Below are 57,492 nucleotides of genomic sequence, written 5' to 3' on the forward strand. Positions count from 1 at the left end.
GTGAATTTGTTGATGAATTTGAGAAAATAAAAGATGTTTCAGTGTATGAAGGAGATATATGTCCTTTAATTGGAACAGCAAATATACCTAATAAAGGATATCATCCTAATGAAGTTGTTAGAATTTTTTCCAATAATACTGGATTAAACCCCTTATTTATATATGCACCAGCTTTTCCTACAACAAAAGAGGAAAAGGAAATATATTGCCAAACAGAAAATTTTAAAACAATTAGCGAACAATGGAATGACTTAGATGTGATTATTATGTCTGTAGGTAATTTCCCATCTGTACCTGATCAAGCAACTGCAATTAGATTTGGTAAGAAACTAATTGATGAAAAAGCTGTAGGTGTATTTTTATCATATTATTTTGATAAGGAAGGGAAAATTATCAAAAGTGAAGATGATCATGTTATACACATTTCTTTAGAAAAGTTAAGTCGTGCAAAAAAAGTTATTGCCATTTGTGTTGATACAAGTGTGGATGCTGTAATCGGTGCATTAAGAACAGGCTTCATTACACATATTATTACAGATGAAAAAACAGCTACACAAGTAATTATGAACAAGTAAAAATATTTATAAAAATCCACCCGATTTACTATTATATCAGCAAGTTCTTTTTGATTTATCTCTTCTTATAGTTGAATTCTTTTTATTTTTAGTTTGCTTATTGATAGGTAGAATAAACAAGTATCTAGAATATCAATGTATTTATATATACAAAAGACTGGCAAATTGCCAGTCTTTTAAATTATCCTTGTTTGAATATATGAAAGTTTTTCTTTAGTATAAAAATATCTTGCTTTGTTTGATGTTCTTCATATTTTAGAAAATCAACATCCTCACTAAGTTTATCTAGTTTAATATTTATATTTGCTATATCTTCAGTATTTCTAACAACTTAATCATGGGTAGCATCTAATTTTTTTATTATATCTTTTTGTCCTTTTTCAAGGTTATTCATACGCTTATCAAGACTATCCATACGCTTATTGATGTCAGAAATATTATTGTTAATAGTTTTTATTTCTCCGAGTATTTCTTTTAGTATATTCTCCATAATATCACATCCTTAGTTTGATTATATAGATATTATAACATAGGGGTCTATGTGGTTGGAATGAAAAAGAGTTAATGGTAAAATTTACTTAAATATATGAGATGAAACTGTTCCTCATACATAATGGTAAACTATAAAGTTAGGTATTTAAGTAAAAATAATAATCTGTGGGTTATCAAAACTCTCTATGTAAATACCGTGAATACAACGATATTTTGAATACAACTAAGGTTTTATCTTATTAATAATCCTAAAATTTACGAACTCCCTACGGTCAGACACATAAATTTTTTAATGGATTATTAAACGATAAAACCTAAGTTATATTAGTCAAAATATCTAAAAGCATTCACTAACATTGACATAGAGAGTTTTAGTATGTATGTAACTATATTCTTAAAGTTAATCTTACCCAATATAATTTTAAGATATAAATAATAGTGAGTAATGATCTTTTTATTAAAAAGATATGTAATATAATAGTTATATGGATAAAAATTGATTAAATATATAAAATAATTGAAAGGATATATTTGAGTTATAGATAAAATATAATCTACAATAAAAGAGATGAAAATTACTTAAAGGAGTAGAAAATGAAAAAAACCATATAGGTACTGATAAAGAATATAATATTTTTATTAGTAGGGCTTGTTTTGTTTTATACATTATATATGCATGCATTTGGTTGGTGGGATAGAGGACCTTTCATAACTAGGCAAATAGAAGCTTTTATTATCTTGCTACTCTATATTGTATTATGGATTTCTTCAAATTTAGGCAGAAAAAATGTTGAAAATCTAATACAATCTTTTATTGAGAAATTTAAACAGCTAATATACAATTCTATCAAAAGCCCCTATAAAATTGCAATTATTTTAATAATGATATTTTTACTATCTATTCCTGCTAGGTGGCTATTTTTTTACTATGTTCCTAAATATAGTAGTGAAGAACTAGAGAAGATTAGCATAGAGAGTTGGGATGGTTTATCAAAGGTTGAAAAGTTTAGGATAGGTCAATCTTTTTACATTAGATGGAAAGGATACTCGAATGACCTTTATAAATCTGAGGAATATGTGTTTTTAATAGACGAATATATTGAACGAACTGCAAATAAAAAAAACTCAACTAGATATAAGAGTATTAATTCTATAGTTTTTCATTTAATATCAGGAGTTTAATAAAATGTAAAAGATAATAAATTATTACCATGTAGAGTTACTAATATTGGGAAGGAGATAGAAATAAATACTTGATAAAAAGGGAGATTTTATTATTAAAATATTTGAAATAACTACTTATTTAAAACTAATTTACTATGGTTTATTTGTTTCTAGTGCATGTTTTTTAAGTATATTATTTATGATGATTATATTTATATTTAACGCAAACAATGACTTTTGGTATTGTAGGATATGATGGGATAAGTGAAATTGATGAGTGTATAAAAAAGCGGATTATGCTCTAGATAAAGATAGAGGTATAGGTAGAGATTGTATAGTTGTTTATAAAGAATAAATTAATTGAAATTGTAAACAAAAGACTGGCAAATTGCCAGTCTTTTAAATTAGCCTCAAATAAATATTTTATTGCCATAGAAAATAAGGGTATAATAGAATAACGCACAGTGTTGAAATGGAGGAAATAATATATGGCTCTAAAAAAAATACCTTATGGAATATCCAACTTTGAACAAATGATAGAAGAAAATTATTTATATATAGACAAAACTAAATATATAGAAATACTTGAAAGCTATGCGCCATATCAGTTTTTTATAAGACCAAGAAGATTTGGAAAAAGTCTATTTTTATCTACTCTTGAAAATTATTATGACATTAATAAAAAAGATAAATTTGAAGATTTATTTGAAGATTTGTATATAGGAAAAAATCCAACATCTAAAAAAAATAAGTATCTTATATGGAAAATAAGCTTCGCTGGAATTGATACAAGAAATGGTGAAGAACAGTTAATAAAAAGTTTTAATTTTAATGTATTATCTTCTGCTAAAGAATTTGTTATAAAATATAAAAATATATTAGGTGAAAATAGTATACCAGCTGAAGCAAATAGTGCTGAAATGATAATGTCATATATAAAATTAATTACTAAGATAAAAAATAAAAAAGTATTTGTGTTAATAGATGAATATGATAATTTTGCTAATGAATTAATAACAGGTGGACAAAAGGTTATGTATGAAGTAATACTGCATGGAGAAGGATTTGTAAAAACTTTTTATAAAGCATTAAAAGATGCTACAGCTGATAATTTTGAAAGATTATTTATAACGGGAGTAAGTCCTATTATGCTTGATGATTTAACGAGTGGATTCAATATTACAGAGAATCTAACGCTTGAAGAAGAGGTTAATGAAATAATTGGATTTACAGAAAGAGAAATAAGAGAAATTATTTATAAGCTTTCACTTGACAAAAGATTTGATGTAGAAGAGCTTATTAAAGATATGCAGTTTTATTATAATGGATATAAATTCAATGAAGATACTGAAAATACCGTATATAATACGGATATGGCTTTATATTTTCTTAAACACATAATTAGAAAAGGTAAATATCCTAAAGAAATGATAGATGATAATGTAAAGACTGACTATAGTAAGATAAAGCAAATAGCATTAAATTTTAAAGATGATACTACTTTAGAGGAGATTATATCAGGAGAAAAGGTAACAACTAAGCTTGTAAGTCGATTTAATCTTGAAAATATGTATAATTATAATGAAAATTTCAAATCACTTCTATATTATCTTGGAATGCTTACTATAAAAGAGTCTTACATGAATGGTGTTGAGCTTACTATCCCCAATTATGTAATAAAAACTGTCTATTGGGATTATATGTTCAAAAATTTAAAAAAGGATATAGATATGAATAGAAGTAAGTTAGATAGTGTTATTAATGAAATGAGTACAGACGGAAATATAAGTGATTTCATAGAATATTTTAAATATATTCTATCAAATCTTTCAAATAGAGATTTAATTAAATTTGATGAAAAATACGTAAAAATGATACTAATGACTTTATTTTCTGTATATGGATTATATGTTGTTCAAAGTGAACCTGAAATAGATAAAGGCTATATAGATATATTATTAGCCAAAAATAAGGCATATAAAAAGCTTATAAATTATGAATGGTTGATAGAGCTGAAGTATTTAAAAGAAAGTGAAAGAAATAATTTGAAGAATATAAAGGAAGAGGGATTAAAGCAATTAAATGAGTATGCTGAGAGTAAGATTATAAAAAGTAGGTTTAATAAAGATACTTTGAGGAAAGTGTTGATAATTGTAGTTGGAAAGCAAGATATATATTTTGATGAAATATAAAAATATGTTGCTTTGTTTGATGTTTCTCATACTTTAAAAAAGCAACATTTCAGCTAAGTTTATGGTAAAATTTGCCTTAACATATGAGTAGCAACTGCTCCCCACATAGTAGACCCTAAAAACCCTGGTGCAGTAGATGAGATTATAAACTTAGGTGAGTATTGGAATCTTGAAAAAATAAAGGAAAACAGAGATGCGATATTAAAGACTAATAAAGAAGTTGGAAGATTGTTTACAAGATCATATAAATTCTTAAAGGCGGCAGAAAGTATACTTAAAGATGTAGTTGTTAAGTATAAAGATGCAATGGATTTTTCAAAAATAAACTCTATAACCTTAGATTTAATAGATGAGATATTAGGAAAGGTCGAGTTTAAAGGAAAAGCAGGGGATGAAAGACATTTATTTGGAACTGCTATAACTCCTAATGGGGTAGTAGAATATACTAATACAATATTTAATGATGCAACAAATGTATATTATATAAAAGGAGATATTGGAACTGGAAAATCTACACTAATTGAAAAAGCATATAAAAATGCAATACTCAGAGGTCTTGATGTAGAAGTTTATCATACTCCTTTAATTAAAGATAAGATTGGAACTATATTTATTAAAGATATTAATGTAGCTCTTACTATAAGTGATATGTTTAAAGAAAATAACTATAAGGTAGTAGATTTAGATAAGTGTATAAATTATGATATATTGAATAAATATAAAGACGAAATTGAATATGATAAGGAACTAATAGAAAAATTACTAGACAATGGTATAGAAAATATAAAAAGAGCTAAAAAAGAGCATGATGTAATGGAAAAGTATTATATACCTAATATGGATTTTGATAAAATAGAGAAATTTAAAGTTAAGATAAAAGAGAGAATACTTGAGTTTAAATAGTTAAAAGACCTCCCAATTATATGGAGGTCTTTTACTCTTATAGATTTTCTGGATCTTTTTCAAAATAAACTCTTGTACTTTTTGTTTTATAATTTTTTATATAATCTTCTATTTCATCTAATCTATCATTTAGTTTTTTAAACATTTCATGAGGAATATTATAGTAAAGATACAAGTCTTCAAAATGTTTTTCTGCTTCGTTAAATTTTTTGTTTATGTTTATGAATTCTTCAAATATTGTGGAGTTAGATGCGTTCTTAAATTGTTTTATATCATGCTTTATGACGTTTATTATTTCATCTTTACTTGCATATGTTCCTATATTCATAGGATATGGAGCAATTCTTTGGAGAAAATAGTTATCTAAGTTATTTATATGATATACGTACTCAATATCAATATTTTTTATATTGAACTTAACATAGCACATGATACCTTTTATTATTTTTATTTGACCACCCATTTGATTGAGAATCATTTCGTGCTTAGACATTTCGGTTTTAAGGTAAGCTTGTTTCATAAAAAAACCTCCTTTAAAAATAATGGAATTATGTATTTGAGTTATCTTCTATATTATATATTATATTTCAAAAAATGAAAAAATTACATATAATTATATTAAAATATAATGAATTTCAATAGCATATACAAGTTTGTAAAAAAGTGATAAAATTATATTCAAAATAAAGTTAGAATAGGAGAAAAATAGTATGCCATTATTGTTTAGCGGTGTAAATATAGTTATATTATTGATAATAATGATTATTCCTGTTTTAGTTGGGTATTATTCAATAAGATTCTTAAAAAATAGAGAAGAAAATAAAGATGAATTGTTAGTAAGAATAGTTTTACTTGAGAAAAGAGTAAAAGAACTTGAAGATTATATAAATGATTCAGAGTAAATGGAGGGAGTTTATATGAAGGGCACTGTTGTATCAACTTGGATTAAAACATGCAGAAAAATATACAATGATGATATAGTCGATAAAGCTATGGAAAATTGCAATGTCAGTAGTTCAAGGACGTTTTCACCTATTGAAGATGTTGATGATTCTATTGTATTCAGCATAATTAAAAATGTAGGTAAAGAGGTTAATTTAGATGAAAAAAGTATATGGAAAAGCATAGGTATAGATAATATTGTTACATTTTCTAGTGATTATCCTGCTTTTTTTAGACATGATACATTATATCAATTTTTAAAGTCTATGAATGATGTTCATAAAATTGTTGTAAAGAGAATTTCTGGAGCTAAACCACCAGTACTTGATTTAACACCTATATCAAAGAATGAAGCTATATTTGTTTATAGATCAAAAAGAGGGATGTTTGATTACTTTTTAGGCTTACTTGAAGGGGCAGCAAAATATTATAATGAAAAAATAGAAGTAGAAGAAGTTGAAAAAACTTCATCAGAGCTTAAAATTAAAATAATATTTCAAGAAGATATATATTTCAAAAAGACTTATAGGTTAAACAAATTTATGTCTTTTGGAGTTATAAAAAATATACATGTAAAAACTTCTATACTGTCTGTACTAATGTTTATATTATTTAGTTTACCTGTTAATTTGATGTTTAAAAATATAGGGGTGTATATATATCCATTAATATCATTTTTAAGTTTTATACTAGCATCTAAGATTATGAATAAGCCTATGCAGTTTATATTAGATGAATTTGAAAATATCAAATCACATAATTATACTGAGGGTGGAGTAATTGTATCAAATGATATGTATGAAGATATATACAATATATTAAATGATTACAAGGATATTATACGAAAGGATTTTGTAGGATTTAAGGGTGTTACTGATGAAATGAATACATTTAGTAAAACATTAACTGGAATAGCTAACAAGATGGATTATACTTCTGGAGAAATATCTGGTATTGTTGAACAGGTTGCAACAGCAGCTATAACTCAAGCAGAAGAGACTGAAAATGCTGTTAGCTTGTTAAATGACAATATAATTGGCATAAAAAATATATCTCAGATGGAAAATGAAAATAAAGAAGAGTTAGAGAAATCTGTTGAGAGAATAGAACAGGGTTATAGTCATGTCAAATCTACTACTGATAAACTGAATGACATATTAAAAAGTTTTGGGACTGTTAAGGAAAATAGTGTTAACCTTCAAAACAAAGCAGAAAATATAACTGAAATTGTATCTATAGTAGCGTCTATTGCGTACCAGACTAACCTATTGGCACTTAATGCATCTATAGAAGCTGCAAGAGCTGGAGAAATGGGAAAAGGGTTTGCAGTTGTAGCTGAAGAGGTTAGAAAACTTGCAGAACAATCTCAAGATGCAGTTAACAATATAAATTCTAATTTATCAGTGTTTATTGGGGAAATACAAAATCTTGTATCTGATGTTGAAAATGAATTTGAGGTTCTTGAAGAAGAAAACCACAAATTAAATATGGCTGTATCAGAGAGTAGTGTAGCTAATAATACAATAAAGGATGTAGCTAAGAAAATGATAAAAACATCTGAGTATCTTCAAAAGGAGACAGATTCTATATCGTCAATTTTTGATAATATGGAATCTTTAGCAGCAATAGCAGAGGAAAATTCAGCTTCATCTGAAGAAGTAAGCTCTAGTGTAACAACATATACAGAAGAAATAAAAAATCTTACTAAGAGTGTTTCAGAATTTAACGAAATGGTAGATAACTTTGGTGAAGATATAAATATATATAAGATATAAGAAAAATACGCTTTTTAATAGAAAGCGTATTTTTCTCTATTAGACAAGGAAAATAAGCAATAGAGTGGATAAATATGTTATAATAAGGATATAAAATTGATAATTTGCTAAAAAAAGTATAGAATTGGAGGGAGCTACATGAAGATAAAATTAAATGTAAGTTTGAATTCAATAAAAACAAAAATAACAGCAATTATATTAATAGTTATAATGTTGATATTAACTATAAGTACCTATTTATCTATTCATACGATAGATAAATCTATGAAAAATCAGTTAAAAGAAGATGGTATAGGTTTGGTTAAAGAGATAACATCTCAATTAAAACAAAATGATATGCTAATAGATCAAATAGATGAAATGTTGGGAAATAGAATAATATCAGTTGCGTACACTCTAGGAGGTAATCAAGATATTTCAAATGAGCATTTAAAGCAGGTAGCTAAAAATACAGGAGTTTCTGAAATTAACGTAGCTAATAATAATGGTGTTATAATATACTCTAATTTAATTGAAAATATAGGATATAAATATCCTGATACTCATGTAGTTAAAATCTTACTTGATGGAAATCAAGATAAGGTTATAGAGGATATAAGGAAAAGTGAGGTTTCTGGAGATTATTATAAATATGGAGCTACGAGACTAGCAAATGGAGGAATTGTTCAAGTTGGTATAATGGCTAATGATATAGAGGAAATGCAAAAATCTATGAACATACAAGCTAAAGTAGATGATATTGCAGAACAAGATAATATAGTATTTGCAGTTTTTATAGATAAAAACTTAAAGGCAGTAGCTCATAGTGAAAAAGATAGAATAGGAATGCAATTATCTGATGAGGGAAGTAGGGTAGCTATTCAAGAAGGTAAAGAATATGCATCGGAGATTAAATATAAAGATACAATACCAGCATATGATGTATTAATGCCTGTATATAATGATAAAGAGCAAATAGGAGCTATTAATATAGGTATATCTATGCAAAATTTACATAATGCTATTAAAGCGACTATGATTAAAGCTATAATTACAGCAATAATAACATTTATACTAAGTACATTTATAATAGTATTTAGTGTTGGAAAAATGATAAATCCTATTAAAAAAATAGTTGAAGTATCAAAAAAAGTATCAGCTGGAGATTTGACTGAAAAAATAAATATAAAATCTAAGGACGAAATTGGGGTATTAACTGAAGGATTTAATGATATGATAGATAATTTAAGTGGAATAACTAATAAGATTCAGGATGTAACATTTAGTGTATCATCTTTTTCTCAAGAACTAGTAGCCTCAACTGAGCAAGCAGCTATGGTTTCAGAACAGATAGCTTTATCAACGCAAGATATAGCCGAGGGTTCAGAAAAGCAGTCTTTAGCAACAAATAATGTATTGAATAATATAGAAGAAGTTGGAAGTTCAATGGATTATATAAAAAATGAGATTACAAATGTGGTTAGTAATGCTAATGAAACAAGTAAATTAGCTTTTCAAGGTAGAGAAAAGATGGAGGATATGATAACACAGATGGATGTTATCAAAGAAAGTGTTGGTTATACATCTAATGTTATGACTGATTTAGATAGTGCGTCTAAGGAAATAGGAGATATATTAGAAGTTATAAATAACATAGCAGATCAAACTAATTTATTAGCTTTAAATGCTGCTATTGAAGCTGCAAGAGCTGGAGAGAGTGGACGAGGATTTGCTGTTGTTGCAGATGAAATAAGAAAGCTTGCTGAGGAATCCATGAAATCATCAGATAAAATAAAGGATTTAATAATATCTACTCAAAAGAATACTCAAAAAGCTAGTGTAGCTATAAATCAAGGGGCTGAAGAAACACGAAAAGGTGAAGTTATAGTAACTGAGGTTGCAGATTATCTAAAGGATATATTAGATGGATTTGACTTAACAAAGGAAAAACTACTTACAACTAGTGAAAATATATCAAATTCTACAGAAAAATCTCAAGAGGTTATGAAGTTTGCTAGAGAGATAGAAGGTATAGCAATAGATGCTGTTGCGAATACAGAAGAGGTAGCAGCTTCTAGTCAAGAGCAATCTGCTACTATAAATGAAATAACAAGATCAGCTGAAGAATTATCAAATATGGCAATGGAACTTGAAGAAGTGACAAAACAATTTAAATTAAATTCATAAGTAAACTTGTGAGTATAAAAATATACTCACAAGTTTTTTATATACTAAAGTATTATAAATTTTTTGTTTTGTGCATAACTTATTCAAGAAGCTACACTTGAAACTATTTTTAAGCAACGGAGCCCGTAGGGATCGTTGGCGACATGAGTCACCGGGTTAGCGAGTAGACTAATTTTGTTAAGTTTCTGTATAAATTTAAAAGAATTTGATGTATTATAATATTGGATAATAAATTAAATTTGAGGAGCTAAGATTATGAAAAAATCATATGTACATATATTGATTCTCACTTTAGTTTTGGGAACAGGTATTGGTATTCAACTTAAAAATAACTACAATGCAGTTAGGGAACTTTCTTTCTTTGATAAACAAATTATAGATCAGGTAAATAGAGCTAAACAGGAAAATAAAAAGTTAATAACTAAAAAAGAATACTTGAATAACCAACTGGAGATATTAGAAGAAAACAAAATAGATGATCCACTAGGTAAGAGCATGAAAGAAAATATAGACAATCTAAAAATGATTTTAGGATATAAAGATCTTCAAGGTCCTGGGATGGTTATAAAAATAGATACAGAAGAAGATGTTAATTTAGGCGAATTGATGGAAAGAAATAGTTTTTTTGTAAGATTGATTAATCAAATAAAAGTATATGGAGGAGAAGCTATATCGATAAATGGGCAAAGGGTAAGTAAGTATGGAGCAGTTGCTTTAGCAGGAAGTCATATAAATGTAAATTTTACCCCTATAGTTCAGCCATATGAAATAAAAATTATAGGAGATTCGGATACTTTAGAAAAACATATAAACAACAAAAATGGAATTATACAGTATATGCAAAGCTATGGCCTAGATATAGATATTAAAATATATGATACATTGACTATTAAAGGAATGCCAAGAGAAAAGGAGTTTAGGTTTACTAATACCAATTAAATAACGAGGAGATTAAGAACATGGAATACAAAAAAATCAAATTAGGAGAAATTTTAATATCTACAGGAAAAATAACACAAGAACAATTAGAAAAAGCTTTACAAGAGCAAAAAAGTTCTAAAAAAAAGTTAGGGCAAATACTTATAGACAATAATATTATAACAGAAGAGGATATCATTGAAATATTAGAGTTTCAATTAGGTATACCTCATATTAATCTGGAGAATTTTGTAATAGATGAAGAGGTTCCCGTATTAATATCAGAAAGTTTAGCAAGAAGATATGAACTTATACCTATAAGAAAAGAAAGAGGAAAGCTTATGGTAGCTATGGTAGATCCTCTTAATATATTTGCAATAGATGATGTGAAAATTGCTACAAATATGGAAATTGAGCCTTGTATATGCTCAAAACATAGTATATTGAGTGCAATAGATAGATGTTACGGAAAAGAAGTAGCTGAAAAGGCAATAGAAGATTTTAAAAGGCAATATACTGTAGAGAATATAAATGATTTAGATGAAGAGATATTAAATGATATAAATAATGCCCCTGTGGTTAGGCTTGTAAATTCTATAATAAAACAAGCAGTAAAAGCAAAGGCAAGTGACATACATATTGAGCCATTTGAAGAAAATGTTAGAATAAGATTTAGGATAGATGGACAGCTTCAGGAAATTATGAATTCTGCAAAAACTACTCATTCAGCGATAGTTACAAGAATTAAAATAATGGGGAAAATGGATATTGCAGAAAAAAGAGTTCCCCAAGATGGAAGAATAGAGATAAGTATAGATACAAAACTAGTGGATTTACGTATATCTGTACTTCCTACTGTATTTGGAGAAAAGATAGTTATAAGACTTTTGGACAGAAGTTCATTCTTACTCTCAAAGAGTCAGTTAGGATTTACTGATGATAATTTAAGTAGATTTGATAAATTGATTGAAAATCCAAATGGAATTATATTAATTACTGGACCTACAGGAAGTGGTAAAACTACTACATTATATACAATATTAAGGGAATTAAATAAAATAAATAAAAATATAATTACAGTAGAGGACCCTGTAGAATATAAATTACATGGTATAAATCAAGTTCAAGTAAATAACAAAGCTGGACTAACTTTTGCAAATGGACTTAGATCAATTCTTAGACAGGATCCGGATATTGTAATGATAGGAGAAATAAGAGACAGTGAAACTGCTCAAATTGCAGCAAGAGCGGCTATAACAGGGCATCTTGTTATAAGTACAATGCATACTAATGATGCTCCATCTACAATAACTAGACTTATGGATATGGGAATACAACCATACCTTATATCGGCATCTGTAGTTGGAGCTATAGCTCAAAGACTTGTAAGAAAAATATGCACTAGCTGTAAAGAAGAATATATCCCTAGTGAAAAAGAAAAAGAAGTGCTTAATATAGGAGAAGATACCAAGCTTTATAAAGGTAAAGGGTGTCCTAAGTGTTATAATACTGGATATAAAGGAAGAACTTCAATTCATGAAATAATGAATATTAGTAAAGGTATAAGAGAATCAATAGATAATGAAGAAAGCATAGATAGACTAAGAACAACAGCAATAGATGAGGGAATGATTACTCTTAGACAGAATTGTAAAGAATTGTTACTGGATGGAACGACTAGTTTTGAAGAATTTATAACAGTTACATAAATAAGGGCTAGGTGATGGATATGAATATATATGATTTACTTCAAAAAACGATAGAATTAGATGCATCAGACCTTCATATAACAGTTGGGTTTCCACCTGTTATGAGGAAAAATGGAAAACTTAGTAAGTATGGAGAAGATATATTACTTCCAGATGATAACTTAAATTTAGTAAAGCAAATACTAGATGATGAAAAGTTTCAAAAGCTGGAAGAAAAAGGGGAACTAGATACATCAGTTTCTTATCATAAATTAGGGAGATTTAGAGTAAATATATTTAAACAAAGAGGAACATACTGTATGGCTATAAGATCTGTAGCTTTGGAAATAGCAAGTATGGAAAAACTAGGTCTACCACCTATTATGAAGGAATTATGCAAAAAACAAAGAGGATTAGTACTTGTAACTGGACCTACAGGAAGTGGAAAATCTACAACACTAGCATCAATGATTGATTATATAAATAAAAATAGAAGCACTCACATATTGACATTAGAAGATCCTATAGAATATCTACATAAACACAATAAAAGTATAGTTAATCAAAGAGAAATAGGTACTGATTCTAAGTCGTTTGCAAATGCTCTAAGGTCATCTTTAAGACAGGATCCTGATGTGATATTAGTTGGAGAGATGAGAGATTTAGAAACGATATCAATAGCTCTAACGGCAGCAGAAACAGGACATTTAGTATTTTCAACACTTCATACTATAGGAGCTGCTAAAACTATAGATAGAATAATAGATGTATTTCCATCGCATCAACAACCTCAAATATTAGTACAATTAGCTGCGGTTCTTGAAGGGGTTATATCTCAACAGTTAATTGCAAAAGATGATGGAAGTGGAAGAGTTGCTGCACTTGAGGTAATGGTAGTAAATACAGCAATAAGAAATCTTATAAGAGAAGGGAAAACACATCAAATACAAACATCTATACAAACAGGTATGAAATTTGGAATGCAGACTATGGATAGTGATTTAATTAACTTATATTTGAAAGGAATTATATCAAAAGAATCATTATTAACTTATGCAGTAGATAAGGATATGGTTAGTAGATATACAAGTATCTAAAAACTTTTGTTTAGAGATTGTTGAGAAATTGTTGAGAAGGATATGTTATTCTAGTATATATGAACTAAAAGAAAATTGGAATGAAGGTGTAGAGTATGCCTAATTATAAGTATAGCGCTTTGGATAAATATGGTAAAAAAATTGAAGGAAAGTATACATCAACCTCAAAGGAAGACGTTTTGTCAATGCTAAGGCAGAATAATTATTATCCTATGAAGGTAGAAGAAGATAAAGGCATTAAAGAAATAAGAATTGCAGATTTTCTGAAAAAAATAAAAACTAAGGATATAGCAATTTTTTGTAGACAGTTTTATACATTATTAAACGCAGGTATTACAATAATAAGCTGTTTAGATATTTTGAAGCTTCAAACGGAGAATAAAAAATTTGCAAAAGTTATTGGAGAGGTTCACGATGATGTTCAAAAGGGGCTTACATTTTCAGAAAGTCTTAAAAAACAAAAAAATATATTTCCAGATTTGCTAATTAATATGGTAGAAGCAGGTGAAGTAAGCGGTAATTTAGATGTAATAATGGAAAGGATGGCTTTTCATTATGAAAAGGAAAATAAAATAAATAATAAAGTTAAGGGTGCTATGGCATATCCTATAATACTTAGTATAGTAGCAGTCGCTGTTGTAACATTCTTATTAACATTCGTTATGCCAACTTTTGTTGGAATGTTTGAAAGTAGTGGAGTTGAACTGCCTCTTCCAACTAGAATACTTCTTAGCATAAGTGAAGGTATAAAAAAATACTGGTATATACACTTATTGATACTTTTCTTGGGGATTTATGGTATAATAAAGTATATAAAAAGTGAAAGAGGAAAGATGTTAATAGGTATTATAAATTTTAGAATACCTATAATCAAAGGGGTAACGCAAAAAATAATTACCTCAAGATTTACAAGAACATTGTCGACATTATTATCAAGTGGAGTACCATTAATACATGCACTTGAAATTGTAGCAAAAATTGTAGGAAATATAATTGTAGAAAAAGGAATTCTTGAAGCTAAAGAAGAGGTTAGAAAAGGTATAGACCTTGCAAGCCCTCTTGAAAGAATTGGAGTATTTCCACCTATGGTTACTTCTATGATAAAAATAGGAGAAGAATCAGGTTCACTTGATGAGATACTTGAAAAGACAGCTGATTTTTATGATGAGGAACTAGAAACGGCACTTAGTCAGATAACGACGTTGATTGAGCCGATTATGATTATTGTTATGGGTGGGGTTGTTGGATTTATTGTTATAGCTATGATGTTACCTATGTTTGATATGTTTAATACTATAGATATGTAGGGATTTAAGCTTAAAACTAAGAAAGATTTATTTTCTAAGCACGAAACTAAGAATTATTCATTTTTTCTCTTGGGTTAAATAACTATTTTAATTAAACATATAGGGATAAATAGCTATTTAAAAGTCGTTCAAAAATGAATAATTATTAGTTTCTTAGGTAGCTGTTTAACTAAATAATCTTGATTTTTAGTTCGGAACTGTATAAATTAAAATTATAAAACAAAGATTTAAATAAATTTTAAAGTTGACTTTAGAATTTCATATCGGAAACTGTGAAGTATCTTCTGTATTTGGGCACCTAGAGGATATGGAGTGAGTGGTGCAACCGACCGCCAAGTATTGAGCAATTAGTTGTTTGAATAGTTGGCTATTTTTGACTAAGTTTTGTCGTTAGTTCAAAAATGAGCCTTATTAAAATATTGATATTTAGTTAATAGTTTGAGCAACGGAATTCATTAGAATTCGTTGGCGACAGACAAGGTTTTGAAAGGAGGTGAAAAGTATGTTAAGGAATATTCAAAAGAAATTAAAGAATAAAAAGGGATTTACTTTAGTCGAATTGATTATAGTAATTGCCATATTAGGAATTTTATCAGCTTTAGCAATACCTAGATTAACTACGTCTTTGGTAACAGCAAGAGAAAATACTGATTTCACAAATGCAGCAACTATTGCAAGACAGATTGAACTTGCTTTTGCTGAAGGTAATTTAACTTTATCTGGAGATGTTACAAATGAATTGCTTGGAGATGGAACTGCAGCAGCAGGTTCTGTTGAGGCAGCTTTAGTTCCAGAATATATAGATAAAATACCAACTTTAGAATCAAGTGATGGTGATCATTTTAGAGTAGATATAGATATTGAAAATGGTAGAATAAATCAAATAACTATAGATGATGATAGAGATTCAGGTTCTCAAACTTGGTATCCTAGACCATAAATAGGAAATTTACTTAGCCTAGCCTTACATAAGGCTAGGATATATTTTAACAAAAAGAGGTAATTATCATGATTTTCATAATTTTAACCCTAGGCCTTCTCATAGGCTCATTCCTAAATGTATGTATATATCGAATACCAAGAGGTGAATCAATTTCATTTCCACCGTCTCATTGTCCAAAGTGTAGTACTAATCTAAAACCTATTGATTTAATTCCGGTGATAAGCTTTGTTTGGACGAAAGGTAAATGTAGGTATTGTAGTGAAAAAATAGCTATAAGATATCCTTTGGTTGAGATATTAAATGCTTTGATTTATTTAATATTATATCTAAAATTTAGCATTTCCATTTTATTGATAAAATATTCAATTCTTACAAGTATTCTTATTGTTGTAAGCTTTATAGATTATGATTATCAAATTATACCTAATGAGATTGTAATATTTGGAATGATATTTAGTTTTATTATACATGTAGTGCACAATTTTAAAGGTGATATTTTAAGTGGATTAGTGGGACTACTTATAGGTGGTGGATTGTTTTTAATTATTGCACTAGTAACTAATGCTATGGGCGGTGGGGATATTAAGCTTATGGGTATGCTAGGATTTAGTTTAGGATATAAATACATTCTTTTGATAACTTTATTATCATTCATTATAGGGGCGGTTGTTTCACTTATATTAATATTTCTAAAAATAAAAAGTAGAAAGGATTTTATTCCGTTTGGACCTTTTATAGCTATTTCGTCTCTTGTAACAATCTATTATGGAGATGAAATAATAAATTGGTATTTACTTAAAATAATAAGCTAGATTAATGGGGGGAGTAGACTTGTTTAATAACAAAGTTATATCTATAGATATAGGTAATAAAAATATAAAAATGGTGTTAGGAAAACAAAATAAAAATAATATATTAGTTGAAAAAGCTGTGGTTATAGAAACTCCTCATAATTCATATAAAGATGGAAATATATTGAATATAGAAAATTTAAAGTCAGTTATAAACAAATATATAAAAAGTGAAAATATAAAAACTAAAAAGGTTATTTGTACAGTTCAGAGCACCTCAATCATCAATAGAGAAATAATACTACCAGTTGCTAAGAAAGAACAAGAAATGGATACTATGGTAAGATTTGAAATAGAACAGTATCTACCTATTATATTTGATGATTATGTAATAGAGTATAAGATTTTAGAAACTTTTGTTGAAGAAGATATAAAAAAAGGAAGAATAACTGTTGTTGCACTTCCTAAAACAATAGCAGAAGATTATTTGAAATTGATAAAAGATTTAAATTTAACTCCTGTAGCTTTAGATATGAATTCAAATGCAGTATCTAAATTATATGAATCTAAGGTTACTATTAATGATGAGAACTCCAGTTTGGACAAAACTGTTGCTGTTATAGATATAGGGCATACTCAGATAAATTTAAATATGATTTTTAATGGGGTATTAGAATTTAGTAGAGTTATACCTATTGGAAGTAATGAAATAGATACAAATATTGCAAATATGCTTAATGTATCATTACAAGAAGCTGAAAAGAGAAAAATAGAAAATTCTAATTTAAATAATAAGAATGATCTTATATCATTAGAAATGTTAAATGATATAGTAAAAGATTCTGCAAATAATTATATGGAAGAAATTAGAAGGTTGTTTAGATATTATAAAAATATAAAAAGAGAAAATACAATAGAACAGATACATTTACATGGTGCAGGATCAGAAATTAAAGGGTTAGAAGATTATTTAAAAAAAGAATTAAACATTCCAGTTGTAAAAATAGAGAAAATGTCTAATGTAAAGCTTGGTAAAGAAACACAAGATATAAAGCTAAATCAATATTTAAATTGCATAGGTTCAATTATACGAAAGTAGGTAGAGAGTTATGAGAGATTTTAACTTTTTTTCGCCATATATAGATCAAAATAAGAAATCAAAAAATAATAATATATTAATATTTTTAAGTATAATTATAATAATTATATCTATGTGTGGATTTATATTATATACAAATATGAAAATTAAAAAATTAGAAGAACAAAAGGCAAAGTATGAAGGATATTTAAATTCAAAAAAAGTAGTTAAAGAGTTAAAAAAAGTGAATGAGAAAAAAGCAAAGGTAGAAATTATGAAAAATTATTATAATGCAGTAAGTGATATTAACATAGAGATGAGTGAAGCAGATAAAATTAATACTGTTTTGATGGATAGAATATCTTCAAAACTACCTACAGATTTATTCTTAAAGTCTATGAATATAGATGGAGTAAATGTAAATATGCAAGGAGTAGCAATGAATAGAACTTGTATAGGCGAGCTTGAATATAATTTGAAGCAGTTAGGTGTATTTGACTTAGTACATATATCAAACATAAGTAAAGAATCAGATGAATCAGAGAATTTCACATTTGCCTTAAAGTGTACATTGAAAGGCGGTGAAAAGTAGTGAAATTAACTAAAAGAGAAAAAATAATGCTAATAGTACTAGGGCTAATTATTATTATAGGTGGATATTATAAGTTTATACTAACTCCACAGCTTACAAAGCTTGATAATATGAGACAAAAGGTAATAGAAGAAAAAGCTGAGGTCAAAAAAGTTAAATTAGAAATATCAGAAAATAGTCCAGTATATAAAGAATTTAAAATTATAAATGCTAAGATAAAATCTATGACAAAGCCATTATTTCCAATTATAAATCAAGAAAAAATAATAGTGATTCTAGATGGAATGATAAAAGCGTCTAATATAGAAGGAAATTCGATTAATTTTTCTGATATAGATATTAGTAAAGTTGATGTAAAAAAACAAGAAGCAAAAGACAAAGATTATTTAATTAAAAATCTATCAGAAGAATATAAAGGTAAGAAAACAGCAAAAAAAGAAGAATTAAGCAACCAAAATGAGGAAGATTCAGAGGAAAATAAGAATGAAATTGAAAAAATGACTGCAACAATTAGCTATAAAGGTAAATATAAAGATTTGATTAAATTTTTAGAGCAAGTAGAAGTATATGAGAAAAAGATACTTGTAAATAATATTTCAATATCTAAATCTAAAGAAAATAGTGAAGATGAAGAAGGAATTATAGCCGATAAAAATATTATAACAGGAAGTATTGCATTAGATTTTTACGCCGCTACTAAAATTCATGAACAGGATGAGGAATATTTAAAGTGGGATTTTGATAATGGGTATGGAAAAGGTGATCCATTTGTTCCTTTTAGTGGGTATTCTGAATATAATAAGAATAATGAAGTTGCAAATAATGATTTCATTATGACAGTAAAGCCTATATCTTCTGATTTACCTACTGTTATATTGGGAAGAGCTATGGATAAGTTAGGAAGAAGCTATATATACGCAGATAATAAAGACTTTGAAGATGTAGAATTACAAATAGTTCAGGTTGATAAAAAATACTATTATAAATATAAAACTCAAGGAGAATCTTTCCCTAAAGATTATGAAAATAATATGATGGAATTTGATCCTCACGGAACAACTGTAAAGCTTAATATTATAAGTAATAAAAGAAATAGCGAAGAAGATACTAGTGGAATAAATTTATCTTTAATTAACAAAACAAATCTAAAATTAAGTGTAAATATTGATTATGAAGATGATAAAAATCCTAGAGTAAAAGTAGTTAATAAGCTTGGGAATGTTAAGGTGATAAAATGATTAAATGCAATAAAGGCTTAACACTTGTAGAACTTATAGTTAGCTTAGCCATACTTGGAATTATCATGACTCCACTGGCATCCTTCTTTATAAATACAATAAGAATAAACAAAAATTCAGAAAATAGACTTGAGGCAAATCAGATAGCGCAAAGGTATATGGAAGAAGCAAAATTTGGGAAAACACTATATTCACAAGGAAAAATAAAAGAAGGAACTATAAATAAAACTGATAAAGAGTTTAAAATAAAAATAGAAATAGAAAAACATTCAAAGTATGAAATAGATAAAGATATGAAGTCAGAAGAAAATCAAGATACTCTCATAACAGATCATGCACAAATAGAAATAGATAAGCAAGAAAACATACAATCAGATACAATTATATTTAAAGCTACTGATGTGGGAAATAAGAGTGAAAATATTAGTGATGATGGGCGAGTAACGATAGATATAAAAAAAATTCTTAATAACAAAATAACTATAGATTTTAATGAAAAATACACCAAAACAGTAACAAATATAGATTTGAAAAAAGATGATATTAATATAAAAATAAACTGTAATGGAAATAGATCACCTATTAATTTAGAGGTATCAACTTTAAATGATGTAAAAACGAATATATATGTTGTAAAATCTGAAACTAGCAAGAATAAAATAAAGCTGAATACACTAAAAGGGAAAGTACGTTTATACAATAATATTTACGATAACACAGTTAGTAAGAAGGAAGATAGCTGGATATATAAAATAACTGTAAATATAAGTAAAAATGATAAAGAATTAGCAAAGCTTGTAGGATATAAAAATATAGATTAGGGGTAGATATTATGATTAAAAAACTTTTAAAATCCCAAACAGGATCTACCTTAATAATGGTATTAATGACGCTTTCTGTTTTAAGTATTTTGGGAACAGCTGCAATGTCCTTAGGCGTTATGAATCTTAAAATGAAAATGGTTGATACAAAGCAGAAAACCTCCTTTTACTTATCGGAAGCAGGCATTGAAGAAGCTTATGCAATTATGATGAAGAAAGTAGAAGCTGGCATAAAAAAAGGAAATGTAGAGGTTGAAAAGGAACTTCCAAAATTTATACAAGATGAAAGATCAAAGCAATTCGATGAAGAATTAGATTATAAAAGCCCTTATTTAAATGCAGATGGAAGTGTAGACGAAGAAAGAATAAAACCTAAATTACAGGAATGGTTTAGAGAAGGATATGCTAAATACTTAAATGAAGGATATAAAGATTCAAAAAATCCAACTAAAAATGAAGAATCCTTAATGAATGAAATAAAGCTAAGTAGCTATACAGTACTAGACACAAATGTAGATAAAAATGGGGCTAATGTTAGTATAGTAGAAGATGAAAGCTCAAAATTTCCTAAAAAGAACGAGGGATTAACAGATGATTCAAAATTTATTATTACAATAGTATCAGAGTTTAATCATAAGAAAATAAAAAAGAATATTAAAAGTACATTTTCAATAAATATACCTAAATACAATACCCCTTATTATATAGGAAATGATGTTTTTAAATTAAAAGAAAATGTACTCTGGACAAAGGCATTAATAGCAGATAAAAACATAGTTATACAAGGAAATGATGTAGCTGTGAATGGAGATATATACGCTTATGGAGATCTTACAAAAAAAAACATTGAGCAAAGAGGTATTTTAGTAGGATTAAATAATAAATCTGGAAATTTAACTGTAGAAGGAAATGTTTCAACTGGAGGATATCTTAAAACAAGTGAAAATAATTCTAATATAACTGTAAAAAAGGGAGATGTGTACTGCAATAGCTTAGTTATCCCACAGGGAAAAAGTAATTGTAATATAAAAATAGAGAAAGGAAATGTGAATACATATGATGATATAGAATTAAATGGGGAAAAATCTAAAATAAATATTGATGGAAACTATTACGGATTTTCATATGGATCTAGAGGTCATGATGAAAGTAGTAGTATAATTATTAATAGTGAGGATATAGGAAAAACTAATGGGTCAAGCATAACAATTACAGGAAATGGTGAAAGTAAAAAATATTATGGTAATGGACAGGATGATGGAAAAGGTAATTTTATAGCAGGAACTGTATATATAGATTTGGATAATGATGTGGATTATCAAACGGGAGAAAGTATATCTGTTAAAGGAAATTATATAGGATATTCAAAAAAATTAGAGAGTCAAAGTGTAAGGTTGAGTGATGGTAAGGATTATTATGAAAAAGATATAAATTTTCAATATATATCACCTTTATACTTGATGAATAAAATAAATGGAAGTAATAGACCTATATATGAGCAAAGAGGAAAATACTTAAAGGCAATATACGATAAAGATAATAGTATTTTAAATCTTGGTGAAGGTGGTATAAACATAAAAAATATAAAATATAGTCTTGGAGGTTATATAAAAAATGAAAAGACAGGTAGTGAATTAGAATCTGGTATTTTTGATATTAGTCATATAAATTATTTTGATATTAATTTAAAAGAATATGAGTATCATATAAATACAATGGCAGACCCTCAAATAGATAATTACTCTAACCTAGATAATAAAGTTGATATAGATTACTGGTTTAATTTTTCTAATATTAATGAAGTAAATAATGATGAAATATTTTATTCTAATAATGATTCAAATAAAAAAATTTCAATAATAGGTCCTAATGCTAATAATCCAGATAAAAGTGGAGACTTTGTAGAAATAAAAAATTTAGATGGAAAATCAAGAGGAATAATAGTTACAAAAGGTGATGTATATATATATGGAAAAATTGATTTTAAAGGAATAATAGTTACGAAAGGTAATATTTACATACAAGATGATAATCCAAAAGAATTCACTAATGACTATAAAACAAACTTTGAAGGAAACTATGCTATTCATGAAATAATCAAGCATATAAATGACAAAGGTACAAATAAAATAGGAGATTTATTTAAGCAAAAACCATCATGGAGTAAGGAAACTCAAAGTATAGTAGATAACTCTGATGCAGGAGTGGATAATAATGTACAAACGCATTATAAATTCTTTAATTTAATAGACATTACAAAATGGCAGCAGTCAAAATAGACTATCATAAGAAGGGATGAAAAAAATGAAATCTCTTTTAAAAAGAAAAGAAGGGTTTACACTTATAGAGCTACTTATAGTATTAGCTATATCAGGTGTTGTACTTAGTGTTGTAGGTTCATTTTTTATATCAAATTACAAGTTATTTTATAGAGTAGATGCTCAAGTAACAGTTCAACATCAAGCACAAAGTGCAATGCATGAGATAGTATATAAAGCTAGAGGTGCAACTGGTTTTATAGGAAATCCAACTGAAACTAAAGTAGTATTTAAAATGAATGGCAGTGATAATTTAACATTTGAATATAATAAATCAAGTAAAATATTGTATTATCAATATGGAACAAAAGAGAAAGTGAAAATGGCAAAAAATATAGAAAAATTTAATATGGAAAAAATTTTAGATGGAAAAGGAGCTAGTATAATTATTACAACTCAAAAAAATGATTCAAAAGTAGAAATAAAGGATAATTTTTATTTTAGAAATAAGTAGTAATATTAGAAGAATAATTGAATTGGAGGGAGAAAAATGCGATCGAGTAAATTTGAAATTACTAAAAAAAACTATAGGAGGTTAGTAAGTATTGTATTAGTAATATTTAATATATTGCTGTTTATACCTAATAATGTATTTTTACAAGAGGCATATGGAGATACAAATAATTCAAAAGAAGCTCCTTTAAAATTAATCAGAACTATAGATAAAGATAGATATAAAGCAAATGAAGAAATTACAATCAACTATAAGGTTCAACCAGATCCAATACCTAAGAGTGAGATTATACCAGATTCATATCTACAACAAAAGGAGATTGTATTAGCTATTGATAGATCTTCAAGTATGGGAATGCATCTTAGCGGAAATAAAACCAGGTTAGATGTAGCAAGAAATGCTACTAAGATGTTTATATCAAAATTTAAAGATGATAAAAGGGTTAAAGTAGCAATTGTTTCTTATTCACACTATGCAAACGATGTTTGTAATTTACTAAAGACTTCAGATACAAATGAACGTCAGAAGTTAGTCGAATCACTATATAGATTAGGATATCCAGGAGGAACTGTTACTGAAGAGGGACTTAGAAAAGCATACCATAAATTTTCTAATGATAAAAATACACGTAAATATATTATCTTATTGGCAGATGGAGTGTCTAAACATAGATACCCTCAATCACGTAAAGATGGGAAACCATATTTCGGGAATGGAAAATATAGAGTAGATTACACAATTGGTAGAGGCTCAAGGGGTAATGAACAATTCCATAATGAGTTATCAAAGAAGGTAATAGGCGATAAAATAGATTCTTTTATGATTGCTTTTACTAAGGATGCAGCAAGAGGAAGTAAATTAAAGCCTCTAGCTAATATATATAAAGGAAGTTATAGTGTTGCATTAGATGAGAATGGATTGAATGAAGTGGCTGAAGAATTAGCTGAACAGATAAAAAGTGATTTACCTATAAAAAATATACAGTTTAATGAAACATTTCCACAAGGAATAGTTCCTGTAGAGGCATCAAAAGGATTAGTAATACAGGGTCAAACTATAAAGGGAAATATAGGAAGTGTTTTATACAAACTAAATGAACAAACAAAGCAATTTGAAGCTAATCCAATTAATTTTTCTATTAAGTTAAGGGCTAATAAAGCAGGCGATTATAATTTAGATAGCCAAAATTCTTATATAGAATATAAAGATATTAATGAAAATAATAAAAGAAAAATGTTTCCACAAAAAACTATAGCAGTAGAAAAGAAGAAATTGACAAAAATAGATATAAAAGTTAGAGATACTTCAGGAGATATAAATCAATTTAATATAACTTCTGAAAATTATAATAAAAAGGTTGAAAAAATATTAAACCCATCTATAGTACTTCAAGGAGATTCTTATGCTGATATAAGTGTTGAAGGAGAAGATACAAACTTCTTTGAATATCAATTTATAAGAAATTCAAAAATACCTACAAGTAATTGGCAGAGTATAGACTTAAATTCAGAAACTATAAATAAGGATGTTATTAAAGAAAAGCAGGGCTATTTAAATAAAAGAAGTTATGATGTGAGTCATGGAATAGTAGCAGGATCAGGAACTAGTATTAAAGAGGCTAATAAGCAATTCTGGTCTCAGAGGGATAAAGTTTTTAAAAATCCACTAACTTCAACAGAATATATGAGTGCTTCTTACTCAACATCAAAACAAAACTATGGGAGATGGGAAGAATATACAAAACAAGATGGAACTAAGGCTAAAATATGGAAAACAAATTCTATTTTCTTAGATAATATGATGATTGATATGAATTATAAAGAAGCTTCAAAATTTTGGGGATATATTAAGGTAGATAATACAGGAGACTACAAGTTTGGAGCTCATTCAGATGATGGGTGCAGGGGATATATAACAGCTAATAAAGAGACAAAAGAATTTGTAAATATGTTTGTACTACAATCACGTAATCCTTATTTGAGAACTAATAATAATGTATATCATTTAGAAGCAGATAAATACTATCCAATTTATTTAGAATATTTTAACTGGGGAGGCTGGGCTGATTTTGAATTAAAATACTCTAAGAATAATGGTACGTGGAATAAAGTACCTCAAAATTGGTTTTATCCATCTAAAGATAATTCACCAGCAGAACATTCTACAACAATATTTACTGGTAATAAGGGTGTGAAATTCCCATCCGAATCAGGAGACTATTATATTGCGTTTAGAACAGGAAAAGATGGAAATGTTACTAGAGAAGGAACATATGGACCATTTACAGTTGAAGGAAAAACACAATTGACAATATCAAAGGAGATTATTGGTGGCAATAAAGTGCAAGAAAAAAATAATTTTATACTAGAATATACAGTAAATCCACCAACTAAAATAGACGCTATAGGTAGCTTTATGGAAAATGGAGAGTATAAAGATAGAATATATTTAACTAATGTAAAAATAATAGATGAATATCCTCAGAATATAGAGAATGATTTAAGTTCAGGACAAAAAATCATAAAATATATTAATAATATAGAGTATACTAAATCTATAGAAAATGGCAAAACTGTATATAAGTATACAGGGAATCCAATAAAGGTTAGAGTTAATCTAAATGCTAAGAAAGCAGGAAATTATGTTCTTAGTGAAGACAATAAATCAAAGATAACCTTCACTAATTTTAATCAAAGGACAAATAGAGAACAAGAATTTGCTCCAATTAATATAGAGGTTGTTGAAATGGAAGCTAATCTTATAACAGGAATGCTTATAAATGGAAAGTTTCAATCAAATAATGACTTAGATTTGGTAAAAGGGTTTGATATAGACTTAGGTATAAAGATTGAAAATATTAAAAAGCAAGATATAGTTTTAGAAATTAAAGATAAAAATAAGATAAATATTTTTAAAGATAAAGTGAAAATATATGAAGGTATAGATTTTAGTAACCCACTTTCTAACATTAATATAAGAACACAAGGAAATACAGTCAAAATAGAAACCTCAAACATAGAAGAAAAAAAGAATTATATTATTATATACAATGTAGAAGCACTTAGAGATTCATCTATAGGATATTCAAATATTAATATAAAAGTAAATTCACAATCACAAACACAAAAGGAAGTAGCACATAGAATAAATATAGTACCACTTCCTAATTTAGAATAAATAAAATAAAGAGTCGGTAATTTTATGCCTACTCTTTATTATTTTTTGTATAAAGCAAACAATAAAAGGATAATTATATACATTTATAGAAATATATATTAAAGAATATTAGAAATACAATAAAAAAGTCTTCCTTACTAAAAGTTTTCAATGTAGACTTTTTTGAAACTCATAACGAAAATTATACTTATCCAAAATTTAAAGATGAGTATAATTTCCTATTCGTTATAAAAAATATAAATTGATTTTGTAGAATGTTTTGACAAACAATGATATAATACAATATTGTATCTTAATAAAACAAATGAATAAAATATGAGGGAGGAAACACGACTTGGTAGGAAGAAATGATTTATGTCCATGTAATAGTGGGAAAAAATATAAAAAATGCTGTTTAAATAAAGATAAAAAAAATTCAATGCTAAAACAAAAAGCTGATTTTTCACAAAAACACGATATAAGTGTAACTCAGAAACTATATGCTTATTCTAGAAAAGATAAATTCTATGATGAATATATGAATGCACAACATAAGTTCTATATTGTAGATGATAAAGAAATAAATTCTAAATTTAATTCATTCTTTAATACATACTATCTTCAAGACTATATAACTAATGAAAATAAAACTATAGCTATATCATTCTTTGAAGAAAATAAAAATAAGTTAAACGTAATAGAAAAAAATATATTAAAAAGTAAATTGAAATCATACATAACTATATATAAGATATTAAATATAGAGGAAGATAAAGCAGTACTTAAAGATTTAATACTTGATAAAGAAACTTATGTAGAAGATATTAATGTATTAAAAGATTTAAAAGTTGGAGAAGTAGTAATAGGTAGAACGGCTAATATTGTAGAGGTAAATAAATTTATAGATACTGTATTATCTATATCTGAAAAAATTAAGGATGTTATAATAGCTGATATTAAAAATATATATGAAAAGAATAAAGATGTTTATAAGAGTATGGAAACATTCTTAATATACAATACAAATATATTCTATAAGTACATACAACAATTAATAGATCCTAAAATAGGAGAGTATTTAAAAGAAAAGAATATAGAAAAACAATCAGATACTAAAAAAATAAATGACTCGCAAGAAGAATGTGGAGTTGAAAAACTTATAACCGAAAATATAGAAGATGCTTATAAAGAAGTGGCTTTAACTATATGGGAAGAGTACAAGAATAACAATGAAGTAAAGGGAACTGAAAATGGATGGGCTTCAGCAGTTGAATACCATACTAAAAAAGAAGATGGTATAAATGTCACTCAAAGTGCCATAGCTAAAAAATATAAAGTAAGTCCAAGTACTCTAGGTAAAAGATATAAAGAAATAAAATTAATACACCAAATATAATATAGATTATATTATAAACACTGTGATATAATACTCATATATAGTGATTGTTTTGGAGTCTTAGAACTTTTAGCTTTCGGATAAATATGTAGAAAGAGGGATAATAATGAGTCTAACTTTAGGAAAAGAAATAGCTGTTTCAACTAGTTATATAAAATCAAACCCTGCTGTACCTATTTATAAAGGAGAAGAAACATTTGAAAATTTATTTGGGATGATATATCACATAGAAATAGGATTTTATGAAGGTAAAAATGAAAAAATAAAAGAATATATAATAATAGATTTCAAGGAGTATACTTTATCAAATAAAGATAAAGAAGGTTTACTTGATAAAGCTAAAGAGTACTGTCAATCAAAGGGAAAAGACTTAGAATCTAATGTTGAAATATTCTTATTAGACAATGAAGAAACTGAAAGCTTTGTTGAAAAATTATTTGATAATATGAAATTTATAAGAGGATTAACTACTAAAAGAGGTTAATCCTCTTTTTTTCTTTTAAATAATATTGTATGATATAATACATATAATATTTAGAATTAATGAGGAGGATATAATGGACTTTATAGGAATAGAAGAAATACAACCATATGAAAACATACATGAGTACAAAATATTCAAGTACGATGATATAATAGAACTTGGAAATAAAGAAAAATTCATATGTGATTTGAAATTTATACAATTAAATATAAACTCTTTATATAAGGATAAAGGTATTGACGAAAGTATAGGATATGCTGTTATCGAAAACTTGTCTGAAGATATAAAAATATCTCGTCAAAATATCGAAAAAAAGATAAAAAAATTCATAATGCAAGAAATTCTATTAATAAACATGAAAGAATCGTCTATAAATGTAATTTTCGGTCTAAATAAATAAAATGAATGTTGTTGATTTTTATTTCATCATGGTGTAAATTTATAAAGGGAGGTAAGGTTATATGCAAAATATGAATGATTTACAGATGAATATCGAAGTAATGAGGGAAAGACTCAATAAATTGATAGAAGTCAACAATTTTAAACTTGTTAATAAAGAAATAATAGATTTAAGTCAGGAATTGGATATTTTATTAGATGATTATAATAAAATGAAGAAAGATACTGTCTTGTTATGAAATAAACTAAGGAATTATATGTTGATATATAAAAATTGAAAGTCCTATTTATAAATGTATGGATGGTATTTATAAATAGGACTTTCAATTTGGAGAATTTTAAATGATAAAAACAAAGGAGAAAGGATAATTGAAATGATAAGGATATCAAATATAAAGATGGATATAGATGAGGATATAAAAAATATAAAACAGAAAATATTAAAAAAGCTAAGAATAAGAGAAGAAGAACTAATAGAATATAAAATATTTAAAGAATCAATAGATGCTAGAAAAAGAGGAAAAATAAACTTTATATATACAGTAGATGTTAAAGTTAAAAAAGAAAATAATATACTAAAAAAAATAAAAAGCAATGATGTAAGATTGAGTCCGCAGTTAGAATATAAAGAATTAAAAATGGGAAGTGAACAATTAAAGCAAAGGCCTGTTATAATAGGAATGGGTCCTGCTGGATTATTTGCTGCACTAATACTTGCTCAAAGAGGATATAATCCTATAGTTCTAGAAAGAGGAATGGATGTTGATAAAAGAACTGAAGATGTAAATTTATTTTGGAATACAGGAGAAATAAATGAAGATTCAAATGTTCAATTTGGAGAAGGTGGTGCTGGTACATTTTCAGATGGAAAATTAACTACTAGAATAAAAGATTTAAGGTGTAGAAAGGTTCTTGAAGAATTAGTTATATCAGGAGCACCAGATGAAATACTTTATTCTCATAAACCTCATGTTGGAACTGATATATTAAAAGAAGTTGTAAAAAATATGAGAAAAAGAATAATAGAGCTTGGTGGAGAGGTTAGATTTGCTTCAAAGGTTACAGATATTATGGTTGAAAATAAATCAATAGTTGGTGTTAAGGTAAATAATGAATATATAATAGACACTAGCATAATTATACTAGCTATAGGTCATAGTGCCAGAGATACTTATGAAATCTTAAATGATAGAAATGTAAAAATAATTCAAAAACCATTTGCAATAGGTGCAAGAATTGAACATCCACAGTTAATGATAAATAAATCTCAGTATAAAGAATTTTACAATCACCCAAGGTTAGGGGCAGCAGATTATAGGCTTATTTACCACACAGAAAAGAAAAGAACCACATACACCTTTTGCATGTGCCCTGGTGGTAGCGTTATAGCATCATCGTCATCTAAAGGGGAACTTGTCACAAATGGAATGAGTGAACACTTGCGAGATAAAGAAAATGCAAATAGTGCTCTTTTAGTAAATGTAGGACCTGAAGATTTTGAAAGTAATCATCCATTAGAAGGAGTTTACTTTCAACAAAAATATGAGAGACTTGCATTTGAACTAGGAGGAAAAAACTATAAAGCACCAGTTCAATTAGTAGGTGATTTTATAAATAATAGAGAATCTACGCAAATAAAAAGTGTAAACCCTTCTTATAAGCCAGGATATACTCTTACAGACTTAAGCAAATGTCTTCCTGATTTTGTAGTAGAAGCTATGAAAGAAGGACTAATAAATCTTGATAAAAAATTGAATGGATTTGCACTAAATGATGCAGTCCTTACTGGAGTTGAAACAAGATCGTCATCTCCTATAAGAATAGTAAGAGATGAGCAAAATTTTGAGTCTGTAAACATAGTTGGACTTTATCCTTCTGGAGAAGGAGCTGGATATGCAGGAGGTATAGTATCTGCTGCAGTTGATGGAATAAAAGTGGCTGAGAGTATAATAAGCAAATATCAGAATATTTAATATATATATAACAAATTTAATATAGAATTAATATTTTTAACATAAATTTAACAATTATCCTCCGAAAATTTGATACAATTAGACAGTAAAAAACATAGATTACAAATTCAAGGAGGACTAATAATGGCTATGAACATAGCACTGGGTATACTTGGTGGATTAGGTTTATTTTTATATGGAATGAATTTGATGGGTGAAGGTCTTCAAAAAGCAGCTGGTGAAAGATTAAAGAAGATAATAGAAATGTTAACCAGCAACAGATTTATGGGAGTACTAGTTGGGGTATTTGTTACAGCTATAATACAAAGTAGTAGTGCAACAACAGTTATGGTAGTTGGATTTGTTAATGCTGGTATAATGCAATTAACTCAAGCTATAGGTGTTATAATGGGAGCAAATATTGGTACTACTGTTACAGCACAGCTTGTATCATTTGAATTAACACAATTAGCACCTGCAGCAGTTGGTATAGGTATGGTTATATATCTGTTTGCATCAAAAGAAAAAAGTAAACAATTAGCCGAAATATTAATAGGATTTGGTATACTATTTATAGGTATGGATTTTATGAAGGAAGCTGTTAAGCCTTTAAGAGAGTTTCCTGCTTTTAGAGAAATGTTAGTTGGATTTGGAGATAATACATTTTTAGGAATTTTTATGGGATTTGGGATGACTGTTATACTTCAAAGTAGTAGTGCCGCTATGGGTATATTATTGGCACTTTCATCAGAAGGGTTATTACCATTATCATCTGCACTTCCTATATTATATGGACAAAATATAGGAACATGTGTAACTGCTATCTTATCAAGTATAGGAGCAACAAAGAATGCTAAAAGAGCAGCTATTATGCATTTAACTTTTAATATATTAGGAACATTAATATTTGCACTTATATTGAGCAAACCTGCAATTGCACTTGTAACTAGAATGAATGATATAGATGTAACAAGACAAATAGCAAATGTACACACATTATTCAACATTGTAAATGTTGTTATTTTATTCCCGTTTGCTCCGTTTATAGTTAGATTAGCTATGAGGTTATTACCAGAGACTGAAGATGAAAATAGTAATAGAGTAACTAAGTATTTAGATAGTAGAATACTTGAAACACCATCTATAGCACTTGCAAACACTATAAGAGAATGTTTACATATGGGTAATATAACTAAAAAATCATTAGAGAGTGCTATGAATGGATTCTTTAATTGGTCAAAGGAAGAAGCTGAGAAAACATTTGAGAAAGAGAAAAAAATAAACGCTCTACAAAGAGAAATTATAGATTATTTAGTTAAATTATCAAATAAAGCTATATCTGGAGAAAATAGAGAAATAGTAGATGGTCTATTCAATACTGTAAATGATATGGAAAGAGTAGGAGATCATGCTGATAATATTGCAGAGCTTGTTGTTAGTAGTATAGAAAAAGATATTCCTTTCTCTAAAGAAGCTATAAATGAACTTGAAAATATGTTTGAAAAAGTTATGGAAGTTTATAAGAATTCATTAAAGTGTATGAAGAGTAATGATATAGAATTGGCTTTTAAAGTAATAAAAATGGAACAACAAATAGATATAATGGAAAAATCGTGTAGAACAACTCATATAAATAGATTAAATAAAAGCTTATGTAATCCAGAAAGTGGTATAGTATTTTTGGAAATGATAAGTAATATGGAAAGAATAGGAGATCACTCTTCTAATATAGCAAGAGCTGTAATAGATGCACAAACTGTAAAACAACATTAAAATATAGAGATTAAGCAAAAAATGACGTAAATTAGTTTAATTTACGTCATTTTTAATATTATAATAATTAATACATAAAAAATGATTTATAGTTAAAAATAAGGGGGATTCTATATGTCTAAAAAATTCAAAATAGCTTTATGCCAGACTATTGTAGAGGATGATAAGAATTATAATTTGAACAAAGCTTTAGAATTTATAGAACAGGCAGCAGTTAATGGTGCAAAGATCATTTCTTTAGGAGAGATGTTTATATGTCCTTATAGAAACAATGCATTCATAGAATACGCTGAAGAAGAAGCTAGTAGTAGAACGCTTAAATCTATATCTGATATAGCAAAAAAACATAGTGTATATGTAGTGGCAGGTTCTATTCCTGAAAAAGAAGAAAATAGATATTATAATACATCATATGTTATAGGAAAAGATGGAAATATTATAGCAAAACATAGAAAGATGCATTTATTTGACATAGACATAAAAGATGGAGTATATATGAAGGAATCTGATACATTTTCTTATGGAGAAGATATTACTATATTTGATACAGAGTATTGTAAGGTGGGACTTGCTATATGCTATGATATGAGATTTCCTGAAATATTTAGAATTATGGTCCAAAAAAATGTGAAACTTGTAATAGTTCCAGCAGCTTTTAACAATGTTACAGGACCTGCTCACTGGGATATTATAATAAGAAATAGAGCAATAGACAATCAGATATACTTTGCAGCAGCAAGCCCTGCTAGAAATTATAAGGAGACTTATCTGGCTTATGGACATAGTAGTGTTTGTGATCCGTTTGGAGAGATAATAGGACAACTAGATGAAAATGAAGATATATTGTATTCTTATATAGACTTAGAATATTTAGAAAGTATAAGAGAGCAATTACCTCTTTTAAAACACAGAAGATTAGACTTATATGACATTAAAATGAAAAATAAAAGATAAAATATATTCAAAAATTTTGTAAAGTCAACATATAATTGTAATATGGTCAGGGTTAATATTTACGAAGGGAGCATCAATATGAATAAAATAAGCTTTTGTTATAATAATTCACTTGACTTTGTAAGACAAGAAGAAATTGATTTCATGGGGCCTAGTATAAAAATGGCACATGATTTGTTACACAGTAAAAAAGGACCTGGAAATGACTTTATAGGATGGATAGATCTTCCCGAAAATTACGATAAAGAAGAATTTGATAGAATAAAAAAAGCTGCAAGTAGAATAAAAGAAAATTCAGATGTATTACTAGTAATAGGAATAGGTGGATCTTATTTAGGGGCTAGATCGGCTATAGAGATGCTAGGTCATTCTTTTAGAAATAACTTAACGAAGAAAGATAGACAATATCCTGAAATATACTTTATGGGTAATAATATAAGTTCTACATATATAATGGATTTAATGGATGTTATAAAGGATAAAGATATATCTGTAAATGTTATATCAAAATCTGGAACTACAACAGAGCCTGCTATAAGCTTTAGAATATTAAAAGAGTACTTAGAGAATAAGTATGGAGAGAAAGAAGCTAAAAAGAGAATATTTGCAACAACTGATGCTAAAAAAGGAGCATTAAGACAACTTGCACAAAATGAAGGATATGAAACCTTTGTAATTCCAGATGATGTAGGAGGAAGATTCTCTGTATTAACAGCAGTAGGACTGTTACCAATAGCTACAGCTGGAATCAATATAGATGAAATCATGAAGGGAGCAAACGATGCTCGCATTGACTATGACAATGAAAACTTAGCAGATAATCATTGTTACCAATATGCTGCTGTTAGAAATATTCTTAATAGAAAAGGAAAAAATATAGAAATTATGGTAAACTATGAACCAGCACTTCAATTTATAGGTGAATGGTGGAAGCAACTTTTTGGAGAAAGTGAAGGAAAAGACCAAAAGGGAATATTCCCAGCTTCAATTAATTTTTCAACAGATTTACATTCTATGGGACAATATGTACAAGATGGAAGAAGAAATATATTTGAGACAGTATTAAATATACAAACTCCAAGAAGAGAAGCGACTATAAAGGAAGATGATAAGGATTTAGACGGACTTAACTACTTATCAGGAAAAACTATAGATTTTGTAAATAAGAAGGCCTTTGAAGGAACTGTATTTGCTCATGTTGATGGTAATGTACCTAACTTGGTAATAAATATACCTAAGGTTGATGAGTACAACTATGGATATTTAGTGTATTTTTTTGAAAAATCGTGTGCTATAAGTGGATATATATTAGGAGTTAATCCTTTTGACCAACCAGGAGTAGAAGCTTATAAGAGAAATATGTTTGCACTTTTAGGTAAGCCTGGATACGAAAAAGAAAAAGAAGAACTTGAGACGAGATTGAATAAATAAAGTAGAGAGGGTCTATAAATTTATAGGTCCTTTTTTTAAAAAAGTATCACAATTTTGAAAAATATACATAATATTAAATTAATAAGAATATAATAAATGAACTTGAAAATACAATTCATCAAAATGTTACACACAAACAAACAAAATTCAAAAAATTGACAAATGTTTTCCTTGTATGTTATAATTAAATTGAAAATTAAATGATAAATTTAGTGCGTTACTGTTGATCAGGCGTAAACTTATGTATACAAGTAAAATTGTATATATAAGTTTACGCCTTTTTTTACGCTTAAGGAAATCATATAATTTTCCAATTGCGTGTAATATTGATGAAAAGACTGCACTTACAACTATTTTTGAGCAACGGAGCCCGTTAGGGATCGTTGACGACATGAGTCAGCGCGTTAGCGAGTAGACGAATTTTTGTTTATAAAATTTAGATGGGGGGTGTGGATTTGGATAAGAAAAATTTTAGAGTATTAAAGCTTTTCAATAACAATATAATTTTGGCTTTTGATCTTGACAACAAAGAAGAGGTAATACTGCTTGGTAAAGGCATAGGATTTGGTAAAAAGGAAAATAAAAAAGCATATATTTCAAGAGATAGTATAGAAAAAGCATTTGTAACTTACGATGACAAAATGACTAATGATTATTTTAAAATTGTAAATAGTACAGATTCTAAGGTAATAGAGATAAGTGAAAAAATAATAGATAGTGCAGAAAAAAAATTAGGTGATTTAAATTCTCATATACACATTTTACTAACAGATCATATAGGATTTGCTATTGAAAGGGTAAATTCTGGTCTTGAAATAACAAATCCTTTTATAGATGAGATAAACATACTTTACCCTGAGGAATTTAAGATTGCAAGTGAGGGAATAAGGATTATAAAAGAAAATTTAGACATTGATTTAGGAAAAGGAGAGATTGGATTTATAGCTATGCATCTTCATTCTGCTAGAAAAAATATAAATGTAAAAGAGACAGTTAAAAGTACAAGAATACTAAATGAGATAGTAAGTATTATAGAGGATGGTCTTAATATAAAAATCATAAAGACAGATTATGAATACAGAAGGTTGATAAATCACCTGCAAGGTGCTTTAAATAGAATAAAAAATAAGAAAACTATTAAAAATCCACTTCTGAGCAATATAAAGGAACAGCTTAAGGATTCATTTGAAATAATAGAAAAAATAAAACAAAAGATAGAAGATGAATATGAGATTAAGGTGTTAGAAGAAGAGTTAGGTTATATGGCAATCCATATTGAAAGATTAAAAGGGGAGGAATTATAATGAATAATGTGTTTGGTAAAGTTCAGAAACTAGGCAAATCATTGATGTTACCTATAGCTGTAATGCCAGTTGTAGCTATACTATTAAGACTTGGAGTATTATGGGATATGCCACTTATAACGGCAGCAGGAAGTGCAGTATTTGATAACTTAGCTATATTATTTGCAATAGGAGTAGCTATTGGATTTGCTAAGGATTCACAAGGGGCTGCAGGACTTGCAGGTGCAGTTGGATACTTTGTCTTAGATGGTTGTGCTAAGTCTATTAATGATAGTATTAATATGGGTGTTTTAGGAGGTATGATAGCAGGTATTTTAGCTGGTAAATTATACAATAAATATCATGATATTAAATTACCTGATTTTTTAGGATTCTTTGGAGGAAAACGTTTTGTACCTATAGTAACAGCATTTACTTGTATAATATTAGGTTTTATATTTGGTTATGTATGGCCGTATATTCAAGCTGGAATAGATTCTGTAGGTAATTGGATAATTGGAGCAGGAGCAGCAGGGATGTTTGTGTTTGGATTCTTAAACAGATTATTAATACCAACTGGTCTTCATCACATTATAAACAGTATAGTTTGGTTTGTATTTGGTAGCTTTAATGGAGTAACAGGAGATTTAAATAGATTTCTTGCAGGAGATCCAAGTGCTGGTATATTCATGACAGGATTTTTCCCAGTTATGATGTTTGGTCTTCCAGCAGCAGCACTTGCTATGTACACTTGTGCTAAAAAGGAAAATAAAAAGGTTGTAGGAGGATTATTAGTATCAGTAGCATTTACTTCTTTTTTAACAGGAATAACAGAACCACTTGAATTTATGTTTATGTTTATAGCTCCGGCTTTATATATAATACATGCTATTTTAACAGGATTATCTATGGCTGTAACTTATATGCTTGGAATTCGCCACGGCTTTGGATTCTCAGCAGGTGCAATAGACTACTTTGTAAACATGAATTTAGCTACAGATGGATGGATGTTAATACCTGTAGGCATAGCATTCTTTGTAATTTACTACTTTATATTCGTATTTGCTATAAAGAAATTCGATATTAAAACACCAGGTAGAGAAGATATAGTAAATGATAGTGAATCTGATAATTCTAATAAAAATAATGATATGGATAAATTAGCAGGTGAATATCTAATGGCATTAGGTGGAAAAGAAAATATAGTTGAACTAGATTCTTGTATAACAAGACTTAGAATTGTACTTGAGGATACTTCAAAAGTAGATGAAAATAAATTAAAATCACTAGGAGCATCAGGCGTTATAAAAGTTAATAATAAGAGTATGCAAGTTGTAGTTGGAACTAAGGTTGAACTTTTAACTTCAAGAATGAAGAAGCTTATATAAGCTTCTTCATCTTTAACCTAAAGCTAAAATAGGAGATGGTTGTAGTGAAGGCTATTATAAACTCAAAAATCATATTAGAAGATAAAGTTTTGGAAGATAGTGTTATTATTTTCAATAATAAGATAGTGGATATAGTTAGTAATAATGAATTTAAAAATAGGAAAGTTGACAGTGTTATAGATGCTAAAGGAAACTATTTAAGTGCAGGCTTTATAGATCTTCATATACATGGAGCTGGTGGATACGACACTATGGATGCTACAAATGAAGCTTTAAATACTATATCAAAAACCATAATAAGAAATGGAGTAACATCTTATTTACCTACTACTATGAGTATGTCAAAGTTGGATATAAAAAAGGCACTTGATAATATAAGAAATATAAAAATTACTAATGGTGCAAAAATTATTGGAGTTCACCTTGAGGGTCCATTTATAAATCCTAAATACAAAGGTGCACAAAATGAAAAATATATAATAAAGCCTGACTATGATTTCATAAAAGAATATTTAGATATAATAAAAATAATAACATTTGCACCAGAAAAAGATGAAAACTTTGAGTTTATGAAAAAAGTAAAGCGACATAAGAATGTAGTTTTATCTATGGGACACACTGATGCAACATTTGAACAAGCAGTAGATGCTATTAAAAATGGAGTAAACTACGTAACTCATGCATTTAATGGCATGACAGGACTTCATCATAGAAAGCCTGGTGTTATAGGAGCTTTATTTGCAAATGATATATACTGTGAGATAATAGCTGATACTATACACGTTCACAAAGGAATATTTCAATCATTTATAGATATAAATAAGAAAGAAAAAGTAATACTAATAACTGACTCTATGAGAGCTGGATGCATGAAATGTGGAGAGTATGAACTTGGGGGACAAAAGGTAATAGTAGATGAAATAAGTGCAAGGCTTAAAGACAATACATTAGCTGGAAGCATATTGAAGTTGAACAATGCAGTTAAGAATATAAGGGATAATACAAAGTGCAAAATAAATGAGATTATTAATATGGTAACAGTCAACCCCTCTAAGCTTATAGGCCTTTATAATCAAATAGGAAGTATAGAAATAGGAAAAGTAGCAGATTTAGTAATATTTGATGAAGATATAAAAATTTTAAAAACGATAATAAATGGAGATACTTTATATGAGGTGATATAAATGAGGATTATATGTGTTGACAATTACGATGATATGAGTAAAAAAGCTGCTAATATAGTAGCAAGCCAGATAATATTAAAGCCAAAGAGTGTATTAGGACTAGCTACTGGAGCAACTCCAATAGGAATGTATAAACAAATTGTAAAAGCTTATGAAGATGGTCATATAGATTTTGAAAAAATAACTACATTTAATTTAGATGAATACATTAATGTAGATAAAAATAATGAACAAAGCTACTATTACTATATGAAAAAAAACTTATATGAAAAGGTGAACATAAATTTAAAAAATGCAAATATACCAAATGGTATGGCTGATAATATAGATGAAGAATGTCTAAATTATGAAAAGAAAATAAGAGACAAAGGCGGATTGGATATTCAAGTATTAGGGATAGGTAGGAATGGTCATATAGGATTTAATGAACCTGATATTAAATTTGAAGCATTAACTCATATGGTTAAATTAGATGAACAAACTATAAAGGACAATTCTAGATTTTTTGATTCGATAGATAAGGTGCCAACAAGAGCAATAAGCATGGGAATTAAGACTATTATGAGAGCTAAAAAGATAGTACTTCTTGCAAGTGGAAAAGAAAAGGCAGAATGTATATATGAGGCTATATACGGTAATATAACACCTAATCTACCTGCATCAGTACTTCAACTTCATCCAGATGTTATATTCGTAATAGAGAAGGAAGCAGGTTCAAAATTAAATTTAGAAGAAATAGATAAGCAGTATTTATAGGAGGGGACTAGATGTTTAATTTTTTTAAGAATAGTAAGGAGCAAATTACTATAAAATCTCCATTTGAAGGAGAAATTGTAGATATAACAAAGGTGAATGACCATATGTTTTCTAGTAAGATGCTAGGAGATGGGGTGGCTGTAATACCATCTAACAATAAAGCAGTAGCACCTTGTGATGGAGAAATTACTCAAATATTTCCGACAAATCATGCTTTTGGGATAACTACTAAAGAAGGATTAGAAATATTAGTTCATATAGGTATTGATACTGTGGAGTTAAAGGGGGAGGGATTTAAAAGGATATTAGAAGCTGGGACATGGGTTAAAAAAGGAGATGCTATTGTAGAAGTAGATTTAGAATATATAAAAAATAACGGCAAAGATACTATAACGCCTATAATAATAACTAACATGGATAAAATAGAAAGTATGCATAAGAATTTCAAAAATATAGAAAATGTTATAAGTATAACTTTGAAAAAATAAATAGAGTATGAAAACCCATGCTATTTTAAATAATAGTATAGGTTTTCATATACAAACTTCAATAATGCAAATATCATTATTAAAAAACTTATATATCCAAATATAGGATATAAAATCATTATTAAATTTGAAAATCCGAATTTAGCCAAGAATATAGATATGAAGCAGAATAAAAAGCATATCTTTATTTGACTTATATTAAACATTTGTTTTATTCTAGTTATAATTCCAAAACCATTTCCTATTGCAGTTGTAAACATTGCAAACCACAGTATTATTGAATATAAATACTTTCCCCTATAATCTGAGTAGCTAGATATATTCAGCATTGGAAGTTCTGAAGCAGATACATCACTATAAAGTATAAGAGATGGCATTAGTATAAAAAAAGCTAATATTCCAAGAAATAAACCTCCAAGTACTCCTCCCTTAATTGCTGTTTTTTTACTATCGACTAAAGAACCCACAGAAGTGAGTATTACTAAAGCAGGTATCATATTGTAACCAACATAAGTAACTGATGATATTATGAATTTATGATTATGATTTAGATTAATATAGTTTAAGGTACTTATATTTATACCTTCGTTCAAAATAACGGTTAATCCTATATATATTATTGAAATTAATAAAAAAGGAACAATTATAGTATTTACAGTGGATAATCCCTTTACACTAAAGATAAATGTTATAAATGTAGCTATTGCCATAATTAGTATACCTATATTATTATCTATATTGTACTGCTCGCTGAATATAGCACCACTTCCTGCCAGCATTATACAATATCCAGCTATTAAAAATAGTATTATAAAAGAATCTATTATAATACTTATACTCTTTCCGAATATTCTCTCTAAAAGTTCATTATAGCTATACATGCCACTGTTATAGGCTGTTAAAAGTATTATACTGCCTATTAAACAGAATAACACTGTTGCTATTATTATACCTATTAAACCATTTAGTCCAAACTTACCAAAAAAGTTCATAATTTCTTGTCCAGAAGCAAACCCAGCACCTATTATAGTACCAACATAAATACTGGCAATTTTTATATATGAGTTATTTTTCACAATAGACCTCCTTATATAATTTCTATCATTAAGTTTATGCATCTAAATACAAATATATTAATACTTAGTTATATAGGGTATAATTTATATAAAGATAAAAATTCAGCTGTACTAAAAAATATATGTTAATTAACTGGAGGGAATAATGAAAATAAAAAAGATATTAATAGCTGATGATGAGAAGCGAATGAGAAAGTTAGTATCTGATTTCTTGAAAAAAGAAGGATACTCTATAATAGAGGCTAATGATGGAGAAGAGGCTCTTGATATATTTGAAAGAGAAAATGATATAGATTTAGTAATACTAGATGTTATGATGCCAAAATACGATGGGTGGATGGTTTGTAGAAAGATAAGAAGTAAATCAAGTGTACCTATAATAATGCTTACAGCTAGAAGTGAAGAGTTTGACGAATTATTTGGATTTGAAATGGGAGCTGATGAATATGTAAAAAAACCATTTAGCCCTAAAATATTAGTAGCAAGGGTAAATGCACTTATTAGAAGAAGTAAAGAAGAAAAAAAAGATATTCAAGTATTTAAAGAGTTAAAAATTGATGATAATGCTAAAGTAGTTTATATAGAAGGTAAGGAGACAGAGCTAAGCCCTAAAGAATATGAGTTATTGCTATATATGATAAATAATAAAGGAGTTGCACTTAGTAGAGAGCAAATACTTAATAATGTATGGGGATATGATTACTTTGGTGAACTTAGAACTGTTGATACTCATATAAATAGACTTAGAATAAAGCTTGAGGGTCAAAGTGATTTAATTCGTACGGTAAGAGGTGTAGGATATAGATTTGAGGTTGAAAAATAATGAAAAAATCAATAAGAACAAAACTATTTATAGGAATAGTAAGTATAGTGGTTATATTTGTAGTTCTTTTATGGGGACTTAATTCTACTTTACTTGAAAAATACTATATAAATCAGAAAAAAAATATTTTAATAGAAGCAAGTAAAAAGATAGATCATATATATACGGGTAATATAGAGGATATATACATAAATCTTGAAATTATAAGAAATACGATAGGTGCAAATATTCGTATAGTAGGTCCTAATAGGCATATTAAGTATATCTCAGCTGGAAGGTATGAAAAAAGGGCATTTAATCCTATTATTCAAAAACGAAGGATAAGTACTAACAAAAAGTATGTATTTGAATTACAATCTGATAAAAAACTAAATATTGATTTTTTAGCTCTTAGAACTATTTTAAGAAATAAAGACATATTGATACTTAAAATTCCTATGCCAGCTATATCAGAAAGTGCAAGTATTGCTAATAAATTTATGGTATTTACTGGATTATTAGCTATAATAATAGGGATAATATGGGCTTTTGTTTTTTCTAAGAAATTTACTGAGCCTGTACTGTATATAAATAATATAACAAAAAATATTGCAAACCTCAATTTTTCTCAAAAATGTATATTAGATACAGATGATGAGTTTGGTGAGCTTGGTAAGAATATAAACTATCTATCTAGTGAACTAGATAAGGCTATATCAAGTCTTCATCAAGAAAATCAAAAGCTCGAAGAAGATATAGAAAGAAAGAGAAAAATAGATAATATGAGAAAAGAGTTTATATCGAGTGTTTCACATGAACTCAAAACTCCTATATCTTTGATACAAGGATATTCCGAAGGATTAAAGGAAAATGTTATAGAAAGTGAGGAGGACAAGGAGTTTTATTGTGATATAATAATAGATGAGGCTAAGAAAATGGATTTTCTAGTTAAAGATCTTTTAAATCTCTCTCAAATAGAGTCTGGATATTTTAAATTGGAAAAGACAAAATTTAATATATGTGATCTTATAGATCAAACAATTAATAAATATAAAAATATATTTTATAAAAAGAATATAGATTTAAAACTTGATAAAGGCTATTTAGGTAATGTTTTTGCAGACAATATGAGAATAGAGCAGATTTTAGTTAATTTTATTAATAATGCAATAGATCATGTTGGTGAAAATAATATTATAAAAATAATAGTAAATGAAAACAATGAAAAAATAAGAGTAGGTGTGTTCAATTCAGGAAAACATATATCAAAACCTGATATAGATAAGATATGGACTAGCTTTTATAAGGTAGATAAGGCAAGGACGAGAGAATATGGTGGATATGGGCTTGGATTATCCATAGTAAGGGCTATTCAAGAACTACATAAAAATGAATATGGTACTTTAAACGTCGAAAATGGAGTTATGTTTTGGTTTAATGTAGATAAAACTTTATAAAATGGGTGAATTTATGTTAAAATAAACTTTGGCATTGAAAACGTATATGGGATTTATGATTAGAATAAATTATATTTATTTCATAAATCCTGTATACAAATAATTGGGATATTAATGCTTTAAATATAAATTAAAAGAGGAATGATACTTATTATGAAATTTTCAAATCTTGGGATAAGCAAAGCATTAGAAAAGGTATTACAAGAAAATAGAATAACAGAGCCTACACCTATTCAAGAACATAGTATACCTGTTATATTAAAAGGAAAGGATGTAATGGCTCAAGCACAAACAGGAACGGGTAAGACACTTGCATTTTTACTTCCTATATTAGAAAAGATTGATTATAATAAAGGTGTGGTACAAGGATTAATAGTTACACCTACAAGAGAACTTGCTATTCAGATTACTAATGAGGCAAAAAAATTACAAGAAGCTAAAGGGATTAATATACTTGCAGCTTATGGTGGTCAAGATGTTGAAAAACAGATTAACAAGCTAAAGGGTGGTATTCATTTAGTAATAGGTACACCTGGAAGACTTGAAGACCATCTTAGAAGAAAGACTATAAATTTCAAAAACTTAAAAGCTCTTGTACTTGATGAAGCCGATCAAATACTTGATATGGGATTTTTACATGAAATAGAAGAAATAATCAATAACAGCAACAAGTCAAGACAAACATTGTTTTTCTCTGCGACTTTAACTAAAAAAGTAAAATCTTTATCAGGAAGATATATGAGAAAACCTGAATTTATAAAGATAGAGAGTAAGAAGGTAACTTTAGATGAAATACAACAAATAGTTATTGAGACTACTGATAGATTAAAGCAGGATGCACTTTGTCATGCTATAGATGAGCATAGACCTTTTATGGCTATAATATTCTGTCGTACAAAGCTTCGTGCTCAAAAGCTTAATGAAACTTTAATTGAAAGAGGATATGACTGTGATGAACTTCATGGAGATTTAAGCCAAGCTAAGAGACAAAGAGTAATGAAGAAGTTTAGAGATCTTAAGCTACAGTTTTTAGTAGCGACTGATATAGCTGCTAGAGGTCTTGATATAGAAGGTATGAGTTATGTATTTAACTATGATGTACCAGAGGATGCAGATAGCTATATACATCGTATAGGAAGAACAGGACGTGCGGGTAAAGATGGAGTGGCTATTACATTTGTTGCACCTAAGGATCAAAGAACACTTGCTGATATAGAGCAGGGAATTGAGATGAAGATACAAAAACAAAGATACGAAAAAGAAGGTAGTGAAAATTCTTTCGTAGAGGTTAAAAAAGCATCTAAGCCTAAAAAAAGAGATTTTTCTAAAATGAGTAATAACTTTAATAAAAAGAAAAGAAGTAGAAGATAGCTAAAATAATATATTAGTTATAAAAAAATATAAACATCATATATTTACAATATAAATTTTTTTACAAAGGGGAGAAATGAAATGATTAAATCTAAATCATGTATATTATATTTATTGGTGTTTATATTTTTTTTGTCCTCATCATTTTATTCGGACGCTATTACAAATGTAAATATTGTTACTGAAAAACAGACAGCTGTTAAAGGAGATTTACTTACATTTAAAGCTTTATCTAAGGAAAGTAATGTAACTTATAAGTGGAGCATATTAAAGGATTCATATGTTATTTACACAAAAGATTATAGTGAAAGTAATGTATTTGAATATCCTGCTACATGTGAAGGCGTTTATTATGTAGGGGTTAGTATTAAAGATGATAATGGGAATATTGTAACTTGTGAATCTGAAAAGGTCAATGTAGTTGATAAAATAAAATTAGAGCCTACTAAGGTAAAAACAGCAGAGGAAATCGAGATAGAAAATTTACAAACTTATGTAAATGAAACTAAGAATTTAACTAGTGCAACAGATAGACTTATATGGGTAGATACAAAAAAGAATATGGTATATACATTCAAAGGTAAGGATAAAGAATGGAAAATAGAAAAAAAGATGGTTTGCACAGATGGTAAAGCATCTACTCCTACTGTAAAGGGGGATTTTACTATTAAGAGTAGGGCACCGTGGCTTATTTCATATAATAAACAGGTAAAAGCTAAATATAAAGTAAGATTTTATGGAAATTATTATTTTCATTCGATATTATTTGATTCAAAAGGAGAAAATATAGTTGATTCAAGACTTGGGAAGTCTTTATCTCATGGGTGTATAAGACTTAGTATTGAGGATGCGAAGTGGATATATGATAATGTGATTAATAATACGGCTGTTCATATAAATTGATGTGCTTAGATCCAAAATCAAGGGGATTAAAATACCGTTCATGTGTTAAATATTTTTAATAAAACTAAGCATTACATCTTATTGAATATCCTAAAAGTTCTAAACTCCCTTTGGTTAAACAACGAACTTTCTTAACGGATATTCAAACGCTGTAATACAAGTTTTATACAAAAATATTTAAATCATTCCCTAACATTTAAATCCCCTTGATTTTGTAAGTAGAGTTGATTAGATTTTAAGAAAATAGTATTCTTACTAAAGCCATAAATATAATTGAAAAATAACTATGGATAACATATGGAATTTTAAGGATGTGTAAATATATGGTATAATAATTCTACCTGAAATTCCAAGGGGGGATTATTGTATGAAGTTGAGTAAGAATAAAATAGCCATAATTATAATAGATTTACTGGTATTACTTTCAATTTATTCTTCTAATCAATACTTTGATATGAAAAATGCTGTTAATGAAAATATATATTATAATTTTGAAAATTTTAAAGAAGAGCTTCAAGGTTTAAATAAAAATATATCTAGTATTTTGATTCTTAAGGATAATTACAATAACAAAGAATTTATATCTAGAAAGGCAATTAGAAGCTACTTAAGATGTGATTATATGGCAAGAGATATAGATGGAAAACACTATAATAATAATAATCATATATATGTATATTTAAATTTAAATAAAAATATAGAACTTATATTAGAGGATGGCATAATAGATGATGCAGAAAGACAATACTTAACAATACTTGAAGAGTACAACAATGAACTTTTAAAAGAATGTAAATATATAATGGGCAAATTGTATGATGAAAAGGTATTTGATTATGATTATCAGAAAAAAATATTGAAAAAAATAATTAAAAAACAACGTGAATTTTCTAAAAAAGCAGACGAAATTTTAGAACAAGAAAAATATAAAATTCTTATAGATTATAAATTGAAAAATGAAGTAAATGAAAACATGAAAGATGATTTTGAACAAGTAAAGAAATATTGTGAAGATGTATTTTCAAAGGTTATACGAGATGATGTTCTTGAACTTAATCTCAAAAATAATAATGAAAATGAGTATGTATTTAATACTCCTCAAGAAGAATTCGAGTCACAAAATAATTTCCACGATAAGCCAAAATATCAAGTGAAGTACGATAAATCAACTAAAACGATTAAAATAAGCACAGTTAGATATACAATGTATGCTTCTGATAAAAAATATAATGAACAGAGTCTATATAACACAGCTCAAAATATAGTAAATAAGTTCAGCGATAGTGTATACTTATATGATAAAGATATAAGATATGATGAAGAAGAAAACATAATAGATGAAGTAACCTATAGATATATAGAAAAAAAGAATGATATTTATCTTGAAAGTAATAAGATAGATATAACTATAAATAAAAATAAAATAATAACTGATTTTTATCTAGGTAATTCAAATAAAGATATAATTCCTGCATCTATAACCAAAAAAAATATTGAGAACAAAATAGATGGGGAGATATTAGAGATTATAACTATTGCGAATGAAAAAGGAAAAATTGAGTACGAGGTTCATATAAAATATAATGATATAGTATATGTAGCTGTATTTGATGGATATGATGGAAGTCTTAAATATTATGGAACTGATATTAGAGACTATGAAAAAATTAAAGATTAGATTTGAATGTTTAAAATAATACCACTTTTAAAGAAAGTTGGTATTATTTTTTGTTTACAAAACAGAGAATGTAAACTTAAAAACAATCGAGGTTGACAATTAAGAATAAACTATGTACAATAACAACATAACAAATATGTACTAAAAGGAGAGAATAATAATATGAAAATTAAAACTAGAGATATGATTTTAATATCTATGTTTGCAGCTTTAACGGCAATAGGTGCATTTATAAAAATTCCTACACCAATAGTTCCATTTACTTTGCAGTATTTATTTTGTGCATACTCAGGAGTTTTCTTAGGATCTAAGCATGGATTATATTCACAATTACTATACGTTATTATTGGACTTATAGGAATTCCTATTTTTTCCAATGGAGGAGGACCTACATATATATTTCAGCCTACATTTGGATATTTATTAGGATTTATAATCTGCTCTTATGTAATTGGAAAATTAACTGAGAAATTGAAAAATATCACTTTCATTAATATACTTAAACCAGTTTTAATGGGATTATTTTGGGTTTATTTAATGGGTGTTTCTTACCTTTATATGATAATTAATGTTTATATGGGAAAAGCAATGTCAGTAAAATCTGCAATAGCAGCAGGATTTACACCATATATAACTTCAGATTTAATTCTTAGTGTAATAATAGCCTACTCAGCTGTTCGTGTAATACCAGTAATAAGAAGAACAGTTCTTGCTGAAAATCAAATGTTAGAAGATAAAGCGGAATAATTAATTTAGCTATATATTGAGGTGAATGATATAATATGAAAAAATTTATTGAGGAAGTAACCCAGAAAATTTTAGATGGAAATGAAATAAGTTATGACGAAGCGCTAAAAATGATTAATATTGATGAAAAAAATACAGAAATTCTAGATCTATTTTTTTTAGGAGCTAATAAAATAAGAGAAAAATATGTAGGAAATAAAGCTAACTTATGCACAATAATGAATGCAAAATCAGGCAGATGCTCTGAAGATTGTAAGTATTGTGCTCAATCAGTTCATTACAATACAGGGGTTACAGAATATAGTCTATTAAACTATGATGAAATTTTAGAAAGAGCTTTAGAAGTTCAAGCTTTAGGAGTACATAAATTCTCATTAGTTACTAGCGGCAGAGGTATAGGTTGCGATGAGGAAATGAATAAATTAGTAGAGATATATACAAGACTAAATAAAGATACAAATCTTAAGTTATGTGCATCGCATGGCATATTAACATTTGAACAATTATCAAAGCTTAAACAAGCAGGTGTAAGTACATATCATCACAATGTAGAGACTAGTAGTGATAACTATAAAAATATATGCACAACTCATGATTATGAAGAAAGAATAAAAACTATAAAAAATGCTGTGAAAGTAGGTCTTGAAGTTTGTTGTGGTGGAATTTTTAGCATGGGAGAATCTAAAGAGGATAGAGTGAAAATGGCATTTGAAATTAAATCTTTAGGAATAACCTCGATACCACTTAATATATTAATGCCTATAAAAGGAACTCCATACGAAGAGTTAGAAGTAATATCACCATTAGAAATTATTAAGAGCATGGCATTATTTAGGTATATTATACCTAACTCATATATTAGATATGCTGGAGGTAGAATGGCATTAAAAGATAAACAAAGCCTAGGTTTTAATGCAGGAATTAATGCTGCATTAGTAGGAAATTTTTTAACTACGATAGGAAGTAATGTGAAAAATGATAAAAAAATGATAATTAATGCTGGATTAGATATATAAGGGGGAATTCTTTTGAATAAAGGAATCTTTATATTAGGTACTGATACTGATGTTGGAAAAACCTTTGTAACAGCAGGTATAAACTATATTTTAAGAAAAAATAATTTTAATGCAATTAGCTTTAAACCTGTGCAAAGTGGAGGAATATTAAAAGATAATAAATTAATATCGGGAGATATTGATTTTATAAAAAATATATGTGATATTAGTGAAGATTATGAAACAATGAACTGCTATTGTTTTAAAGAAGCTGTATCTCCACATCTTGCATCTGAAATAGAAGATACTTGTATAGATAAAAATAAAATAATAAATCACTATAAAAAGCTATATGAAAAATACGATTTTTGTATAGTAGAAGGAGCCGGTGGAAGTATAGTTCCGTTAATAAGAGATGAATATTACATTTATAATCTTGTAAAAGATTTGAATATTCCTGTATTAATAGTAACAACAATAGGAGTAGGAGCTATTAATCAAACTGTATTAACCGTGAACTTCTTAAAAAGCTTAGGAATAAAAATAAAAGGCTTAATAATAAATAAATATACTGGCACTTACTATGAAGAGGATAATATAGAAGTTATTAAATCAATAACAGGATTAGATGTAATTTCTATAATAAGTAACCTAGATTTAGATGAAAAAGAAGATTTTGTTTTAAAATCAAGAAAAGAATTTGATAAAAATTTAGATATAAATAAATTATTGGGAGTATTTAAAATTAAAGACAGGGGAGATTTTAATGAATAGGATGAATGAACTTCAAAAAAAAGATTTAAAATATATCTGGCATCCATGTTCTCAAATGAAAGACTATGAGACATTTGACCCTATCGTTATAAAACGAGGAGAAGGTGTTTTTTTAGAGGATATGAATGGGAAAAAGTATATAGATGCTGTTTCATCTTGGTGGGTAAACTTATTTGGGCATTCCAATAAAAGAATAAATGAAGCTTTGTATAATCAGGCTAACAAACTTGAACATGTTATGCTTGCAAATTTTTCTCATGAACCAGCTATTGAGCTTGCCGAAAAAATAGTGGATGCAACACCAGATGGTTTAAACAAGATTTTTTTTGGTGATAATGGATCTTCAGCAGTAGAGATAGCTTTAAAGTTGAGCTTTCAATATCATCAGCAAATAGGAAAGAACAAAAAGACAAAATTTGTTAAGATATCTGATGCTTATCATGGCGAAACACTTGGAGCATTATCAGTTTGTGATGTTGATCTTTATAATAAGGTATTTAATCCTTTGTTACTAGATGTTATTAAAGTACAAGGACCTGATTGCTATAGATGTCCATATGGATTACATAGAGAAAATTGTAAAGCTGAGTGCTTTGAAAATATGGAAAACACTATTGATAAACAACATGAAGAAATAAGTGCTATAATAATAGAACCTATGGTACAAGGAGCAGCAGGTATGAAAATATACTCTGCAGAGTATCTAAAAAAATTAAGAAAATTATGTGATGAATACGATGTTAATTTAATAGCTGATGAAGTTGCAGTAGGATTTGGAAGAACAGGAAAGATGTTTGCGTGTGAGCATGCAAACATTTCACCCGATATTATGTGCTTATCTAAAGGCTTAACAGCAGGGTATATGCCTTTAGCCTTAACTTTAATGACAGATAAGATATATAATGCTTTTTATGATGATTATTCAAAGTTAAAGGCTTTTTTACATAGTCACAGTTATTCTGGAAATGCCTTAGGATGTTCTGTTGCAGTTGAAACACTTAACATATTTAAAGATGAAAAGATTATTGAAAAAAATATAATTAAATCTAATTTATTAAGAGAAAAAGTAGAAAATATATTAGATGAATTACCGCATATTGGAGAATATAGACAATTAGGTATGATAGGAGCTATTGAGCTTGTTAAGAATAAAGAAACTAAAGAAGGATTTGACTGGAAGAGCAGAGTTGGCTATCAGATTTATAAAATAGCTCTTAAAAAAGGCGTGTTACTAAGACCATTAGGAAATGTTATATATTTTATGCCGCCTTATGTTATTAGTGATAAAGAAATGGATTTAATGGTTAATACAGCAAGAGATTCTATACTGGGATTTTTTAAGTAATAGAAAAGTATAACTTTCCTATTACTTAAGTTAATCTACGAATTTAAAATTTTCATATAAGCATAATCAAGAGCAGATTCTATATTATTACCTTGCTTTCCACCACCTTGAGCAGAAAATTCATTTCCACCACCTCTGCCATCTATAAGTGTAATAGCATCTTTTAACAATTCATTCATATTACTATTTTTTATATTCTTAGATTTCATAAATAGTAAATTAGATTTATCCTCGCCTTTAACTCCAAGTAGAGCTACAACATTTTCAAAAGAAGTTAGCTTAGAACCTATAAGATTTACAGTTTTTACACTTTCATTATCATAAACCTTCTTTATAATTTTTATTCCATTAGTATCCTCACAGTTTCTAAGCATATCTTGTATTTCATAGTCCGCTATTTCAGATTTTAATTTTTTGTTTTCAGATAAAGTCTTTTTAAGTTCTTTAGTTAACTTATCTATTTGAATTAAAGCCGCCTCAGTATCACAAGTTAAAGAAGAGCATACCGTAGATGTAAATTCGCTTTTATCAAAGTAATCTTTAACAGCACGATTGCCGCATAAAAACTCTATTCTAGTACAATCCTTGTATTTTTCCCACTTAGCTACTTTTATAACTTGAACCTCAATAGTTGAACTTGGATGAATTCCACAGCAGGCATTAATATCAAGATCGTCGATCTTAACTATTCTTATTGGACCATCTACATTTGAAGGCATCTTTCTTATATTCATTTTTTTAAGCTCTGATCTTGTAGGGTATAAAAATTCTAACGATATGTTTTGAAGTATTATATCATTTGCAAATTTTTCAACTTTCTCTATGTCAGATTTATCTAAGAACTTTTGAATATCTACAGTACAATGATTCTTTCCTAAATGAAATCCAACAGTAGATGCACCTAATAATTTAAAAAAACATGCTGATAGAATATGTTGACCTAGATGCTGTTGCATATGGTCAAATCTTCTATCCCAATCTATTGAACATTTGACTTTATTTTTTTTATTACTTTTTTTATCAGCAACATGATATATATGGTTGTTTTCTTCGTATACATAAGTTATCTTAGCATCCTCTATAAACCCTGTATCACTAGGCTGCCCCCCTCCTTCTGGATAAAAGCAGGTTTTGTCTAGCTCTATATGGTATTTATCTTCTTTCTCAATTATATTTAATATATTTGCAGTAAAAGATTTCTGATACTGATCTTCATAAAAAAGTTTTTCCAACATAATCCCTCCTTCAGTGTATAGATATCATTTTACTATAAGTAGATATGTTTTTGAATAAAGATTTTTCAATAAGGAAAACTTATAATATTAATTAATTTAAAAAGGAGAATTAAAAATGGAAAATGAAAACTGTGTAAAAGTAATTCCTCTAGGAGGACTTGGAGAAATAGGAAAGAATATTACTGCATTTGAATACAAAGATGAGATTGTGGTTGTAGATTGTGGTATAGCTTTTCCTGATGAAGATATGTACGGAGTTGATATGATAATTCCAGATATAAGCTACTTATTAAAAAATCAAGAAAAGGTAAAAGGGATATTTATAACTCATGGGCATGAAGATCATATAGGAGCTATACCATATATACTAAAACAACTCAATGTTCCGCTTTATGGAACTAAGCTGACACTTGGAATAATAGAAAATAAACTTAAAGAGCATAATCTATTATCAAGCTGTACTCTTAATCCAGTCAATGCTTCAGATGTTGTTACACTTAATAATTTTAAAATTGAATTTATAAGAGCTACACACAGTATCGCAGATTCTTGCAGTATAGCTCTTCATACACCTGTAGGAATTATACTTCATACAGGTGATTTTAAGATAGATTATACACCTATAGACTATCTTCCTATGGATTTAAAAAGAATTGCAGAACTTGGAAATGAAGGAATACTTCTTCTTATGGCTGATAGCACCAATGTAGAGAGAAAAGGACATACACTATCAGAAAAATCAATAGGAGAGACATTAATTAGAATTTTAAGACGTGCAAGAGGAAGAGTTATAGTGGCTACATTTGCTTCAAATGTTCATAGAATGCAGCAAATAATAAATGCATCCATAAGGTACAATAGAAGGGTAGCATTTAGTGGAAGAAGTATGGTAAATATATCTCAGGTAGCAAGAGATTTAGGATATCTTCATATACCAGACGAATATATAATAGATGTAGATGAAATAGATGATTATGAAGATGAGAATATAACTATAATAACAACTGGAAGTCAAGGAGAGCCTATGGCAGGTCTTTCTAGAATAGCTTTTGACAATCACAGACAGATAAAGGTAAAACCAAATGATTTATATATAGTATCTGCATCTCCAATACCTGGGAATGATAAGCTTATAGCTAAAGTTATAAATGAATTATATAGAAAAAATGTGGATGTTATATATAAGGATTTAGAAGATGTTCATGTATCTGGACATGCGTTTCAAGAAGAATTAAAGCTTATGCATTCCTTAACTACGCCTAAGTATTTCATGCCTATTCATGGAGAATACAGACATTTAAAACATCATGCAAGCCTTGCAAATAAACTTGGAATGAACAGAAATGATATATTTACATTAGAAACAGGAGATGTTTTAAAACTATCAAGTGATAAAGCAGAAAAAGGTGATAAAGTTAGAACTGGAAGCTTATTTGTAGATGGTTTAGGCGTTGGAGATGTAGGTAATATAGTTCTTAGAGATAGAAAAAATTTAGCTCAAGATGGAATGATGAATATAGTTGTAACAATAGAAAAAGAGACTCATAGCGTAATAGCAGGACCAGATATAATAAGTAGAGGATTCGTATACGTTAAAGAATCTGAGGAACTAATAAATTCAGTCAAAGAAATTGCAAATGAAGAGCTTAATAAATGCTTAGAAAACAATATAACAGAGTGGTATGCTCTTAAAAGAAATATGAAAAAGTCAATAGAGAGATATTTATATGAAAAGACAAAGAGAAGACCTTATGTAATACCTATAATAATGGAAATTTAGAAAATAGCCTATTTTTAAATAGGCTATTTTCGTACATATATGCTCAATCATGAATAAAGCAGATAAAATTGAAAATAATAAAGGTATCATTACATACAGGGGTGAATAAAATGGAGTTTATTAAAAATCATAAATTAAAACAGGAAAATGGAAAGTATATATTAGAAATATATCTAAATCACATAAATACAGAATATGCAAATGAGCTAGATAAAATAATAGAAGATAAAAATTTAAATTTTGTAGAGCAAATACAAGAGTATATAAAAACTAAGTTTCCTAATATTAAAATAGCTGTGTGCAAAGTTATGCTAGGTTCTATGTTAATTAGATCCTTTAGCGTTCCCAACACACAGGTATTTGCAGCTACTAGTCAATCAAATATAAGTGAAAGCTCATTTATAGATTATAAGGTTCAAAGTGGAGATAGCTTATGGTCTATTGCCAACAAATTTAAAGTAACTATTAGTGAAATAAAATCTTTTAACAATTTAACAAGTGATAATATATATATTGATCAAAATTTGAAAATACCATCTGATGATGTTTATTTAGTGAAATCAGGAGATACACTATATAAATTAGCAATGACTTATAATACAACTGTTGATAAAATAAAAAAGGATAATAACCTAACTACTGATAACCTATATATAGGTCAAAAACTTATAATAGACCAAGCAAATAAAAGTGTTGAGGTTACTAGTTACACAGTTCAAAAAGGAGATACTCTATGGAAAATATCTCAAATATTTAATATATCAGTAGCTTCTTTAAAGAGTATAAATAATTTATCTTCAGATAATATATATGATGGACAAGTAATCTATCTTAAAGAAAATGTACAACCTAAAGAATCAACAATAACATATACAACCCATACCGTTCAATCTGGTGACAATACATGGAATCTAAGTATTTATTATGGGATTCCTATGCAGGAACTATTAAATGCAAATGGTTTGACTCAAAACAGTATACTTAATATAGGACAAAAACTAACTATCCCAGTTCATCATATAGCAGTAAAAGAAACTATGGGAAGCCAGTATGGAGAATATCTAGACTGGTGGACTGAGGCACAGTATGTAATGACTATTAACGATGTAGCTAAAGTTACAGATATAAATACGGGAAGAACCTTTATGGTGAAAAGAACTATAGGAGCAAATCATGCTGATTGTGAACCACTTACAAGTAATGATGCTACTATAGCAAAAGAAATATGGGGAGGATATTCGTGGAATACTAGAGCTATTTTGGTTGAAGTAGATGGAAGAAAAATAGCTTCATCAATGTCTTTTATGCCTCATGGCATTCAATATATACATGATAATAATTTTGATGGTCATTTTGATATACATTTTTTAAATAGTACTAGACATAAGGATGGACTTATAGATAATTATCATCAAGAAAATATTAAGATAGCTGCTGGATTAAAATAATAAATATTTTTTTGTTCTATGGGTTATCAAAACTATCTATAAAAATACCGCGAATACAACGATATTTTGAATATAACTAAGGTTTTGTCTTATTAATAATTCTAAAATTTACGAACTCACTACGGTCAGACACGCAAATTTCTTAACGTATTATTAAACGACAAAGCTCAAGTTATATTAGTCAAAATATCTAAAAGTATTCGCTAATATTTTTATAGATAGTTTTTTATATTTAGCACTTTATCACAAAAAAATCCTACCTCCATATTCTAATTAAAGAATTTAAAACCATATTTAAAAACTAAAGAATATAATCAAGTGAAACTTATCTTCAGGTGGAGTTTGTGACTCCATCTGAAGGTTAGTTGAACTTATCCAGAAGTTGTAGAGTTCTCATCTCCAACCTGAAAAGGATGGAGTGTTAGAACTCTTAGCTTTCGGATAAATATAACTTGTGGTGAAAAAAGTAAAAATAATGGTATTATATAGATACAAGATTTATATAATAAGGGGGATACTATGGAGGATATTAAAACCAGTAAAAAAGAGTTGTTTTGGTGTACAATTATATTAATTGTATTTATGATAGTACATCTATTTTATATGAATTTATCATCAGATGGAAAATTTCCTAATATTTGGATAGGTCTTATTGTAGGCTCTATTATAGGTGAGCTTAGTAAAGATTCAAGAGAAGGTATATATAAAAGGATATTTATAAGATGTAGTATTTCTATTATCATGATATTAAATTATATATTGTTTAGATTTTCAATATATATACCAAATTATATGATTTTACTGACTATATTTGGAGTGTACTTAATTTATTTATATAGAACAAATATAGATAAACACATAAGAATTTTATGCTGTGCTATGTTATGTATATTAACATTATTCTTTTACATTGACTATCAGATAAAATCAAATAATATAATAAAGGATATAAATTTTAGAAGATATATATCAAAAGAATATGGCATAAAAGGTAAGATTGAATCCAGTGATTTAGAAAATATAGAAAAGCTGAGCATATATGATTCATCACATATAAACAGTATAGAAGGTATAGAATATTTTAGAAATCTTAAAAGATTAACAATAGATGATGCTTATAAAATAAAAGACTTTTCTTGGTTACCTCAGTTAAACGGGCTTAACTATTTAATGATATGGTATATGGACTTAGATGATTTAGAATCTATAGAAGAAATTAAATCATTAAAACATCTTGAAGTAGTATATCCTAAATATGGAGAGTTGAAGAGTTTGAAAAAATTTCCGAATCTAGAAAAACTGGATATTCAAGGGATAGACTATATGAAAAATTTAGATTGTATTAAGGGACCTAAAAATATAGAAAATCTAGGTCTTGCAGATTCTCAGATAGTTACTTTTGATGGAATAGAAGAATTTAAAAAGCTTGAGGAATTATATTTATATGAAATTTCTTCAAGTGATACATCAAAAGTATTTGAACTTGAAAATTTACAGAAAGTTAGTATGCAAGGTTGTAATTTATACAAACAGAATGAATTTATACAAAAACTAAAGGATAAAGGGATTGAAGTTGAAATAATAGAATACCAAGACCTACCTTTCTAAAATATATTGACATACAGTGTTTATAATGATATCATAGTTACTAATAAAAACAAATCTTTAATGCTGGTCCAGAGAGGCTAGGAAGGTTGTAAATATGGATAAATATTAAATATGCATTTTATTGTGTATTTATATGAGTATGTCTGTAATTATGCCTTTCTATATAGAAAGGCAT

Annotated in this window: 49 protein-coding genes and 1 riboswitch (1 of these 50 cut by a window edge); of the genes, 45 read left to right on the plus strand and 4 right to left on the minus strand. The window is 27.7% G+C overall.

Annotation, left to right across the window (positions count from 1 at the left end; translation table 11 throughout):
* Positions 1-575: the 3' portion of a sugar-binding transcriptional regulator gene (locus tag N4A48_RS11815; protein WP_293666265.1), read on the plus strand. Its footprint begins 361 nt before the window's first position; only the last 575 of its 936 coding nucleotides appear in the window; its start codon lies beyond the left edge, outside the window; its stop codon occupies positions 573-575.
* 331 nt (positions 576-906) lie between these two features.
* Here the strand turns inward: N4A48_RS11815 and N4A48_RS11820 are convergent, their stop codons facing one another.
* A complete protein-coding gene (locus N4A48_RS11820) occupies positions 907-1,065 on the minus strand; it encodes a hypothetical protein (protein WP_293666267.1) in 159 nt (52 codons plus the stop codon).
* Positions 1,066-1,721: 656 nt separating this feature from the next.
* Between N4A48_RS11820 and N4A48_RS11825 the strand changes: the two genes are divergently transcribed.
* The 3 genes from N4A48_RS11825 (at position 1,722) to N4A48_RS11835 (ending at position 5,326) form a co-directional block, all read left to right on the plus strand.
* Positions 1,722-2,249: a hypothetical protein gene (locus tag N4A48_RS11825; RefSeq protein ID WP_293666268.1), complete on the plus strand. Its 528-nt coding sequence runs from the start codon at positions 1,722-1,724 to the stop codon at positions 2,247-2,249.
* 470 nt (positions 2,250-2,719) lie between these two features.
* A complete protein-coding gene (locus tag N4A48_RS11830; protein ID WP_293666269.1) occupies positions 2,720-4,423 on the plus strand; it encodes an ATP-binding protein in 1,704 nt (567 codons plus the stop codon).
* A gap of 228 nt (positions 4,424-4,651) precedes the next feature.
* Positions 4,652-5,326, plus strand: coding sequence for a hypothetical protein (locus N4A48_RS11835; RefSeq protein WP_293666271.1), 675 nt, complete (start codon positions 4,652-4,654; stop codon positions 5,324-5,326).
* Between the two features lie 37 nt (positions 5,327-5,363).
* Here N4A48_RS11835 and N4A48_RS11840 read toward each other — a convergent pair whose 3' ends face one another.
* A complete protein-coding gene (locus tag N4A48_RS11840; RefSeq protein ID WP_293666273.1) occupies positions 5,364-5,846 on the minus strand; it encodes a hypothetical protein in 483 nt (160 codons plus the stop codon).
* 190 nt (positions 5,847-6,036) lie between these two features.
* Between N4A48_RS11840 and N4A48_RS11845 the strand changes: the two genes are divergently transcribed.
* From N4A48_RS11845 to N4A48_RS11985, 29 genes are all read left to right on the plus strand, one after another.
* Positions 6,037-6,228, plus strand: a complete 192-nt coding sequence (locus N4A48_RS11845; protein ID WP_293666275.1) for a hypothetical protein — start codon at positions 6,037-6,039, stop codon at positions 6,226-6,228.
* A 15-nt stretch (positions 6,229-6,243) separates the two neighbouring features.
* On the plus strand, positions 6,244-8,043 hold the full coding sequence (locus N4A48_RS11850; RefSeq protein ID WP_293666276.1) for a heme NO-binding domain-containing protein: 1,800 nt from the start codon (positions 6,244-6,246) through the stop codon (positions 8,041-8,043).
* Positions 8,044-8,181: 138 nt separating this feature from the next.
* Complete coding sequence (locus N4A48_RS11855; protein WP_293666277.1) at positions 8,182-10,209, plus strand: methyl-accepting chemotaxis protein; 2,028 nt, start codon at positions 8,182-8,184, stop codon at positions 10,207-10,209.
* Positions 10,210-10,464: 255 nt separating this feature from the next.
* Entirely contained in the window at positions 10,465-11,148 is a 684-nt protein-coding gene (locus tag N4A48_RS11860; protein ID WP_293666278.1) for a DUF881 domain-containing protein, read from the plus strand.
* 20 nt (positions 11,149-11,168) lie between these two features.
* On the plus strand, positions 11,169-12,836 hold the full coding sequence (locus N4A48_RS11865) for a GspE/PulE family protein (protein ID WP_293666279.1): 1,668 nt from the start codon (positions 11,169-11,171) through the stop codon (positions 12,834-12,836).
* A 20-nt stretch (positions 12,837-12,856) separates the two neighbouring features.
* Complete coding sequence (locus tag N4A48_RS11870) at positions 12,857-13,912, plus strand: type IV pilus twitching motility protein PilT (protein ID WP_293666280.1); 1,056 nt, start codon at positions 12,857-12,859, stop codon at positions 13,910-13,912.
* A 95-nt stretch (positions 13,913-14,007) separates the two neighbouring features.
* Complete coding sequence (locus tag N4A48_RS11875) at positions 14,008-15,219, plus strand: type II secretion system F family protein (RefSeq protein WP_293666281.1); 1,212 nt, start codon at positions 14,008-14,010, stop codon at positions 15,217-15,219.
* A gap of 256 nt (positions 15,220-15,475) precedes the next feature.
* Positions 15,476-15,559, plus strand: a riboswitch (cyclic di-GMP riboswitch).
* Between the two features lie 162 nt (positions 15,560-15,721).
* A complete protein-coding gene (locus N4A48_RS11880) occupies positions 15,722-16,159 on the plus strand; it encodes a prepilin-type N-terminal cleavage/methylation domain-containing protein (RefSeq protein WP_293666282.1) in 438 nt (145 codons plus the stop codon).
* Positions 16,160-16,227: 68 nt separating this feature from the next.
* Entirely contained in the window at positions 16,228-16,974 is a 747-nt protein-coding gene (locus tag N4A48_RS11885) for a prepilin peptidase (protein ID WP_293666283.1), read from the plus strand.
* 19 nt (positions 16,975-16,993) lie between these two features.
* Entirely contained in the window at positions 16,994-18,052 is a 1,059-nt protein-coding gene (gene pilM, locus N4A48_RS11890) for a type IV pilus assembly protein PilM (protein ID WP_293666285.1), read from the plus strand.
* A 10-nt stretch (positions 18,053-18,062) separates the two neighbouring features.
* Entirely contained in the window at positions 18,063-18,623 is a 561-nt protein-coding gene (locus tag N4A48_RS11895) for a PilN domain-containing protein (RefSeq protein WP_293666286.1), read from the plus strand.
* On the plus strand, positions 18,623-19,861 hold the full coding sequence (locus tag N4A48_RS11900) for a hypothetical protein (protein WP_293666288.1): 1,239 nt from the start codon (positions 18,623-18,625) through the stop codon (positions 19,859-19,861). Before N4A48_RS11895 ends, N4A48_RS11900 begins: the two co-directional genes overlap by 1 nt.
* Positions 19,858-20,682, plus strand: coding sequence for a type IV pilus modification PilV family protein (locus N4A48_RS11905; RefSeq protein ID WP_293666289.1), 825 nt, complete (start codon positions 19,858-19,860; stop codon positions 20,680-20,682). The genes N4A48_RS11900 and N4A48_RS11905 overlap by 4 nt, the downstream gene beginning before the upstream one ends.
* A gap of 11 nt (positions 20,683-20,693) precedes the next feature.
* The gene (locus tag N4A48_RS11910) at positions 20,694-22,961 is read left to right on the plus strand and encodes a pilus assembly PilX family protein (RefSeq protein ID WP_293666291.1); all 2,268 of its coding nucleotides are present in this window, start codon (positions 20,694-20,696) and stop codon (positions 22,959-22,961) included.
* 25 nt (positions 22,962-22,986) lie between these two features.
* Positions 22,987-23,454 (plus strand): PilW family protein, encoded by a 468-nt coding sequence (locus N4A48_RS11915; protein ID WP_293666292.1) that lies wholly within the window; start codon positions 22,987-22,989, stop codon positions 23,452-23,454.
* A gap of 36 nt (positions 23,455-23,490) precedes the next feature.
* Complete coding sequence (locus N4A48_RS11920; protein WP_293666294.1) at positions 23,491-26,631, plus strand: VWA domain-containing protein; 3,141 nt, start codon at positions 23,491-23,493, stop codon at positions 26,629-26,631.
* A gap of 334 nt (positions 26,632-26,965) precedes the next feature.
* The gene (locus tag N4A48_RS11925) at positions 26,966-28,006 is read left to right on the plus strand and encodes a YecA family protein (protein ID WP_293666295.1); all 1,041 of its coding nucleotides are present in this window, start codon (positions 26,966-26,968) and stop codon (positions 28,004-28,006) included.
* Positions 28,007-28,112: 106 nt separating this feature from the next.
* Positions 28,113-28,490 carry a hypothetical protein gene (locus N4A48_RS11930; RefSeq protein ID WP_293666297.1) on the plus strand — a complete coding sequence of 126 codons (378 nt, stop codon included), beginning with the start codon at positions 28,113-28,115 and terminating at the stop codon, positions 28,488-28,490.
* A 73-nt stretch (positions 28,491-28,563) separates the two neighbouring features.
* Positions 28,564-28,890: a hypothetical protein gene (locus tag N4A48_RS11935; protein ID WP_293666298.1), complete on the plus strand. Its 327-nt coding sequence runs from the start codon at positions 28,564-28,566 to the stop codon at positions 28,888-28,890.
* Positions 28,891-28,951: 61 nt separating this feature from the next.
* Positions 28,952-29,128, plus strand: coding sequence for an aspartyl-phosphate phosphatase Spo0E family protein (locus N4A48_RS11940; protein WP_293666300.1), 177 nt, complete (start codon positions 28,952-28,954; stop codon positions 29,126-29,128).
* 135 nt (positions 29,129-29,263) lie between these two features.
* Positions 29,264-30,862: an NAD(P)/FAD-dependent oxidoreductase gene (locus tag N4A48_RS11945; RefSeq protein ID WP_293666302.1), complete on the plus strand. Its 1,599-nt coding sequence runs from the start codon at positions 29,264-29,266 to the stop codon at positions 30,860-30,862.
* 129 nt (positions 30,863-30,991) lie between these two features.
* Complete coding sequence (locus N4A48_RS11950) at positions 30,992-32,614, plus strand: Na/Pi cotransporter family protein (protein WP_293666342.1); 1,623 nt, start codon at positions 30,992-30,994, stop codon at positions 32,612-32,614.
* 114 nt (positions 32,615-32,728) lie between these two features.
* Positions 32,729-33,568, plus strand: coding sequence for a carbon-nitrogen hydrolase family protein (locus N4A48_RS11955; protein ID WP_293666303.1), 840 nt, complete (start codon positions 32,729-32,731; stop codon positions 33,566-33,568).
* Positions 33,569-33,646: 78 nt separating this feature from the next.
* A complete protein-coding gene (locus N4A48_RS11960) occupies positions 33,647-34,999 on the plus strand; it encodes a glucose-6-phosphate isomerase (RefSeq protein ID WP_293666304.1) in 1,353 nt (450 codons plus the stop codon).
* Positions 35,000-35,454: 455 nt separating this feature from the next.
* A complete protein-coding gene (locus tag N4A48_RS11965; protein WP_293666306.1) occupies positions 35,455-36,303 on the plus strand; it encodes a PRD domain-containing protein in 849 nt (282 codons plus the stop codon).
* Complete coding sequence (gene nagE, locus N4A48_RS11970) at positions 36,303-37,670, plus strand: N-acetylglucosamine-specific PTS transporter subunit IIBC (protein WP_330665119.1); 1,368 nt, start codon at positions 36,303-36,305, stop codon at positions 37,668-37,670. Before N4A48_RS11965 ends, nagE begins: the two co-directional genes overlap by 1 nt.
* A 35-nt stretch (positions 37,671-37,705) precedes the next feature.
* The gene (gene nagA / locus N4A48_RS11975; protein ID WP_334303771.1) at positions 37,706-38,854 is read left to right on the plus strand and encodes an N-acetylglucosamine-6-phosphate deacetylase; all 1,149 of its coding nucleotides are present in this window, start codon (positions 37,706-37,708) and stop codon (positions 38,852-38,854) included.
* Positions 38,855-39,610: a glucosamine-6-phosphate deaminase gene (nagB, locus tag N4A48_RS11980; protein ID WP_293666310.1), complete on the plus strand. Its 756-nt coding sequence runs from the start codon at positions 38,855-38,857 to the stop codon at positions 39,608-39,610. It abuts the gene before it with no gap.
* An 11-nt stretch (positions 39,611-39,621) separates the two neighbouring features.
* Complete coding sequence (locus N4A48_RS11985; protein ID WP_293666312.1) at positions 39,622-40,098, plus strand: PTS sugar transporter subunit IIA; 477 nt, start codon at positions 39,622-39,624, stop codon at positions 40,096-40,098.
* A gap of 20 nt (positions 40,099-40,118) precedes the next feature.
* On the opposite strand, the gene N4A48_RS11990 is transcribed toward N4A48_RS11985, so the two are convergent.
* On the minus strand, positions 40,119-41,174 hold the full coding sequence (locus N4A48_RS11990) for a YkvI family membrane protein (RefSeq protein ID WP_293666314.1): 1,056 nt from the start codon (positions 41,172-41,174) through the stop codon (positions 40,119-40,121).
* 145 nt (positions 41,175-41,319) lie between these two features.
* Here N4A48_RS11990 and N4A48_RS11995 point away from each other — a divergent pair, with 145 nt between their 5' ends.
* The 9 genes from N4A48_RS11995 to bioA all read left to right on the plus strand — a co-directional run bounded on the left by N4A48_RS11995 (position 41,320) and on the right by bioA (position 51,246).
* Positions 41,320-41,997, plus strand: a complete 678-nt coding sequence (locus tag N4A48_RS11995) for a response regulator transcription factor (protein WP_293666316.1) — start codon at positions 41,320-41,322, stop codon at positions 41,995-41,997.
* Positions 41,997-43,433 (plus strand): HAMP domain-containing sensor histidine kinase, encoded by a 1,437-nt coding sequence (locus tag N4A48_RS12000; RefSeq protein WP_293666317.1) that lies wholly within the window; start codon positions 41,997-41,999, stop codon positions 43,431-43,433. Before N4A48_RS11995 ends, N4A48_RS12000 begins: the two co-directional genes overlap by 1 nt.
* A 153-nt stretch (positions 43,434-43,586) precedes the next feature.
* Entirely contained in the window at positions 43,587-44,804 is a 1,218-nt protein-coding gene (locus N4A48_RS12005; RefSeq protein WP_330665120.1) for a DEAD/DEAH box helicase, read from the plus strand.
* A gap of 81 nt (positions 44,805-44,885) precedes the next feature.
* The gene (locus N4A48_RS12010) at positions 44,886-45,707 is read left to right on the plus strand and encodes a L,D-transpeptidase (RefSeq protein WP_293666318.1); all 822 of its coding nucleotides are present in this window, start codon (positions 44,886-44,888) and stop codon (positions 45,705-45,707) included.
* A gap of 367 nt (positions 45,708-46,074) precedes the next feature.
* On the plus strand, positions 46,075-47,385 hold the full coding sequence (locus tag N4A48_RS12015) for a hypothetical protein (protein WP_293666320.1): 1,311 nt from the start codon (positions 46,075-46,077) through the stop codon (positions 47,383-47,385).
* Positions 47,386-47,547: 162 nt separating this feature from the next.
* Positions 47,548-48,132: a biotin transporter BioY gene (locus N4A48_RS12020; protein ID WP_293666321.1), complete on the plus strand. Its 585-nt coding sequence runs from the start codon at positions 47,548-47,550 to the stop codon at positions 48,130-48,132.
* Between the two features lie 35 nt (positions 48,133-48,167).
* Positions 48,168-49,148, plus strand: a complete 981-nt coding sequence (gene bioB, locus N4A48_RS12025; protein ID WP_293666322.1) for a biotin synthase BioB — start codon at positions 48,168-48,170, stop codon at positions 49,146-49,148.
* 12 nt (positions 49,149-49,160) lie between these two features.
* On the plus strand, positions 49,161-49,901 hold the full coding sequence (bioD, locus tag N4A48_RS12030) for a dethiobiotin synthase (protein ID WP_293666324.1): 741 nt from the start codon (positions 49,161-49,163) through the stop codon (positions 49,899-49,901).
* Positions 49,894-51,246: an adenosylmethionine--8-amino-7-oxononanoate transaminase gene (gene bioA / locus N4A48_RS12035; protein ID WP_330665121.1), complete on the plus strand. Its 1,353-nt coding sequence runs from the start codon at positions 49,894-49,896 to the stop codon at positions 51,244-51,246. The genes bioD and bioA overlap by 8 nt, the downstream gene beginning before the upstream one ends.
* Positions 51,247-51,281: 35 nt before the next feature.
* Here the strand turns inward: bioA and N4A48_RS12040 are convergent, their stop codons facing one another.
* On the minus strand, positions 51,282-52,478 hold the full coding sequence (locus tag N4A48_RS12040; RefSeq protein WP_330665122.1) for an alanyl-tRNA editing protein: 1,197 nt from the start codon (positions 52,476-52,478) through the stop codon (positions 51,282-51,284).
* Between the two features lie 118 nt (positions 52,479-52,596).
* Here N4A48_RS12040 and N4A48_RS12045 point away from each other — a divergent pair, with 118 nt between their 5' ends.
* The 3 genes from N4A48_RS12045 to N4A48_RS12055 all read left to right on the plus strand — a co-directional run bounded on the left by N4A48_RS12045 (position 52,597) and on the right by N4A48_RS12055 (position 57,317).
* Positions 52,597-54,261 carry a ribonuclease J gene (locus N4A48_RS12045; RefSeq protein WP_293666328.1) on the plus strand — a complete coding sequence of 555 codons (1,665 nt, stop codon included), beginning with the start codon at positions 52,597-52,599 and terminating at the stop codon, positions 54,259-54,261.
* A gap of 110 nt (positions 54,262-54,371) precedes the next feature.
* Positions 54,372-55,709, plus strand: coding sequence for a LysM peptidoglycan-binding domain-containing protein (locus N4A48_RS12050; protein ID WP_293666330.1), 1,338 nt, complete (start codon positions 54,372-54,374; stop codon positions 55,707-55,709).
* A gap of 519 nt (positions 55,710-56,228) precedes the next feature.
* A complete protein-coding gene (locus N4A48_RS12055; protein WP_293666332.1) occupies positions 56,229-57,317 on the plus strand; it encodes a hypothetical protein in 1,089 nt (362 codons plus the stop codon).
* The last annotated feature ends 175 nt before the right edge of the window (positions 57,318-57,492 follow it).

Source organism: Tepidibacter sp., assembly GCF_025210165.1.
Taxonomy (GTDB): Bacteria; Bacillota; Clostridia; order Peptostreptococcales; family Peptostreptococcaceae; genus Tepidibacter_A.

Excerpts from the sequence above, each read along its gene's own strand:
- N4A48_RS11860 (WP_293666278.1), top strand. The coding sequence starts at position 10,465 with ATGAAAAAATCATATGTACATATATTGATTCTCACTTTAGTTTTGGGA.
- bioA (WP_330665121.1), top strand. The coding sequence starts at position 49,894 with ATGAATAGGATGAATGAACTTCAAAAAAAAGATTTAAAATATATCTGG.
- N4A48_RS11845 (WP_293666275.1), top strand. The coding sequence starts at position 6,037 with ATGCCATTATTGTTTAGCGGTGTAAATATAGTTATATTATTGATAATA.
- N4A48_RS11895 (WP_293666286.1), top strand. The coding sequence starts at position 18,063 with ATGAGAGATTTTAACTTTTTTTCGCCATATATAGATCAAAATAAGAAA.
- N4A48_RS11955 (WP_293666303.1), top strand. The coding sequence starts at position 32,729 with ATGTCTAAAAAATTCAAAATAGCTTTATGCCAGACTATTGTAGAGGAT.
- N4A48_RS12010 (WP_293666318.1), top strand. The coding sequence starts at position 44,886 with ATGATTAAATCTAAATCATGTATATTATATTTATTGGTGTTTATATTT.
- N4A48_RS11995 (WP_293666316.1), top strand. The coding sequence starts at position 41,320 with ATGAAAATAAAAAAGATATTAATAGCTGATGATGAGAAGCGAATGAGA.
- N4A48_RS11850 (WP_293666276.1), top strand. The coding sequence starts at position 6,244 with ATGAAGGGCACTGTTGTATCAACTTGGATTAAAACATGCAGAAAAATA.
- N4A48_RS11875 (WP_293666281.1), top strand. The coding sequence starts at position 14,008 with ATGCCTAATTATAAGTATAGCGCTTTGGATAAATATGGTAAAAAAATT.
- N4A48_RS11910 (WP_293666291.1), top strand. The coding sequence starts at position 20,694 with ATGATTAAAAAACTTTTAAAATCCCAAACAGGATCTACCTTAATAATG.
- N4A48_RS12000 (WP_293666317.1), top strand. The coding sequence starts at position 41,997 with ATGAAAAAATCAATAAGAACAAAACTATTTATAGGAATAGTAAGTATA.
- bioB (WP_293666322.1), top strand. The coding sequence starts at position 48,168 with ATGAAAAAATTTATTGAGGAAGTAACCCAGAAAATTTTAGATGGAAAT.
- N4A48_RS11935 (WP_293666298.1), top strand. The coding sequence starts at position 28,564 with ATGGACTTTATAGGAATAGAAGAAATACAACCATATGAAAACATACAT.
- nagB (WP_293666310.1), top strand. The coding sequence starts at position 38,855 with ATGAGGATTATATGTGTTGACAATTACGATGATATGAGTAAAAAAGCT.
- N4A48_RS11940 (WP_293666300.1), top strand. The coding sequence starts at position 28,952 with ATGCAAAATATGAATGATTTACAGATGAATATCGAAGTAATGAGGGAA.
- N4A48_RS12050 (WP_293666330.1), top strand. The coding sequence starts at position 54,372 with ATGGAGTTTATTAAAAATCATAAATTAAAACAGGAAAATGGAAAGTAT.
- N4A48_RS11880 (WP_293666282.1), top strand. The coding sequence starts at position 15,722 with ATGTTAAGGAATATTCAAAAGAAATTAAAGAATAAAAAGGGATTTACT.
- nagA (WP_334303771.1), top strand. The coding sequence starts at position 37,706 with ATGGTTGTAGTGAAGGCTATTATAAACTCAAAAATCATATTAGAAGAT.
- N4A48_RS11920 (WP_293666294.1), top strand. The coding sequence starts at position 23,491 with ATGCGATCGAGTAAATTTGAAATTACTAAAAAAAACTATAGGAGGTTA.
- N4A48_RS11950 (WP_293666342.1), top strand. The coding sequence starts at position 30,992 with ATGAACATAGCACTGGGTATACTTGGTGGATTAGGTTTATTTTTATAT.
- N4A48_RS11985 (WP_293666312.1), top strand. The coding sequence starts at position 39,622 with ATGTTTAATTTTTTTAAGAATAGTAAGGAGCAAATTACTATAAAATCT.
- N4A48_RS11960 (WP_293666304.1), top strand. The coding sequence starts at position 33,647 with ATGAATAAAATAAGCTTTTGTTATAATAATTCACTTGACTTTGTAAGA.
- N4A48_RS11830 (WP_293666269.1), top strand. The coding sequence starts at position 2,720 with ATGGCTCTAAAAAAAATACCTTATGGAATATCCAACTTTGAACAAATG.
- N4A48_RS12055 (WP_293666332.1), top strand. The coding sequence starts at position 56,229 with ATGGAGGATATTAAAACCAGTAAAAAAGAGTTGTTTTGGTGTACAATT.
- N4A48_RS12005 (WP_330665120.1), top strand. The coding sequence starts at position 43,587 with ATGAAATTTTCAAATCTTGGGATAAGCAAAGCATTAGAAAAGGTATTA.
- N4A48_RS12045 (WP_293666328.1), top strand. The coding sequence starts at position 52,597 with ATGGAAAATGAAAACTGTGTAAAAGTAATTCCTCTAGGAGGACTTGGA.
- N4A48_RS11930 (WP_293666297.1), top strand. The coding sequence starts at position 28,113 with ATGAGTCTAACTTTAGGAAAAGAAATAGCTGTTTCAACTAGTTATATA.
- N4A48_RS11820 (WP_293666267.1), bottom strand. The coding sequence starts at position 1,065 with ATGGAGAATATACTAAAAGAAATACTCGGAGAAATAAAAACTATTAAC.
- N4A48_RS12015 (WP_293666320.1), top strand. The coding sequence starts at position 46,075 with ATGAAGTTGAGTAAGAATAAAATAGCCATAATTATAATAGATTTACTG.
- N4A48_RS12020 (WP_293666321.1), top strand. The coding sequence starts at position 47,548 with ATGAAAATTAAAACTAGAGATATGATTTTAATATCTATGTTTGCAGCT.
- nagE (WP_330665119.1), top strand. The coding sequence starts at position 36,303 with ATGAATAATGTGTTTGGTAAAGTTCAGAAACTAGGCAAATCATTGATG.
- N4A48_RS11905 (WP_293666289.1), top strand. The coding sequence starts at position 19,858 with ATGATTAAATGCAATAAAGGCTTAACACTTGTAGAACTTATAGTTAGC.
- N4A48_RS11915 (WP_293666292.1), top strand. The coding sequence starts at position 22,987 with ATGAAATCTCTTTTAAAAAGAAAAGAAGGGTTTACACTTATAGAGCTA.
- N4A48_RS11885 (WP_293666283.1), top strand. The coding sequence starts at position 16,228 with ATGATTTTCATAATTTTAACCCTAGGCCTTCTCATAGGCTCATTCCTA.
- N4A48_RS11945 (WP_293666302.1), top strand. The coding sequence starts at position 29,264 with ATGATAAGGATATCAAATATAAAGATGGATATAGATGAGGATATAAAA.
- N4A48_RS11865 (WP_293666279.1), top strand. The coding sequence starts at position 11,169 with ATGGAATACAAAAAAATCAAATTAGGAGAAATTTTAATATCTACAGGA.
- N4A48_RS11840 (WP_293666273.1), bottom strand. The coding sequence starts at position 5,846 with ATGAAACAAGCTTACCTTAAAACCGAAATGTCTAAGCACGAAATGATT.
- N4A48_RS11870 (WP_293666280.1), top strand. The coding sequence starts at position 12,857 with ATGAATATATATGATTTACTTCAAAAAACGATAGAATTAGATGCATCA.
- N4A48_RS11855 (WP_293666277.1), top strand. The coding sequence starts at position 8,182 with ATGAAGATAAAATTAAATGTAAGTTTGAATTCAATAAAAACAAAAATA.